54 protein-coding genes (2 of these 54 running past the window's edge) are annotated in these 56,514 nt (G+C 68.5%); 23 read left to right on the top strand and 31 right to left on the bottom strand.

Annotated elements, in window-relative coordinates:
* Positions 1-177, top strand: the end of a protein-coding gene (locus AB0P21_RS12700; protein ID WP_363696113.1) for an SDR family NAD(P)-dependent oxidoreductase. It extends 744 nt beyond the left edge of the window; 177 of the gene's 921 nt are visible here — the last part of the coding sequence; the start codon falls outside the window, past its left edge; the stop codon is at positions 175-177.
* Here the strand turns inward: AB0P21_RS12700 and AB0P21_RS12695 are convergent.
* Positions 167-721 (bottom strand): zinc-binding dehydrogenase, encoded by a 555-nt coding sequence (locus AB0P21_RS12695; RefSeq protein WP_363696111.1) that lies wholly within the window; start codon positions 719-721, stop codon positions 167-169. The two genes, AB0P21_RS12700 and AB0P21_RS12695, sit on opposite strands and share 11 nt — an antisense overlap.
* Positions 722-1,373: 652 nt before the next feature.
* Positions 1,374-3,326 carry a glycosyl hydrolase family 8 gene (locus AB0P21_RS12690; RefSeq protein WP_363696109.1) on the bottom strand — a complete coding sequence of 651 codons (1,953 nt, stop codon included), beginning with the start codon at positions 3,324-3,326 and terminating at the stop codon, positions 1,374-1,376.
* A gap of 336 nt (positions 3,327-3,662) precedes the next feature.
* On the opposite strand from AB0P21_RS12690, the gene AB0P21_RS12685 reads away from it, so the two are divergent.
* The gene (locus AB0P21_RS12685) at positions 3,663-4,667 is read left to right on the top strand and encodes an acyltransferase domain-containing protein (RefSeq protein ID WP_363696107.1); all 1,005 of its coding nucleotides are present in this window, start codon (positions 3,663-3,665) and stop codon (positions 4,665-4,667) included.
* A gap of 207 nt (positions 4,668-4,874) precedes the next feature.
* Here AB0P21_RS12685 and AB0P21_RS12680 read toward each other — a convergent pair whose 3' ends face one another.
* The 3 genes from AB0P21_RS12680 to AB0P21_RS12670 form a co-directional block, all read right to left on the bottom strand.
* A complete protein-coding gene (locus AB0P21_RS12680; RefSeq protein WP_363696105.1) occupies positions 4,875-5,585 on the bottom strand; it encodes a tyrosine-protein phosphatase in 711 nt (236 codons plus the stop codon).
* A gap of 15 nt (positions 5,586-5,600) precedes the next feature.
* Entirely contained in the window at positions 5,601-6,677 is a 1,077-nt protein-coding gene (locus tag AB0P21_RS12675; protein WP_363696103.1) for an iron-containing alcohol dehydrogenase family protein, read from the bottom strand.
* 70 nt (positions 6,678-6,747) lie between these two features.
* The gene (locus tag AB0P21_RS12670; protein WP_363696101.1) at positions 6,748-7,485 is read right to left on the bottom strand and encodes a phosphocholine cytidylyltransferase family protein; all 738 of its coding nucleotides are present in this window, start codon (positions 7,483-7,485) and stop codon (positions 6,748-6,750) included.
* 119 nt (positions 7,486-7,604) lie between these two features.
* On the opposite strand from AB0P21_RS12670, the gene galE reads away from it, so the two are divergent.
* From galE to AB0P21_RS12655, 3 genes are read left to right on the top strand one after another with little or no spacing between them, the layout of a single operon-like run.
* On the top strand, positions 7,605-8,558 hold the full coding sequence (galE, locus tag AB0P21_RS12665; RefSeq protein ID WP_363696100.1) for a UDP-glucose 4-epimerase GalE: 954 nt from the start codon (positions 7,605-7,607) through the stop codon (positions 8,556-8,558).
* The gene (locus AB0P21_RS12660; RefSeq protein ID WP_363696098.1) at positions 8,543-8,854 is read left to right on the top strand and encodes a hypothetical protein; all 312 of its coding nucleotides are present in this window, start codon (positions 8,543-8,545) and stop codon (positions 8,852-8,854) included. Before galE ends, AB0P21_RS12660 begins: the two co-directional genes overlap by 16 nt.
* A 46-nt stretch (positions 8,855-8,900) precedes the next feature.
* Positions 8,901-9,428: an ester cyclase gene (locus tag AB0P21_RS12655; protein ID WP_363696096.1), complete on the top strand. Its 528-nt coding sequence runs from the start codon at positions 8,901-8,903 to the stop codon at positions 9,426-9,428.
* Here the strand turns inward: AB0P21_RS12655 and AB0P21_RS12650 are convergent.
* The 3 genes from AB0P21_RS12650 to AB0P21_RS12640 are packed head-to-tail and all read right to left on the bottom strand — an operon-like array spanning position 9,425 to position 12,754.
* Positions 9,425-10,171: a class I SAM-dependent methyltransferase gene (locus AB0P21_RS12650; protein ID WP_363696094.1), complete on the bottom strand. Its 747-nt coding sequence runs from the start codon at positions 10,169-10,171 to the stop codon at positions 9,425-9,427. The genes AB0P21_RS12655 and AB0P21_RS12650 overlap by 4 nt on opposite strands.
* A gap of 20 nt (positions 10,172-10,191) precedes the next feature.
* Positions 10,192-11,424 (bottom strand): homoserine O-acetyltransferase, encoded by a 1,233-nt coding sequence (locus tag AB0P21_RS12645; RefSeq protein ID WP_363696093.1) that lies wholly within the window; start codon positions 11,422-11,424, stop codon positions 10,192-10,194.
* 7 nt (positions 11,425-11,431) lie between these two features.
* Positions 11,432-12,754, bottom strand: coding sequence for a bifunctional o-acetylhomoserine/o-acetylserine sulfhydrylase (locus AB0P21_RS12640; RefSeq protein ID WP_363696091.1), 1,323 nt, complete (start codon positions 12,752-12,754; stop codon positions 11,432-11,434).
* A 703-nt stretch (positions 12,755-13,457) separates the two neighbouring features.
* On the opposite strand from AB0P21_RS12640, the gene AB0P21_RS12635 reads away from it, so the two are divergent.
* Complete coding sequence (locus AB0P21_RS12635) at positions 13,458-14,759, top strand: SGNH/GDSL hydrolase family protein (protein WP_363696089.1); 1,302 nt, start codon at positions 13,458-13,460, stop codon at positions 14,757-14,759.
* A gap of 848 nt (positions 14,760-15,607) precedes the next feature.
* Here the strand turns inward: AB0P21_RS12635 and AB0P21_RS12630 are convergent.
* The 5 genes from AB0P21_RS12630 to AB0P21_RS12610 form a co-directional block, all read right to left on the bottom strand.
* Positions 15,608-16,441: an alpha/beta fold hydrolase gene (locus AB0P21_RS12630; protein WP_363696088.1), complete on the bottom strand. Its 834-nt coding sequence runs from the start codon at positions 16,439-16,441 to the stop codon at positions 15,608-15,610.
* A 27-nt stretch (positions 16,442-16,468) separates the two neighbouring features.
* Entirely contained in the window at positions 16,469-16,891 is a 423-nt protein-coding gene (locus AB0P21_RS12625; RefSeq protein WP_363696087.1) for a DoxX family protein, read from the bottom strand.
* Between the two features lie 223 nt (positions 16,892-17,114).
* Positions 17,115-17,756, bottom strand: a complete 642-nt coding sequence (locus tag AB0P21_RS12620; protein WP_363696085.1) for a PadR family transcriptional regulator — start codon at positions 17,754-17,756, stop codon at positions 17,115-17,117.
* 175 nt (positions 17,757-17,931) lie between these two features.
* Positions 17,932-18,720: an SDR family oxidoreductase gene (locus AB0P21_RS12615; protein ID WP_363696083.1), complete on the bottom strand. Its 789-nt coding sequence runs from the start codon at positions 18,718-18,720 to the stop codon at positions 17,932-17,934.
* 42 nt (positions 18,721-18,762) lie between these two features.
* A complete protein-coding gene (locus AB0P21_RS12610; protein ID WP_363696082.1) occupies positions 18,763-19,122 on the bottom strand; it encodes a nuclear transport factor 2 family protein in 360 nt (119 codons plus the stop codon).
* A gap of 78 nt (positions 19,123-19,200) precedes the next feature.
* On the opposite strand from AB0P21_RS12610, the gene AB0P21_RS12605 reads away from it, so the two are divergent.
* On the top strand, positions 19,201-19,995 hold the full coding sequence (locus AB0P21_RS12605) for a MerR family transcriptional regulator (RefSeq protein ID WP_363696080.1): 795 nt from the start codon (positions 19,201-19,203) through the stop codon (positions 19,993-19,995).
* A gap of 128 nt (positions 19,996-20,123) precedes the next feature.
* Here AB0P21_RS12605 and AB0P21_RS12600 read toward each other — a convergent pair whose 3' ends face one another.
* The 4 genes from AB0P21_RS12600 to AB0P21_RS12585 all read right to left on the bottom strand — a co-directional run bounded on the left by AB0P21_RS12600 (position 20,124) and on the right by AB0P21_RS12585 (position 23,565).
* Positions 20,124-20,564, bottom strand: coding sequence for a hypothetical protein (locus AB0P21_RS12600; RefSeq protein WP_363696079.1), 441 nt, complete (start codon positions 20,562-20,564; stop codon positions 20,124-20,126).
* A 1,240-nt stretch (positions 20,565-21,804) separates the two neighbouring features.
* On the bottom strand, positions 21,805-21,990 hold the full coding sequence (locus AB0P21_RS12595; protein ID WP_363696078.1) for a hypothetical protein: 186 nt from the start codon (positions 21,988-21,990) through the stop codon (positions 21,805-21,807).
* Between the two features lie 114 nt (positions 21,991-22,104).
* Complete coding sequence (locus AB0P21_RS12590) at positions 22,105-22,887, bottom strand: SDR family NAD(P)-dependent oxidoreductase (RefSeq protein ID WP_363696077.1); 783 nt, start codon at positions 22,885-22,887, stop codon at positions 22,105-22,107.
* Entirely contained in the window at positions 22,888-23,565 is a 678-nt protein-coding gene (locus tag AB0P21_RS12585) for a TIGR03089 family protein (protein ID WP_363696075.1), read from the bottom strand.
* 58 nt (positions 23,566-23,623) lie between these two features.
* Between AB0P21_RS12585 and AB0P21_RS12580 the strand changes: the two genes are divergently transcribed.
* The 4 genes from AB0P21_RS12580 to AB0P21_RS12565 all read left to right on the top strand — a co-directional run bounded on the left by AB0P21_RS12580 (position 23,624) and on the right by AB0P21_RS12565 (position 27,927).
* Positions 23,624-23,809, top strand: coding sequence for a twin-arginine translocase TatA/TatE family subunit (locus AB0P21_RS12580; protein WP_363696074.1), 186 nt, complete (start codon positions 23,624-23,626; stop codon positions 23,807-23,809).
* A 90-nt stretch (positions 23,810-23,899) separates the two neighbouring features.
* Positions 23,900-25,387, top strand: coding sequence for a M1 family metallopeptidase (locus AB0P21_RS12575; protein WP_363696072.1), 1,488 nt, complete (start codon positions 23,900-23,902; stop codon positions 25,385-25,387).
* 78 nt (positions 25,388-25,465) lie between these two features.
* The gene (locus AB0P21_RS12570; RefSeq protein WP_363696070.1) at positions 25,466-26,803 is read left to right on the top strand and encodes a hemolysin family protein; all 1,338 of its coding nucleotides are present in this window, start codon (positions 25,466-25,468) and stop codon (positions 26,801-26,803) included.
* On the top strand, positions 26,800-27,927 hold the full coding sequence (locus AB0P21_RS12565) for a hemolysin family protein (protein ID WP_363696068.1): 1,128 nt from the start codon (positions 26,800-26,802) through the stop codon (positions 27,925-27,927). Before AB0P21_RS12570 ends, AB0P21_RS12565 begins: the two co-directional genes overlap by 4 nt.
* Here AB0P21_RS12565 and AB0P21_RS12560 read toward each other — a convergent pair.
* The 4 genes from AB0P21_RS12560 to AB0P21_RS12545 are packed head-to-tail and all read right to left on the bottom strand — an operon-like array spanning position 27,890 to position 31,585.
* A complete protein-coding gene (locus AB0P21_RS12560) occupies positions 27,890-28,711 on the bottom strand; it encodes a heme ABC transporter ATP-binding protein (protein WP_363696066.1) in 822 nt (273 codons plus the stop codon). The two genes, AB0P21_RS12565 and AB0P21_RS12560, sit on opposite strands and share 38 nt — an antisense overlap.
* A complete protein-coding gene (locus tag AB0P21_RS12555) occupies positions 28,708-29,724 on the bottom strand; it encodes an iron ABC transporter permease (protein WP_363696064.1) in 1,017 nt (338 codons plus the stop codon). The genes AB0P21_RS12560 and AB0P21_RS12555 overlap by 4 nt, the downstream gene beginning before the upstream one ends.
* 50 nt (positions 29,725-29,774) lie before the next feature.
* Positions 29,775-30,902, bottom strand: coding sequence for an ABC transporter substrate-binding protein (locus tag AB0P21_RS12550; protein ID WP_363696062.1), 1,128 nt, complete (start codon positions 30,900-30,902; stop codon positions 29,775-29,777).
* Positions 30,899-31,585, bottom strand: a complete 687-nt coding sequence (locus tag AB0P21_RS12545; protein ID WP_363696061.1) for a biliverdin-producing heme oxygenase — start codon at positions 31,583-31,585, stop codon at positions 30,899-30,901. Before AB0P21_RS12545 ends, AB0P21_RS12550 begins: the two co-directional genes overlap by 4 nt.
* Before the next feature lie 110 nt (positions 31,586-31,695).
* On the opposite strand from AB0P21_RS12545, the gene AB0P21_RS12540 reads away from it, so the two are divergent.
* Genes AB0P21_RS12540 through AB0P21_RS12530 form a run of 3 tightly spaced genes read left to right on the top strand, consistent with a single transcriptional unit; the run spans position 31,696 to position 35,998 of the window.
* Positions 31,696-32,424: a hypothetical protein gene (locus AB0P21_RS12540; RefSeq protein WP_363696059.1), complete on the top strand. Its 729-nt coding sequence runs from the start codon at positions 31,696-31,698 to the stop codon at positions 32,422-32,424.
* Positions 32,421-35,699: an HtaA domain-containing protein gene (locus tag AB0P21_RS12535; protein WP_363696057.1), complete on the top strand. Its 3,279-nt coding sequence runs from the start codon at positions 32,421-32,423 to the stop codon at positions 35,697-35,699. The genes AB0P21_RS12540 and AB0P21_RS12535 overlap by 4 nt, the downstream gene beginning before the upstream one ends.
* On the top strand, positions 35,696-35,998 hold the full coding sequence (locus AB0P21_RS12530) for a DUF2470 domain-containing protein (protein WP_363696056.1): 303 nt from the start codon (positions 35,696-35,698) through the stop codon (positions 35,996-35,998). Before AB0P21_RS12535 ends, AB0P21_RS12530 begins: the two co-directional genes overlap by 4 nt.
* Here AB0P21_RS12530 and AB0P21_RS12525 read toward each other — a convergent pair.
* The 6 genes from AB0P21_RS12525 to AB0P21_RS12500 form a co-directional block, all read right to left on the bottom strand.
* On the bottom strand, positions 35,962-37,788 hold the full coding sequence (locus AB0P21_RS12525; protein ID WP_363696054.1) for an ATP-binding protein: 1,827 nt from the start codon (positions 37,786-37,788) through the stop codon (positions 35,962-35,964). The genes AB0P21_RS12530 and AB0P21_RS12525 overlap by 37 nt on opposite strands.
* Positions 37,789-38,475, bottom strand: coding sequence for a response regulator transcription factor (locus AB0P21_RS12520; protein WP_363696052.1), 687 nt, complete (start codon positions 38,473-38,475; stop codon positions 37,789-37,791).
* A gap of 70 nt (positions 38,476-38,545) precedes the next feature.
* On the bottom strand, positions 38,546-39,760 hold the full coding sequence (locus tag AB0P21_RS12515; RefSeq protein ID WP_363696051.1) for an ABC transporter permease: 1,215 nt from the start codon (positions 39,758-39,760) through the stop codon (positions 38,546-38,548).
* On the bottom strand, positions 39,757-40,422 hold the full coding sequence (locus AB0P21_RS12510) for an ABC transporter ATP-binding protein (RefSeq protein ID WP_363696049.1): 666 nt from the start codon (positions 40,420-40,422) through the stop codon (positions 39,757-39,759). The genes AB0P21_RS12515 and AB0P21_RS12510 overlap by 4 nt, the downstream gene beginning before the upstream one ends.
* A complete protein-coding gene (locus AB0P21_RS12505; protein WP_363696048.1) occupies positions 40,419-41,489 on the bottom strand; it encodes a peptidoglycan-binding protein in 1,071 nt (356 codons plus the stop codon). Before AB0P21_RS12505 ends, AB0P21_RS12510 begins: the two co-directional genes overlap by 4 nt.
* Complete coding sequence (locus AB0P21_RS12500; RefSeq protein WP_363696046.1) at positions 41,486-42,088, bottom strand: hypothetical protein; 603 nt, start codon at positions 42,086-42,088, stop codon at positions 41,486-41,488. Before AB0P21_RS12500 ends, AB0P21_RS12505 begins: the two co-directional genes overlap by 4 nt.
* Before the next feature lie 105 nt (positions 42,089-42,193).
* On the opposite strand from AB0P21_RS12500, the gene AB0P21_RS12495 reads away from it, so the two are divergent.
* Both AB0P21_RS12495 and AB0P21_RS12490 read left to right on the top strand, forming a co-directional pair.
* On the top strand, positions 42,194-43,306 hold the full coding sequence (locus AB0P21_RS12495) for an NAD(+)/NADH kinase (protein WP_363696045.1): 1,113 nt from the start codon (positions 42,194-42,196) through the stop codon (positions 43,304-43,306).
* A gap of 25 nt (positions 43,307-43,331) precedes the next feature.
* The gene (locus tag AB0P21_RS12490) at positions 43,332-44,429 is read left to right on the top strand and encodes a mannose-1-phosphate guanylyltransferase (protein ID WP_363696044.1); all 1,098 of its coding nucleotides are present in this window, start codon (positions 43,332-43,334) and stop codon (positions 44,427-44,429) included.
* A 72-nt stretch (positions 44,430-44,501) separates the two neighbouring features.
* Here AB0P21_RS12490 and AB0P21_RS12485 read toward each other — a convergent pair whose 3' ends face one another.
* The 3 genes from AB0P21_RS12485 to cofD form a co-directional block, all read right to left on the bottom strand.
* Complete coding sequence (locus AB0P21_RS12485) at positions 44,502-45,221, bottom strand: DUF3105 domain-containing protein (protein ID WP_363696043.1); 720 nt, start codon at positions 45,219-45,221, stop codon at positions 44,502-44,504.
* Between the two features lie 87 nt (positions 45,222-45,308).
* Positions 45,309-46,277, bottom strand: a complete 969-nt coding sequence (locus tag AB0P21_RS12480) for a coenzyme F420-0:L-glutamate ligase (RefSeq protein ID WP_363696041.1) — start codon at positions 46,275-46,277, stop codon at positions 45,309-45,311.
* Positions 46,274-47,251, bottom strand: a complete 978-nt coding sequence (cofD, locus tag AB0P21_RS12475; protein WP_363696039.1) for a 2-phospho-L-lactate transferase — start codon at positions 47,249-47,251, stop codon at positions 46,274-46,276. Before cofD ends, AB0P21_RS12480 begins: the two co-directional genes overlap by 4 nt.
* Before the next feature lie 115 nt (positions 47,252-47,366).
* Between cofD and AB0P21_RS12470 the strand changes: the two genes are divergently transcribed.
* From AB0P21_RS12470 to AB0P21_RS12455, 4 genes are all read left to right on the top strand, one after another.
* On the top strand, positions 47,367-48,632 hold the full coding sequence (locus AB0P21_RS12470; protein WP_363696037.1) for a hypothetical protein: 1,266 nt from the start codon (positions 47,367-47,369) through the stop codon (positions 48,630-48,632).
* A 294-nt stretch (positions 48,633-48,926) separates the two neighbouring features.
* A complete protein-coding gene (locus AB0P21_RS12465; protein ID WP_164594311.1) occupies positions 48,927-49,193 on the top strand; it encodes a WhiB family transcriptional regulator in 267 nt (88 codons plus the stop codon).
* A gap of 181 nt (positions 49,194-49,374) precedes the next feature.
* Positions 49,375-52,287, top strand: coding sequence for a glycosyltransferase family 2 protein (locus tag AB0P21_RS12460; RefSeq protein ID WP_363696035.1), 2,913 nt, complete (start codon positions 49,375-49,377; stop codon positions 52,285-52,287).
* Positions 52,284-53,762, top strand: a complete 1,479-nt coding sequence (locus AB0P21_RS12455; RefSeq protein ID WP_363696033.1) for a DUF5719 family protein — start codon at positions 52,284-52,286, stop codon at positions 53,760-53,762. Before AB0P21_RS12460 ends, AB0P21_RS12455 begins: the two co-directional genes overlap by 4 nt.
* On the opposite strand, the gene AB0P21_RS12450 is transcribed toward AB0P21_RS12455, so the two are convergent.
* On the bottom strand, positions 53,763-54,209 hold the full coding sequence (locus tag AB0P21_RS12450) for a metallopeptidase family protein (protein WP_363696031.1): 447 nt from the start codon (positions 54,207-54,209) through the stop codon (positions 53,763-53,765). It abuts the gene before it with no gap.
* A gap of 31 nt (positions 54,210-54,240) precedes the next feature.
* Here AB0P21_RS12450 and AB0P21_RS12445 point away from each other — a divergent pair, with 31 nt between their 5' ends.
* The 3 genes from AB0P21_RS12445 to AB0P21_RS12435 form a co-directional block, all read left to right on the top strand.
* On the top strand, positions 54,241-54,642 hold the full coding sequence (locus AB0P21_RS12445; protein WP_363696030.1) for a DUF3499 domain-containing protein: 402 nt from the start codon (positions 54,241-54,243) through the stop codon (positions 54,640-54,642).
* A gap of 81 nt (positions 54,643-54,723) precedes the next feature.
* Complete coding sequence (locus tag AB0P21_RS12440) at positions 54,724-55,812, top strand: Gfo/Idh/MocA family oxidoreductase (RefSeq protein WP_363696028.1); 1,089 nt, start codon at positions 54,724-54,726, stop codon at positions 55,810-55,812.
* On the top strand, positions 55,805-56,514 hold the 5' portion of the coding sequence (locus AB0P21_RS12435) for a ThuA domain-containing protein (RefSeq protein ID WP_363696027.1). The gene runs 25 nt beyond the window's last position; only the first 710 of its 735 coding nucleotides appear in the window; its start codon is at positions 55,805-55,807; its stop codon lies off the right edge, out of view. Before AB0P21_RS12440 ends, AB0P21_RS12435 begins: the two co-directional genes overlap by 8 nt.

The raw sequence follows: 56,514 nt of genomic DNA, 5'->3' as shown, positions 1-56,514 counted from the left end.
CAAGGAGCTGCCGCGGCACTCCGCCTGGCGCTTGATCCCACACTGGACGGCGTGACCGGCCGGTACTTCGTACGCGAGACCGACACGGCCACTCCGCCCAGCTCCTACGACCCCGCCGCGCAGGAGCTCCTGAGAACGGCCAGCGATCGCTTCCTCCAGCACGTTCCTAGAGGTTGATGACGACCTTGCCCTGGACGTGCCGCTCCGCCTGCAGCTCAACCGCCGCGCGGATCTCCTCGACCGGGAAGTTCGCCGCGATCGGCACCCGGAGCTGACCCGCCGCAACCAGGCCGGCGATCTCCTCGATCGCGCCGAGCGCTGCGTTGGCACCGTTGGCCGGCCTGATCCCGTCGATCTGCGCGGCGATAGTGGTGATGCGCTCATCGGGTACGCCGAGCTTGCGTGCTGCTTGTGCCGTGTCGGTGCCATGCAGGTCCATGGCCGCAGTGACGCCGGCGGGAGCCAACTCGCGGACGCGGTCGACCAGACCATCGCCGTACACGACTGGCTCGGCTCCTAGTGCGCGCAGGGCGTCGGCCGACGTCGCTGACCCGGTACCGATCACTCGTGCGCCTGCGAGACGCGCCAGCTGTACGGCGAACACGCCTACCCCGCCGCCCGCGCCGCCGACGAGGATCGTGTCGCCCGGGCCGGGGTTGATCACGGCGATCGCGGCGCTGATTCCGATCTGGCGGCGGCCTTGGATGGCTCGCCTGAACACGAAGCAATGGGCGGCTCGCCTGCTCGACCTCCTGATGGCCGGCGTCCGGCCCTAGGCGAGTTGAGGACGGGGGCAGGGGAGCCTCTTCGGCGGCTGGCTGCTTCCGCTGATGAGTCCTGCGTGGTGTCTGCTCTTGCGAGAGGCAGTGCGGAATTTGCCGGATCGTCTGTAGCGTGCGCTCGACCGGAGAGCCTGGTGCTTGCGACGAGCAGTGCGGAGGCTCGGTCCGCGAGAAATGTGTCAGTTCCCAGTGGTGCTGCGTGGGGTGGCTGCTGTTGGCGGCAACGCGATCAGGTGCGTGCGGGTGCTTTCGCCTAAGTGGGCGACGAAGGAGGCCGCGCGTCGGGGTGGGTGGAGCGTCGAACGTGGGCGCGACGTAGGAGCGGCCATCGGAGACAGCGCGGGGGTCGTTGCGGGGGATCGCGAGTAGCTGCGGGCAGCGAGCAACGCGATTGATGTTGCAGTCGAGCTGAGCGCGCAACGCGGGTGCTTTCGCTCAAGCGGGCGACGGAGGAGCCCGCGCCCCGGGGTGGGTGGGGCGTCGAACGTGGGCGCGACGCAGGAGCGACCGTCGGAGACAGCGCGGGGGACACACGCGAGCGCCCGCCGAAATGACATCGGCGGGCGCTCGGTTTCACCTACTGGATAAGGGTTACGGCACCCAGTGGTTGTGCGTGGCGGTGATCATCACCTGCAGCTGGATGCTCGCCGCGTAGTACGAATCAGTGGCGATCGGGGTGGCGAGCATCTTGTTCCACAGCGCGTCGAGCCAGGCCTGGCTGCCTGAGTCGGTCATCGCGGCGACGGCGAACGGAGCGAAGTACGACGGGTCGCTGCCCGACGAGATCTGGGTTCCGTTCAACTTGTAGCCGATGGCAACGTTGTTGGCGTTGCCGCCGGTCTTGGTCTTGATCCAGGTGTTGAGTTTGCGGGCCGAGGCGAGTGAGGCGCTGTCGCCGCTGGTGACGGCGTCGGCGCCGATCCGCCACGGGTCGCGGCAGGCGTTCCACCAGAAGGAGCCGTCGTTGGGGTCTTCGAGGACCTGGCCGGTGGCCGGCTTCGGGGTGGTGTTGCCGTTGATGACGAAGTCCGGCAGCAGGCCGGTGCTCGCGGCGTAGTTGTTCTGCAGCGAGGTGGTGACGCTCTGGTGCTTGGCGCGGATGGTGTCCCAGGCCGCGTTGCCGGTGGCGTTCTTGAAGGCGCGGAAGTGGTCGATCATCCAGTCCGACGTACGGGACATGTTGTACGTCGCGTCGCCGGAGGTGCTCCAGTCGCCGAACAGCAGCAGGTTGGTGTTCGGGTTGACCTCGCTCGCCTTGATCGCGTTGATGTGGTTGATCGCGAGCTGCTTGTAGTTGTAGGTGCCGGCGCTGCCCCACTGCTTGTCGGCGAGCAGCAGGCCGTAGGCGACGTCCATGTCACCGTCGGTCGCGCTGTCGGAGCCGTTCACGCTCTGGCAGGACGTGTTCTGCTCGGCGGCCAGCAGGTTGGAGTTGTGGACGGACGGGTGCGCCAGCATGTACTTCGTGAGCCCGTCGAAGATCGTCTTGGCGTTCGGGTCGGCGCCGGCCATGGTCGCGGTGATGACCATGCCGTAGCCCTGCGCCTCGGCGACGTACGGGTGATCGGCGTCCGGCGAGATGATCTGGTACCAGCCGTTGCCGCAGTTCTGCTTGACGAAGGCGGCCTTCCACTGGTTGTAGTAGTCGATCACCTTCTGGTCGAGCGTGGCCTGGCTGCCCGAGGGCTTGAGCATGCCGGCGGCGTACGGGAACTGGTGGCTGCCAAACGGCACGGCAGGTCCGCCGCCGCTGCCGGCCTGGGTGGTCGCGCTGACCGTGTTGCTCGCCCCGGACGTGTTGCCGGCGGCGTCACGCGCCTTGACCGTGTAGGTGTAGGTGGTCGAAGCCGCCCGGCCGGTGTCCGTGTACGTCGTACCGGTGCCGCTGGTGGTCGCGATCTCCGTGCCGTTGCGCGAGATGACGTAGCCGGTCACCCCTACGTTGTCGGTCGACGCGTTCCACCCGAGCGAGACGCTGCTCGACGTGGTACCGGTCGCCGCGAGACCGCTCGGCGTACTCGGCGCCGTGGTGTCGCCCGAGCCGCCGCCGGTGGTGCCGTAGACCTCGAGATCGAACAGCGAGTACCCGTACGCCGTACCGCGGGCGGTGCCGTAGACGCGAACGTACCGGCCGCTGCCGGAGACCGTCACGTCGTCGATCGCGCCGTTGCCGGTGCTGGTCGAGAAGACGTCGGTCCAGCCCGTCGAGCCGTCGGCCGAGGTCTGGATCTTGTAGGTCTTGCCGTAGGCGGCTTCCCAGTTCAGCTTCACCCGCGTGATGCTCGCGCTGGCGCCGAGGTCGACCCGAATCCACTCGGGGTCATGCGCCTCGACGCTGGCCCAGCGGGTGGACGAGTTGCCGTCCACCGCCTTGGCCGCCTCGAAGCCGCTGCCCTCGATGGACGACGCGGTAGCGGGTTTCCCCTGGGAGAGCAGGGTCTCGGCGGCCACGGCGGTCGTCGAGGCGGTGCTCCCCAGGCCGGTTGAAGCGAGCAGGGCGGTGGCGACCGCGGCAGCGGTCAGCCCTCGAAGTAGATACGACATCAGCGGTGTCCTCCGGGCGGTGGCGGGGAAAAGGAGCTGCAGCTGCCTTGACCGATAGGAAACTTTCCTAACGATTAGCTGAAGGTAAGGGCCTGCTGAGTGGAGTGCAAGACCTTGACGCAGATCGCTTCGACGCCGGGATCGCGGGGAGACATGCTGCAACGAGCGCTTGAAACACATGTGCTGTAGGAGCGGGCTTTGTCGGGGTCCTGTCAGTGTGTGGCGTGAAGCGTTTGCCCGGTAGGTGGATGTGACCTGGGTCACGGAAGTCGTGCTTTCTGCTCACGGCCCGTGGTGCGGTCGAGGAGATGACCGACCTCGGTGAAGGGAATGCGGATGCTGGCTACGGGTGAGGCTGCGGAGCGGTTGGGATTCACGGCTGATGCGCAGGTGTGGTTGCGCGGAATGCCTGCCGGCGATGGGATCCAGTTGCCGGAGGATGCTGCGGAGCTGATCGCGCTTTGCGGACTGGAGGACTGCGATCGGCGCGAGATGCTGGCCGCGCGACCGGATCCGGTGCGCGATCCGGAGTGGTGGGCAGTGATGGCCGCGATGGCTTGCGGTCTCGAGCGGGATCTCGAGAAGCCGGTGCCGTCGACTGGATTCAGCGGATGGCCGATGGTGCCAGAGGCATCGTCCGAGGTCGGGTTGTTTGCCTGGGGATGGGCGCTGTTGAGTGCGGTACCTCGACTGCTCGAGGTGCACGCGCGGCGCGGCGTACCGGAGGAGATCACGCTGGCGACCGTCTCCGCGCTCGGCGGGGTGATGGGGACGCATCGCCAGGTCACGGGTCGGGCAGGCGTGGGGCTGTTTCCGTTGTGGGGGCCGCCGTTGAGATTTCGGGGCGCGGATTACCAGATCGGACGGCATTCGTTCACGCGCACGGAATTGGGCCTCGGGGACGGGGTCGCTGGGCATGTGCTGATGGTTCATGTGCCACCGATCGGGCCGCTGGACCCGGTCCGTTCCGAGGAGTCGATCGCTGAGGCGGCGCGGTCGTTCGGGATCTGGTACCCGGAGGAGCCCGTGTCGGCGTTCGTCTGCAGATCGTGGCTGCTCGATCCGCAACTCGCGGAGTACCTGCCTGATGACTCCAACATCTTGCGGTTCCAGCGTCGGTTCACGGTGCTGCCGTTGGTGCCGGAGGACGATCCGAGCGAGGGGGATCGCGAGATGATGCGGCTCGGGTTGTCGCTGGCTGTGCCGGAAGAAGGCCCGTTGCTGGCTGAGGATCTGGCCAGGGTGCCGCAGGAGACCAGGCTGCAGCGAGCTTTCGTCGCGCACCTGCGGGCGGGTGGGCATTGGCAGAAGCGGGTCGGTGTCAGGCGCTGCGGTGGGTGATCTGCTCGATGGGGGTCGCACCGGGTAGCGGGCGTTGGCGCGCGAACCGGCACTCCACCTGGCTGCGGGTCACGCACAGCCAATCGGTGGGCGCGCGACACGGGTGCTTCTGTTCAAGCGCGCGACGAAGGAGCGCGCGCCCAGGGGTGGGTGGGGCTGCAGAACGTGGGCGCGACGGAGGAGCGACCGGCGGAGGCTGTGTGGGTGCTACTCGGTGAGGCGGGCACGGAGGGTGGCGAGAGTGCTGGGGGTCAGGCCGGCTTGGGATAGGTAGGCGAGTGGACCGCCGTACCGCGTGTCCAGGTGGCGGAGGATTGCGACCAGGGACTCGGGGCGGGTGTCGCGGTACTCGATCATCTCCGGGTGTAGGGACTCATCCGGTTCTGCGGCGAGTTGTTCGGCGAGCATGCCGGCCAGGCGGGATTGGGTGAGCGCGTAGTCGGCGACTATCTCGTCTTCGGGGACGCCGGCCACAACCAGAGCAAGCGCGACCAGTACGCCGGTACGGTCTTTGCCGCCGTAGCAGTGGACGACGACAGGACCCTCGGGGGCGTCGGCGATGGCGCGGAGGGCTTCGGCGAAGTGGGTGGCGTGGAGGTCGAGCATTTCGATGCAGGCGCCGACGATGGTGTTGTGGTCCTGCGGGTCCGCTGGGTCCGAGAGGGGGATGTGGAGGGCGATCGGGTCGCCGGTGAAGGGAGTGGGGTAGGCGGTGACCTCTCCGCGGGAGCGCAGGTCGATGACTCGGCTGACGCCGGTACTGCGGACCGCCGCGACGCCTTCTGGGGTAAGGAACTGCAGGCAGTCGGTGCGGATCAGGGCGCCTCGCCGGGTCGTCCCGTCGCCCGAGATGGGGAGGCCGCCGAGGTCGCGGGCGTTGCGGCAGGCCGGCCAGTCGAGATGGCGGTCGACAGTCACTGAGCCTCCAAGCAGTTAAAGGTTCTCCAGCGCCGCCGTGATGCGGTCGTTGAATGTGTTGACCTTCGCGGTGATCCGGGCCGGCGTCAACGCGGATTCTTCGAGCACGGTGAAGCGGCCCGGCCTGGTCTGCGGCGCATAGCCGACGATGCCTTCGAACTCCGCCAGGCTGAAACCGAGGTCGGACGGGCTGACCGGCAGGCCGTGGCGGTGCAGGCAGGCGACGGTCGCGTCGAACATCGCCTGGTCGCCGCGCAGGAACCAGGCGAAGGCGGCGCCGACCCCGACCTGTTCGCCGTGGAAGGCGCGGCGGGTGGGGTGGAGCAGGTCGATCGCGTGGGAGATCTCGTGGCAGGCGCCGGAGGACGGGTGCGAGGTGCCGGCGACGACCATCGAGATGCCGGAGAGGATCAAGCCTTCGGCCAAGACGGACAGAAAGTCGTCGTCGGTGATCGTGCCGGGGTGGTTCATCACGGCTTGGGCGGCGGTGCGGGCCAGCGAGACGGCGAGCCCGTCGACCTCCTCGCCGCGCAGGACGTGTGCGGTCTGCCAGTCGGCGATCGCCGAGAGGTTCGAGACGATCTCGCCGATTCCGGAGCGGACCGAGCGCGGAGGCGCCTGGGCGATCAGGTCCAGGTCGACGAGGACGGCCAGCGGAGCCGGTACGCCGTACGAGCCGCGGCCGGCGTCGTTGTCCAAGGTGCTGATCGGCGAGGCGATCCCGTCGTGGGCGAGATTGGTGGCGACGGCAACCATCGGCAGCCCGAGTCGCGCGGCGGCGAACTTGGTCACGTCGAGAACCGTGCCGCCGCCGATGCCGACGATCGCGTCGTAGCGTTGCCGCCGGATCTGCTCCACGAGCTTGATCGCGGTGTTGATCGTGCCGCCGTCGACGGTGAACCAGTCGGCGCCGGCCAGCCCGTGGCGGAACGTCGCCTGCACGATCGGCCCGTACGTCGAACCGACGGCGATCGCGACCCGTCCTGACGTCGAGATCCGCTGGTCGGCCAGGATCGCGCCGAGGTCGGCGAGCGCTCCCCGGCGTACGTCGACCACCAACGGCGCGGGAATCATCCGGGCTAGCAACGGCACGCGCTACCTCCTGCCGTCGGAAGAAACGGAAGCCCAGTACTACGTCGAGCGCGTGAGGCGACTGGTTCCACTAAGCGAAGCCGAGGATTTTGCGGGCGCGAGCGAGGTCGTCGTGGTTGTCGATCTCTACCCAGTCGACCTTGCCGATCGGGGCGACGTCGATCCGGACGCCCTGGTCGGCCAGCAGTTGGTAGCCGTCTTCGTAGTACAGATTGGGGTCGCGCTCCCAGGTCGCCTTCAGCGCGTCGGCCAGGAGGGCGCCGGCCGACGGCTCGAGCAGAGTGACGCCGATGTACTCACCCGTCGCCGTCGCCGGGTCCATCAACTTGGTGATCCGCTCGACGCCACCAGAAGCGGAGCAGATCACCTTCATCTCCTCGTCGGCCAGCGACTTCTCGGCGTCCAGCGCGAGGATGATCGAGCGGTCCTCGCCCCGGGCGTCGAGCAGGGTCCGCTGGACCGACGCGGGGTGCACGGTGTCGCCGTTGGCCAGCATCGCGCCCTGGCCGAGCAGGTCGCGCGCGCACCACAGCGAGTACGCGTTGTTCCAGGTCTCGGCCTTGTCGTTGTGCACCAGCGCGAGCTGTACGCCGTACCGCTCCTCGAAGCTCTCCACCCGTTCCTCGATCGCGGCGGCGGCGTAGCCGACCACGATCGCGACGTCGGTGATGCCGACCGACGCGTAGTTCGCCAGGGTCAGATCGAGCACCGTCGTCTCCGGGTCGATCGGGACGAGGGCCTTCGGCAACGTGTCGGTGTACGGGCGGAGGCGGCGGCCGGCACCGGCGGCGAGGACTAGTCCGATCATTGGCGCATCCTACGGCCTGCTGAACAAGATTCAGCACGAGTGTTTACGTGCGAAAATGTTGATTTGTGTGGTTAAATGAGGAAGCGAATCAACACGCGCGTCGATGGGAGAATCTGGACATGACATGGCTGGTGACTGGCGGGGCCGGGTACATCGGATCGCACGTGGTGCGCGCCTTCCAGGCGGACGGGATCGACGTCGCGGTGATCGACGACCTGTCCAGCGGCAAGGCTGAGTTCCTGGTCGAGGGGGTGCCGTTCACGCACGCGAACCTGCTCGACGGCGACGCCACCCGCCGCGCGCTCGAAGGCGCGACCGGGGTGGTGCACCTGGGCGGCTTCAAGTACGCCGGCGTCTCGGTCGAGCGCCCGCTGCACACCTACACCCAGAACGTGACCGCCATGGTTTCGTTGCTTGAGGCAATGGCCGAGCAGGGCGTCGGCAACATCGTCTTCTCCTCCAGCGCGGGCGTCTACGGTACGCCGAAGGACGAGGTGGTCACCGAGGACACCGCCCCCGACCCGCAGAGCCCGTACGGCGAATCGAAGCTGATCGGCGAGTGGCTGCTGGCTGATCAGGCCAAAGCCCAAGCCTTGAATCACACCGCGTTGCGGTACTTCAACGTCGTCGGCTCCGGCGACCCCAAGGTGTACGACGCCAGCCCGTACAACCTGTTCCCGATCGTCTGCAACCTGCTGACCCAGGGCAAGGTCCCGCAGATCTACGGCACCGACCACCCGACCCCGGACGGCACCTCCGTCAAGGACTACGTGCACGTCGCCGACCTCGCCCGCGCGCACGTCGCCGCGGCGCGGATCCTCAACCAGGGCAAGACCCTGGAGCCGGTCTACAACCTCGGCAGCGGCACCGGCACCTCGGTCCGCGAGATCATGGACGCCGCCCGCCGCGTCACGGGCATCGACTTCACCCCGACCGAAGGCCCGCGCCGCCCCGGCGATCCGTCCCGCGTCGTCGCCTCCGGCGAGCTCGCCGCCCGCGACCTGGACTGGAAGAACACCTACACCGTCGACCAGATGTTCGCCACGGCCTGGGAAGCATGGCCGAAGTCCTGACCTGCCCCTGCGGCGTCACGGCCGAGCAGCCGTGGCGCCTCCGGGACAAGCTGTGGAGCCCGGCCTCCTTCATCGGAGGCGTGCTGTGGCTGGTACTGGGTGCGGTCTGCGCTCTCGCCGGCTTCAACCCGTTCGGCGTGGTCGTGCTGATCGCCCTTGCCGTCGTCGCGCTCGGATCGCTGGTATTGCAAGCGTTTCGCGGCCATCGCGGCTCCTGCCTGGTACGCCGTGGGTTGTGGTTCGGGGTCGCTGCTCCGGGCCTGCCGGTGCGGATCGTCACCAGTCTCGGCTTCTGACCACCCCGGCGAGAACCGATCCGCGCCGCCCTGCGTAGTGACCGGCATGACGCAACGCATCGAGGAACTGTCGGCCAACAAAGCACTCTGCGAGCGCGCGCTGCACCTGATGGGTGACGGCACGCTCGGTGAGTTCAGAGGCACCATCCACCCGGACGCGACCAATCGCGAGGCCGCCGCCGAGCCGCCCGCCACTCGCGGTCACGGACCCGAGGCGTACTACGCCACCGCCCTGTGGCTGCGGGACGCGTACGCCGACCTGAAGTGGGAGGTCCACGACCTGGTGGCGGAGGGAGACCTCGTCGTCCTGCACACGACGATGTCCGGGCGACAGGTGAAGCCCTTCGTCTCGTACGACGCGGACGGCAAGCCCGCGCAGGCGTTCCCGGCCACCGGGCGCACCTTCGCGGTCACCCAGTCGCACTGGATGCGAGTCCAGGACAGCATGGTGATCGAGCACTGGGCCAACCGCGACGACCTGGGCAACGCGACCCAGCTCGGCTGGATCCCGCCGACGCCGGTCTTCCTGCTCCGGATGTTCCTGGCTACTCGCCGCGCCCGCGCGGCCGGCTAGCCAACCACCGCATCGAAGCAGGCCATCGGGATCGTCAGCGAGATCTCGCCACGCTGGTTGAGCTCGTCCTCGACCGCGGCCAGGGTTTCGGGGGAGGCGATGGATTGCCAGCCTTCGAGGAAGCCCAGCCGGATGAAGTAGTGGTTGAAGAGCGCGCTGCCGTCGGCGAACCGCATCGTGAAGGTGCTCTCGGCAACGGTCGTGTCAAAGCCGGATCCTTCCAGCAGGGCAAGGGTTCCGGGGACGGTCGCGCGGTGGTTGAGGTGCCGGGCGAGCGCCTCGTCAGCGACCTTGCCACGCAGTACGTCGTAGAACTCCGCCATGTGGCCGACGAGATTCGTGCTCAGCAGCAGCCGGCCGCCCGGCCGGAGTACGCGATGGCACTCGGCCAGGACCGTCGAGGCGTTGTCGAAATTGTTGATGCCGAGGTTGGAGACGACGACATCAACCGACCCATCCGGCAGGTCGAGCGTGGCCGCGTCCGCGACGACCAACTCGACGTTGGTGAGACCCAGGAAGGCGATCTTGCGACGCAACACGTCCATCGCTTCGGCCCACGGGTCGACGGCGATCACCCGCGCGGCGGCACTGCGCTGAGCGAGCTCGACCGTCAGAAACCCTGTCCCTGCGCCGATGTCGACAATCGTCTGACCGCGTCGCAGCGGCACCCGGTCGAGGATCAGCTGGCCGAAAGGCGCCGACCACAGCGGGAGTTCGTCGTAGTACTGCGCTGTCTCCGTCACCCCGTCGACGGTACCCGCGGCTAGGTTCGCAGCGTGTCCGCGATCAGCGCCCCGACCTGATCGAGCTCGATCAGGAAACCGTCGTGGCCGTAGGGGGACTTGATCAGGTGCAGAGGGCCGGCGTCCGGGCGGGCGTCGATCAGCTCGCTCGACAGGCGGCTCGGGTAGAGCCGGTCGGAGTCGACGGCGGCGACGATCAGCCGGGATTTCAAGCCCTGCAAGGCGGTTGCGAGGCCGCCGCGGTGGCGGCCGATGTCGTGGGAGTTCATCGCGCGGGTCAAGACGACGTACGAGCCGGGGTCGAACCGCGCGGCCAGCTTGGTGGCGTGATGATCCAGATACGACTCGACGGCGAACCGGCCGTCGCCCTGCGGCTCGCGGCCGAAGCGAGTCGCGAGCTCGTACTCCGAACGGTAGGTCACGTGGGCGATCCGGCGCGCGATCCCGAGACCTGCCAGCGGCGCAGTACCGGTGTCGTAGTAGTCGCCTCCGTGCCAGGCCGGGTCTTCCTCGATCGCCGCGAGCTGCGGCGCGCACCAGGCGATCTGCTCGGCCGACGCGTAACCGGTCGAGGCGAGCACTACCGCAGTACCGACGCGGTCGGGGTAGAGCAGCGGCCACTCGATCGCGCGCATGCCGCCCATCGAACCGCCGATCACCGCGGCCCAGCGGTCGATCCCCAACGCGTCACTGACCGCGGCCTCGGCGGCGACCTGGTCCCTGATGGTGATGGCGGGAAATCTGCTGCCCCACGCCTTGCCGTCCGAGGCCGGCGACGACGGGCCGGTGGTGCCCTGGCAGCCGCCCAGCACGTTCGCGGCGACGACGAACCAGTCGGCGGGATCGACGTACCGGCCGGGGCCGATCAAGCCGTCCCACCAGCCCGGGGTTGGTTGCCCTGGGCCGGTGGGACCGACCACGTGCGCATCCCCGGTCAGGGCATGGCAGATGAGGATGGCGTTGTCCCGGGCGGCGTTCAGCCGTCCCCAGGTCTCGTACGCGACTTGTACTGCGGGCAGCTGGTCGCCGGATTCGAGCGTCAGGTCACCGATCGCGGCGAAGCGCCGATCGGCGACCGGATCACCAGGGCGCCAGCCGCCTGCGAGTTGGTCAGGACCGCCCGCTCCCCACGCACCGGCCACCTGACCTGGTGCGTGAGGAGCTCCCGGCGAGCTGCCGGGACTACCTGCCTCCCTGCCGATGTCCCGCCCCCGGGCATCGACGGCTGAGGCAGGCGGGCGGTCCTGGGTCATTGGGTGATCAGGCCGACTTGGCGGCCGCGAAACCGACCTCGAGGTCCGCCAGGATGTCGTCGATGTGCTCCAGGCCGACGGCGAGCCGGACCAGGCCCGGGGTGACGCCGGACGCGAGCTGGTCCTCGGCGGACAGCTGGCTGTGCGTGGTCGACGCCGGGTGGATCACCAGCGAGCGGACGTCGCCGATGTTGGCGACGTGGCTGTGCAGCTGCAGCGCGTTCACGAACCGCTTACCCGCGTCGACGCCGCCCTTGATCTCGAAGGCGACCACGGCGCCGGCACCGCGCGGCGTGTATTTCTGCGCGAGTTCGTAGTACCGGCTCGACGGCAGGCTCGCGTAGGCGACGCTGTCGACCTCGTCGCGGGCTTCGAGCCACTGCGCGACCTTGAGCGCGTTGTCGAGGTGGCGCTCGATCCGCAGCGACAGGGTTTCCAGGCCCTGGGCGATGAGGAACGCGTTGAACGGGGACACCGCGGTACCGAGGTCACGCAGCCACTGCACCCGCGCCTTCAGGATGTACGCGAGGTTGCCCAGGTCGGAGCCGACGCCGAGCGCGGTCGCGTAGGTGAGACCGTGGTAGCTGTTGTCCGGCTGGTTGAAGCCGGGGAACCGCTCCGGGTTCTGCGCGTAGTCGAACTTGCCGGAGTCCACGATCACCCCGGCGATCGCCGTACCGTGACCGCCCAGGTACTTCGTCGCCGAGTGCACGACGACGTCGGCGCCGTGCTCGAGCGGACGCAGCACGTACGGGGTGGCGACGGTGTTGTCGACCACCAGCGGTACGCCGTACTCGTGGGCGACGCCGGCGATGCCCTCGATGTCGAAGATCTCGCTCTTCGGGTTCGCGATCGTCTCGCCGAAGAACACCTTGGTGTTCGGCTTGATCGCGGCCTTCCAGGACTCCAGGTCGCTCGGGTCCTCAACGAAGCTGACCTCGATGCCGAGCTTGGGGAAGGTGTAGTGGAACAGGTTGTACGTGCCGCCGTACAGGCTCGGGCTGCTGACCACGTGGTCACCGGCCTCGGCGATGTTCAGCAGCGCCAGCGACGTCGCGGCCTGACCGGAGGAGACCAGCAACGCCGCCGTACCGCCTTCGAGGCTGGCGATCCGCTGCTCGACCGCGTCCTGGGTCGGGTTCTGGATCCGGGTGTAGATGTTGCCGAACTCCTGCAGCCCGAACAGGCTGGCCGCGTGATCGGTGCTGTCGAAGGTGTACGAAGTGGTCTGGTAGATCGGCAGCGCCCGCGCGTTGGTCGTCGGGTCGGAGGTCTGCCCGGCGTGGATCTGCCGGGTCTCGAAAGACCAGCTGGGGGTGTTCTCGGTCATGCCACGGTCCTGTTCTCGGGTACGACGGCAGCGCCGATCCGCGCGGTCACGGTCGGGCGAAGCCTGATGATGTAAGGGTTTTCAGCTCACAACAGGTGCTAGCGGCAACAACACTCGGTCATGGCAGCTCCTGAGGTCCCCGGGCTGCCGCTGACGGACCGCCCTCGTACGAAAGACGATAACCGCACTAGACATTCACTTTGCGTGACGTCCACATGCTGAACAGGCGGTCCGGGCTCGTGACGCTGGGCGTCACCTCGCCAGAGCTGGATGCGGAACGGGATCGATCAACCCCATCGGTTCAACCGTCGGCCGCAACCGCAGCGCTTGGGCGGAGAGACTCGTGACGCTTCGCGTCACCTCGTGCGGAAACGGCGAGCAGCCCCTTCCAATACATCTGCCGCGGTTTGCAGTCTCGGACAGAGCTACGAAGACCCGTCGTGCGGCGACCTTGCGAGCAGTTGCTCCATCTGCCCTCCCCGAAGGCAGTCCATTCATCAGCATCACGTGCACAACGACAGGCAGTAGTTGCCTCTGCGGGCCGATGAGCGGTCCGTCTGCGCCTGGTGGTTGCCGGACAGGGCGGCTACTGCCTGTCGTTGTGCACGCAGACCTCCCCGCCAAGAAACCCCCGCCGGTTTCGCAACCTCTGTCGGGGTTGTTGCATCTGGCCATTGGGGAACTTGGTGAGGGAGAAGTCGGAATGCGGGTTGCGCGCAGCTGGTGTGGGTCGATCGTGGCGCTGGGATCGGTGGTGCTGATGGTGGTGGCGCAGTCATCACATGCCTCGGTCCCGATCGAGCAGGAGCCTGCTTGGCGGGCGGCGTGGCTGACCGCGATGCAGCAGCCGAATGCCAACCCGAACTGGTCGCAGCAAGGCTTCGTCGGACAGTCGGTCCGGCAGGTTGTGCGGGTCGCGGCCGGCGGCGCGAAGATCCGGATCCGGCTCAGTAACCAGTACGGCGATCGCACGCTCAAGCTGGCCGGCGCGAGCGTGGCGAAGGCGGCCGTCGGGGCGGCGACGGAGGACGGATCGGCGCGGACGGTGAGGTTCCGGGGAGCTGAGGCTGTCAGTGTGCCGGTCGGCGGCAAGGTCGCGAGTGACGCGGTCGCGCTGACCGGGCTGAGCAGCGGAAGTCGGGTCGCGGTGACGCTGTACTTCGCCGAGGCGACCGGGCCGGCGACCTTCCACGAGTACGGCGCGATCGGGGCGTCGTACCGGGCGGTGGGGGACCAGCGCGCGGAGACCAGCGGTACGCCGTACCGGGAGTCGAGCGGGAGCTGGTATTTCCTGGCGGGCATCGACACGATCGCCGCGGCGCAAGATCGGCCTGGACGCCCGCGGTCGCACGCTAGCCGCGCGCGGCTGGACCAGGGGTTGGTGATCGCGTTCGGCGACTCGGTCACCAACGGCTACCGAACCACGCCGGGGCTGCGGTACCCCGATCTGCTGTCCGCGCGACTCGCTGCGGCCGGTCGCCCGATGCCGGTCCTCAACGCCGGACTCGGCGGCAACAGGCTGCTGGCCGACTCGGCCTGCTCCGGCGAACGGGGTCTGAATCGCTTCCAGCGCGACGTCCTCGACCAGCCGGGCGTCACGACTGCCATTGCGCTGATCGGCATCAACGATCTCGGTTATCCCGAAGTACCGGCGAACTCGTGTACGGTCCCGAATCCGCCGATCACCGCTGAGCAGCTCATCGCCGGCTACCGCACGCTGATCCGCGAGGCTCATGCCCGGGGAGTCCGCCTCGTCGGCGTGACCATGCCGCCGTTCCGCGGGGCGGAGGTCCACACTGCCCGCAGCGAAGGGATCTGGGTGGCTGTCAATGCGTGGATCCGCGACAGCGGTGAGTATGACGGGGTTGTTGATTTTGCTGTGGCGCTTGCTGATCCAGCTGATCCGACTCGGCTGGCGGCGCAGTACGACAGTGGTGATCATCTGCACCCCAATGAGGCGGGCTATCGTGCGATGGCGGATGCGGTGGATCTCGCGATGCTTTGAGGCGACTCGGGGCAGGGCGCTGGACTATGTGGAAGATGAACGGGGCTCTGCCCGTACGCCGCCCGCCCCGGGCTCGTGACGCTTGGCGTCACCTCGCAGTACCGGATGCGGGACGGGAACCACACCCCTATGCGGGCAGCGAGCACTGACCTCTTGCTCGCTTGAGCGCCCGCGCCGGGCTCGTGACGCTTCGCGTCACCTCGCAGGACGGGATGCGGGACGGGAACCGCACCCCTTTGAGGCGGTGGTGCTGGTCTCGGCTGGCCACACCGCCCCGGTGGAGCGGTCGCCGTGCCGGGCTCGTGACGCTTCGCGTCACCTCGCTGAACCAGGTGCGGGACGGGGATCAGACCCCGCTTGCCCGCTTGCCCGCTTGCCCGCTTGCCCGCTTGGGCGCCTGCGCCCGGGCTCGTGACGCTTCGCGTCACCTCGCTGAGCCAGATGCGGGACGGGGATCTCACCCCTCTGCGCGGGCAGTGAGGGTTGACCACTTGCCCGCTTTCGATGCCCACACACAGGCTCGTGACGCTTCGCGTCACCTCGCAGGGCCGGATGCAGGACGGGAACCACACCCCTCTGCGGGCGGTGGTGCTGCGCTCTGCAGCGGAGGCGCCAAGTAGCCCTCGCTGGCCACAGTGGCTGATCGCTGTGCTCTCGAGCCTCATCTCGCTCGCTGTCGCCGCATTCGGCGGTTGGGTGGCGATATCAGGAACTCAACGGGGCGCCGAGGAGCAGCGCGCGAAGGAGAGCAGGGAACAGCGAGCTCATGTCTATGCCGTGTCCCTGGCGCGACGAAGATCTGCTTGCGCGGTGACTAATCGGTCTTCCCGCAACACCTCGCAGGCCTCTCAGTGTTCGCTGCTGAAGAACCGTAGCAACAGCGGGCCGACGGTCCGTGGGTCGACGACGTGATCCAGCCCCTCGAGGGTCTCCCGTTGAGCGTGGGGTAATTGGTCTGCAAGCTCGTCGGCTGCGCGGTCGAAGAAATCCGAGGGCAGGCCTGCCATATAGGGGACCGTGATCGGTCCTCCGGTGGTGACCAGGACCGGTTGGGTGACCGTTGCCAGTCGATCGGCCGGCAATTGGTAGCGGTTGAGGAAGACGCTGTCGTGGACCAGCGTGGGCGCGAGGGCGACCGAATGCGCCCAATGCGCCGTCTGCTTGCCTGCCGCTTTCCTGGCCGCGATGTTGTCGTCGGAGGCGCCGCTCAAGCGCATGAACAGTTCGAGAACCTCCTCGTCCCGCCCGGCGTCGAAAGCGCGTCGGGTGTCGGCGACGTACTTCTCGAATCGCTGGCGGATGTCGTCTCCGACCGCGTAGGGCACCTCCCACACGGCGATCGTGTCGATGGCTGACCCGGCCGCGGCCGCTTCCAGCGCCAGCGCACCACCAGAGGACGCCCCGAACAGGTGTGCTGAGCCGCCCGCCTCCGCGATCAACGCATCCAGGTCCTCGATCTCCCTCTCCACGGCGTACGGCTCGGTGAAGCCGCTCGCGCCGCGTCCCCGACGGGCATAGTTGTAGACCGTGAAGTGCTCGGCGAGAGCCGGCGCCAAGGGAGCGTTCTCCACCCCCTCGTCGAGTGCTCCGCCCACCAGAATGACGGCCGGACCGCTTCCCCTCCGGTCGTAGGCGATGGTGGTGCCATCGTTTGATGTCACGCGAAAGGCCATCTCGTTCATCTCACATCTCCGTTCGAGAGGTTTGTCTCAGCGCCTGAGCAGCGTGCCGACGACGGCCTCGGTGCGCGACCACCGCGTCCTTGCGATCACGGCCGCCACGATGAGTAAGGCGAGCGGCAGCCAAGGGCTCTGCTCGAGCACGAATTGATCGGTGATGACAGCACCGGTCAGCAATGCCGCCAACCCGAGACTGGCCAGGCCCGCCAGAGCCGGGATCAGAAGTCCAACCCCTCCCGCGACCTCCAGCGCTCCGACCAGGTACCGGAGCCACTGGCCAGCCCCGATGTCGGCGAACATGTCCACCATGACCGGGTCGCCGGCGAGCTTCGAGATTCCGCCGCCGGCGATTATCGCCGCCAGCACGACGTGCAGAATCCAGACCCCGATGCTGCTCGCCCGCCCGGGCGTGTGCGCAACGGTTTCCGAGCTGTTCTTGGGGATGGTGCTCATTCGGCTCTCCTTGTCGTGTCCGGGTCTGGTAGCGGTGATGGCTTTGGCCGAGTGGGCCGGGTTGTCGGAGTTGATTTCGACCAAGTGCTCGCGGTAGCGGCCTCTACTTCTTGTTGCGGTAGAGGTTCGATTCCTTCCCTCGGCGTTACGAACGGATTGGTGAGCTAGTCAAATTTGACTACTTGGCCAGAGCAGACGAGGACAAAACGTCTGGTCAAGTTGGTCAGACGCGTATCTCGAGGTGATCGGGGATCGTTCGCCACGAACCCGGATCATCAGCCATGGTGTAGGCGCCCTCGGACAGTCGTGTGCTCAGGCTCTTCGCCCACTCCAGTTCGGTGCGTGCCTGTCCCGCCCACAGTTCGGCCTGATCGCGGACGTGCTCGGGGGCGTCCCTATTGGGGTGCTCCCGCCACTTGGCCTGCACTACGAGCTCCGCTTCCAGGCGCGCGACCCGCTCGTTGACCTGCGCGATGGCATCTGTCCTGGTCAGCATGGGCAACATGGCGATGGACGCGTTGAGCATGTCCGAGTCGTGGGTGCGCCGCAGACCGTCGCGGACCAACTCGACGATCTCCTCGCGGCCCCGAGTTGTCGCGCGGTACAGAACGCGCTCCGGCCCGGAGTTGCCCGGCTCGGCGTGTTCGGTGAGAAGGCCATCAGCCGCCGCCTTCTTCAGCGCGTGATAAATCGAGCCGCGCTTGATCTTGGCCCAACTCTCCGCACCCCAGCTCTCCAGTTCGGACCGCACCTGGTAGCCATGCGCGCCGCCGGAGAGGTGCACGATACCGAGCACCAGAAGCTTCGTCGCCGATATGCGCCCACCTCCGCTCAACCCTCTCGTCTCGATCGCGAGCTTTCCCATGGGTTCGATTCCTTCTCCCCTGTCGCGAACGGATCGATGAAGCGCTAGGCAAGTTTGACTACTTGGCCAGAATGCACGAGGAGGAAACATCTAGTCAAGTTTGTCTAGAAGCGCTTCTTGAGGTGATCCTTCGACCGGGGCGGCCCAATCTCCTCCAGGCCGCCCCGCCATTGATTCAGACGGTCGGAACCGTGCCCCCATCGATGACGTACTCCGCGCCCACGATGGCCGAAGCGCGGTCCGACACCAGGAACCCGACCAGATCGGCGATCTCCTCGGGCTGGGCGAACCGCCCCAGCGGAACCCCGCCGAGGGAGTCGAAGATCGTTTGCTTTGCGGCCTCGCGGGTGAGTCCGTTGCCCTCGGCAATCCGGTCCACGAACCGCTCGTACGCCTCGGTCTCGATGCCGCCGGGGCTGATCGCGTTGACCCGCACGCCGCGCGGTGCGAGTTCGTTGGCGAGGCCTTTGCTGTATGTGCGTAGCGCCGCCTTGGCTGCGGCGTACGCCAGCGACGCGTCGTACTGCGGTAGTTCCCGCTGGATCGAGGTGAAGTGCAGCACCACACCCGACCCGGCCGCGGTCATTGCCGGCAGGAGGGCTCGGTCGAGCCGCACCGCACCCAGGAAGTTCAGGTTCAGTTCGGTCAGCCACTGGTCTTCGGTGATGACCGCGAATCCGCCCGACGGTGTCGAGGCGCCGCCGACGACGTGCACGAGGATGTCGAGGGCGCCGACGGACTCGGTGATGCGGTCCGCCACGAGCTGGGCGCCGTCGACGGTCGACGTGTCCGCCTCGATGAACCGGTCGGGGCGGTCGTACCCGGTGGGCATCGTCCGGGCCGTGGTCCACACGTCGGCGCCCATCTCCCGCAGGCGGGTGACGACGGCTTTGCCCGAACCCTTCGACCCGCCGGTGACGAGCGCGTGACGGCCGTCGAGGCGGTCACGTTCTTTGCTGGACATTTCTCTTCTTTCTTCTGACGGTTCGGTGGTGCGCGGTCGGGCTCAGGCCTCGTGGTTGGCGATGACGAGTTCGGCCACGAGGTTGCCGCGGAGGGTGAAGCGGTAGTCCAGGTCGGCGACGCCGCCCGGGAAGGTGCCCTCGAGGCGCAGGGTCGCCACCCAGTGGTCGTCGTCGACGCGGTGGGCGCCGATCTGCTCGGTGGTGTACTCGAACTCGGCGCCGGCGTCGCGCAGGAACGCGTGCACCTCGTCGCGGCCCCGGAAGGTCTCGTTCTGGTCGACGATCACAACGTCTTCGACGAGGTACGACGAGGCTGTGTCCGCGTCGTGCACGATGCTCGCTGCGAGGAAGTCGCGGACGGTGGTCGGGAGGGTGTCGGAGCGCAAGTTGGTGTTTGTCATGTCGTCACCGTGCGGCCTCGCGGCGCAGGAGGGTCAAGCGTTGGACCCTCTCCCAGGGAGAGAGTCCACACTGGATGTGTGCTGACCATCGGGGAGTTCTCGCGTCTGACCCACCTGAGCGTGCGGACCCTGCGCCGCTACCACGAGGGGGAGTTGCTGGAGCCGGCCGTCGTGGACGAGGTGACCGGCTACCGGTACTACTCCGTCGAGCAGATCCCGACCGCGCAGGTCATCAACCGGCTCCGCGAGCTCGACGTCCCCTTGAGTGACGTACAGCAGATCCTGCGTACGCCGGACCCCGGCGTACGGTCCACCCTGGTCGCGGGTCACCTACTGCGCTTGGAAGCTGAGTTGGATCGCACCCGGGCCGCGGTCACCTCGCTGCGCCGCCTCCTGCAGCCCGGCCCCGCGCCGATTGAGGTCGAGCTGCGCGCCGAACCCGCCCGCGAGGTCGCGGCGGTTGAGGCAGTGATCGGCCACGCCGACGTCGAGGCGTGGTTCGCCGGTGCGATGGCCGAGCTGGAAGCGGCCGTGGGCGCGGGTGTGACCGGTCCGCCCGGGGGTACCTACGACAACTCCCTGTTCGAGGAGGGCCGCGGCCGGGTGCTGCTCTACCTGCCGACCTCCACCCCGCCGCACACCGGACGGGTGCACCCCGTGACCCTGCCAGCCGCGGAACTGGCGGTGACCACCCACATCGGCGAGCACGACGGCGCGGACGTCACCTACGGCCAGCTCGGCGCGTGGGTCGTGGAGAACGCGATGTCGGTTGCTGGGCCCGTGCGGGAGGTCTACCGCGTGGGGCCGCGGGATGTGAGCGATCCGGCCGCCTGGCGCACGGAGATCGGGTGGCCGGTGTTCCGCGTGACCTGAAGGCTTCTGGACAGTGGACCGCCGTCTTGGCTGACGACGGTCGACGTCGAGTTCGATCCGGTCGCATCCGTCGGAGACCCCACCAGACCTCTAACGAGATTTGCGCGCAAGTCGCGAGGTCTCCTGGATCACTCGGAGGCCGACAAGACCTGCCGATACTTCCTCCGCAACCAACGCGGATCGATACCGGAAACCACCAATGCCGTGTGCCGCCGCACACCGGAGTACCGCTCCTCCTCCGCGCTGGACTCGAAGTCACGTCGGCTTCCGAACACGACCACGGTGCGGTAGTCGACCGGATTGATGACGTTCTTGGTCCCCAGGACCGAGAATGCCCGCTCCCCACTGTGGACCCTGAGGGCACACAACTCGGCCAGGAAAACGGCGTCGTCCACGGATGCGATGTAGACGTGAACTCTCCGCCCGCAAATGACGACTGCCATGATCAGATTGGCAAGGTCTTCGTAGGTGACGTCGCCGCTGAGCGCGAACGTCGCCAGATTATGCAGAAACTTTTTGTCCGATCTACGCCTACAGAACATGCCCACCTCCGCATCCCAGGTTCGCACTCGCTTGAAGCGACGGCGGTCCGTTGGCAGCGACCTGCCGTCAGGCTTCGGCGTCGCCGATCGCGCCGGTGGCCGCTCCTGATTCGGGAAGGCCTTGGATGGGTCGTAGAGCTGTCCGGTCTGTGGGCAGTTGCAGAGATCCCGGGTCTATACGGACTCAATCCGGTAGGCGCTGTTCGGCACCCATTAGGTATGGTCCCCGTCCCGCATCCGGTTCTGCGAGGTGACGCGCAGCGTCACGAGCCTGTGGCGGGGCGGCGTACGGGAGGTGCCTGCGTTCACCTGCCGCATGGGGGTGAGTCCACCTTGCATCGAGTGCTGCGAGGTGACGCGAAGCGTCACGAGACCTGGTGAAGGCAATGTGGCCAGCCGAGATCAGCACCACCGCCCGCAAAGGGGGTGTGGTTCCCGTCCCGCATCCGGTCCTGCGAGGTGACGCCCAGCGCCACGAGCCTGCGCCGGGCGCACGAGCAGGTGCCTACCTTGACCTTCTGCATCGGGTGGGTCCGGCTTGTAGCGAGTACGGCGAGGTGATGTGTCGCGGCTTGAGTCAGGCTGGGCATCCGGCACGAGCCGGGCTGGGCGCCCCGGCATGCGGAGGCCCGCGGCTCGTACTCTCCGGTTAGGGGGTGCGTTCCCGTCCCGCATCTGGTTCAGCGAGGTGACGCCAAGCGTCACGAGCCTCTGGCGGAGGCGGTGTGGCCGGGCGAGATCAGCACCATTGCCCGCAGAGGGGGTGTGGTTCCCGTCCCGCGTCCGGTACTGCGAGGTGACGCGAAGCGTCACGAGCCCGGGGCGAGCGGCGAACGGGCAGATGCCCCGTTCGCCTGCCGCATGGCGAAGTACCCGCCTCGTATCGAGTACCGCGAGGTGACGCGTACGGGGGCACGAGCTCGGCGGGGTGAGTCGGTGTACTTGGGTGCGGGGTAGTTGCTGGGTTCGCCGCATCGGGGTGGGATTGCCGTCCCGCATCTGGTTTCAGCGAGGTGACGCGCAGCGTCACGAGCTCTGGCGGGGGCGGCGTGGTCAGGCGAGAGCAGCACCACCATCGGCGAGGGGGGTGTGCGTTCCCGTCCCGCGTCTGGTCCCGCGAGGTGACGCGTAGCGTCACGAGCACGCGGCGACGTGCCATGAGAAGGAGGTCGCACTCAGTCCTCGGATAGGGGTGCGGTTCCCCGCTCCGCATCTGGATCAGCGAGGTGACGCGAAGCGTCACGAGCCCCTGGCGGGGGCGGCGTGGTCAGGCGAGAGCAGCACCACCGCCCGCGAAGGGGGTGTGGGCCCCGTCCCGCATCAGGTCCTGCGAGGTGACGCGAAGCGTCACGAGCCTGTGGCGGGCGGCGTACGGGCAGATGCCGACGCTCATCTTCCGCATGTCGTAGTACCCGCCTTGCATCGAGTACTGCGAGGTGACGCGAAGCGTCACGAGCCCTGGCGCGGCGGGGTGTCTGGTCGGAGGTGTCCGCCGATTCTCCGCAAAGGAGCGCGGTCCCTGCCCCGCATCAGGTCCCGCGAGGTGACGCGAAGCGTCACGAGCCGGCTAGTCGGTCGGGTAGTCCTTCCGAAAAGGCCCCGAGGGCGTGAGATCAAGCAATCCCGGCCCAGTCAGCACACCGCCCTCGACCGGCAACGTATGCCCAGTGATCCACGCAGCATCCGGCGAAGCCAAGAACGCCACCGCAGCCGCGACATCCTCCGACTCGCCAACACGACCCAGCGGATAAAGCGCCTTGAATCGCTCGAGCGTGTCCGGCTGGTTGTCCCAGTTCGGCGTCCGGATGGTCCCCGGCGCGACCACGTTGAAGCGCACCCCAAGTCCGCCGTACCGTGCGGCGAAGTTCTGCGTCATCGCGATCTGACCGGCCTTCGCAGTCGCGTACTCGATGTTCCCGAAGGCGGCGATGCCGTTGACCGAGCTGATCGTGACGACGTTGCCGCGCGACTTCACCAGATGTGGCAGCGACGCCTGGATACAGCGGGCGGCGCCGACCAGGGTGAGGTCGAGTTGGCGGTGCCAGTCCTCGTCGGTGGTGTCTTCGGGGACGGAGTTGACGATGCACCCGCCCGCATTGTTGACCAGGACATCCAGTTGGCCGAAGCGCGAGATCGTGGCCGCGACCGCAGCGTCGACCTGTTCGCGGTCGGTCACGTCGAGCGGTACTGCGAAGCCGTTGAGCTCGGCCGCCAAAGCCTCGATCTTGGACTGCTGCAGATCGGTGATCACCACCGAGCCGCCCTCGGCCGCGATCCGTCGCGCGACCGCTTCGCCGATTCCTTGCGCGCCCGCCGTGACGAGCGCGACCTTGCCCGAAAACCGCTGCATCTAGAGCTCCTCCAACACTCGGTCGACCTTCTCGTCCGCGACGCGCCGGTCGAGCTTCGCGGGGTCCAGGTTGCGGCACAGCACGATCGAGCCGCCGCCGGCGATCACGCCGACCAGCGTGCCGATGCCCTCGGCGCTGACCAGTGAGGTCGTGGTCAGGACACGATCGCTGATCGGCGCGGCGCCGGCGATCAGTTCGGCGTGCGTTCGACCGTCGTACGCCGGACTGCCAGCGGTCGGCGGGTCGAACGGGACGAACAGATCAGGGTGGTTGTAGACCTCGGCGCCGTAATCGTGGACCCCCGCAGGCAACGGCTCGCGGAACCGCCCGCCCAGTGGGAGCAGCGCGGAGGCGATCGTCTCGCGGGTGCCGTGAACGGCGAAGTCGGGGCCGGTGATGGCGAGCGCGCCGTCGCCGGTGGTGACGGCGGCGCCGGCCGACCAGGTCGACAGCGCCCAGACCACGCCGAGCCAGTGCGCCGGCAGCCCGATCGCGACTGTTTCGCCGGACTCCAGGTCGTACTCGTCGACCAGCAGGTTGGCGGTCTTCGCCACCCAGTTCGCGGTGGTGACCGCGCTGAGCTCGATCCGTTCGCCGGTGACGTCGTCGTAGTAGGTGAGGAAGGGATTGGCGCCGTCCCGCCGTACTGCGGCGCCGAACAACTCAGGAAGGGTCACAGCGCAACCCTACGGTGCCGCAGTATCGTGGTTGGGGCATCGGGAAAGAAGGACTGTGATGGCTTCACTGCTGGCGCTGCCGGAGGGCGGCGAGTGGATCGTGCTGCTGGTCGTGGTGGTGTTCCTGTTCGGTGCGAACAAGCTCCCCGACCTGACCCGCAACGCGGCGAAGGCGCTGAACGAGTTCCGCAAGATCAAGGACGAACCAGCCCAGCTCGAGGAGAAGCACAAACCTCCGGTGTAGTCCGCCGCGGTGGCCTGCGACCTGGGGATGAGTCGGGATGGCGACCAGGGGGTGATGCGGTGGTGACAACGCGTCAATAGGTTCGTCGGTATGAAGAAACCCCGTCGCATCGTCGCGACCGCGCTCGCCCTGACCACCCTGGGAGCGGGACTCACCATCCCCTCCGCTCTGGCCGCACAACCTGCCACCGCAGGCGCGCCGGGCATCGGCGACAAGGTGTGGCCGGAGCTCGGCAACGGTGGGTACGACGTACTCGATCAGCAGCTCGCGTTCCGGTTCAACGACAAGCTCACCGACTACACAGCCAGTACTACGCTCGCCGGCCGCGCGACGCAGAGCTTGAGTCAGTTCAATCTCGACCTGCTCGGCCCCGCGGTCACCGAGGTGCGGGTCAACGGGCTCCGGGCGACCTGGAAGTCAACCCCACAAGGGGAACTGGTCATCACGCCGAAGCGGGCCCTGGGCAAGAACACGCGCTTCGTGGTCAAGGTCGATGTCAAGAGCAAGGTCACCGGCGTCACCGATCCGAACGTCGCGTTCCCGCCCGGCCTGCTCCACTACGACGACTGGGTGCAGGCGATCAACCAGCCGTCCGGCGCTCGCCGGATGCTTGCCGTCAGCGACCATCCGGCCCAGAAGGCGCCGGCCACGATCAGCATCACCGCACCGGCCCGGCTGAACTCCATTGCCAACGGCAAGCTCATCCGAACGGTTGCGAGCGGCAAGCAGATCACCCGGGTCTTCCGCGAGGACCGCAAGCTCGCGACCGAGTTGCTGCAGCTCGGCGTCGGACCGTTCACGGTGCTTCACACCAAGGGCCCGCACGGGATCGATATGCGGCATGCCGTGCCGACCAAGCAGCTGGCCGACATCAAGCCGCAGCTCAAGTCGTTCGACGAGTCGGTGCGGTTCATGGAGGCGCGACTCGGCCGGTTCCCAGGCGTCCGGGCCGGCTCGTACGTCGCTCCCGTCGGCGGCGAGCTGGAGACGCAGGGACTCACCCTGATGTCGGCCGACGCGATGACCAAGGAGGGATTCGAGCAGAACGGCACCGACACGGTCGTGCTGCACGAGATCTCGCACGAGTGGTTCGGCAACTCGGTCTCGCCGAAGCAGTGGGCGGACCTGTGGCTGAACGAGGGGCACGCGGTCTTCTACCAAGATCTGTGGTCAGCTGCCAAGGGACGGACGACGCTGGCCGAGTCGATGCGCCGTACCTACGTCGAAGAGGGCAACAAACTGCTGGTCAACGGCCCGATCGCCAAGCCTGACCCGGCCAAGTGGCCTGGTGACAGCGCAGCGCTACGCCCGTACGGCTCCGCGGCGTACGGCGGTGGCGCGTTGGTGCTCTACGCCTTGCAGCAGACCGTCGGCGCCAAGACCTTCAACCAAATCGAGCGCACCTGGGTCCGCGAGCACGCGAACGGGCTCGGCAGCACCGAGGAGTTCATCGCGACCGCCTCAAAGGTGGCGCACCGCGATCTCGGTCCGTTCCTGCGCTCCTGGCTGTACGGCACCAAGCTGCCGGCCATGCCGGGGCACCCGGACTGGAAGGCCGGAACATCCGCAGCTAGTTAGGTTGGCTTGGCTGATCAGATGAGCCAGATCGGGAGACCCGCAATATGTCGGCGGGCGGCGTACTCGTAAGGTCGCTGCATGTTGATCGTGATCGGCCTGGTGCTGATCCTGGCGTTGACCATTGCCACCGGGTACTTCGTGGCCCAGGAGTTCTCCTACGTCGCGGTGGACCGCAACCGGCTGCAGGCGCTCGCCGACGGTGGTGACGCCGCCGCGGCCCGAGCGCTGAAGGTGACGTCCCGGCTGTCCTTCGTGCTGTCCGGGGCGCAGGTCGGGATCACCGTGACCGCGCTGCTCGCCGGGTACGCCGCCCAGCCGTATCTGGGTCAGGGAATCGAGGACCTGCTCGGTACGGCGGGCCTGCCGGAAGGCGTCAGCCTGTCGGTCTCGGTGATCCTCGCGTTGCTGCTGGCAACGATCATCCAGATGGTGTTCGGCGAGCTGGCCCCGAAGAACCTGGCGATCGCCCGGGCCGAGGCGATCGCGCTGAAGCTGTCCCGATCGACACTGATCTACCTGGCCGTCGCCGGGCCGCTGATCCACGTCTTCGACGCCACCTCGAACCGGATCCTGCGCCGGGTCGGGATCGAGCCGGTCGAGGAGCTCCCGCAGGGCGCGACCGCGCAGGACCTGGACCGGATCATCGCCACCTCGTACGAGCAGGGTCTGCTCGACGAGGACACCATGCGGCTGCTGGACCGCGGTCTCGACTTCCGGCACCGCAACGCCGTCGAGGTGATGACGCCGCGGGTGGATGTGCTGACCGTGCACCGGGACGCGCCGCTGACCCGGGTGGTGGAGCTGCTCGACACCGGGCACAGCCGGTTCCCGGTGATCGGGGACACGGTCGACGAGGTGGTCGGCGTGATCGCGATCGGCGACGTGGTCGAGGTCGAGCCGGCTGACCGGTTCCACGTGCTGGCCGGGTCGCTGGCCGCGGAGCCGGTCGTCGTACCGTCCACGTTGCCGCTGCCCGCGGTACTGCAGGCGCTTCGTACCGCGCACCGCCAGCTGGCCATCGTCGTGGACGAGTTTGGCGGCTTCGCCGGCGTGCTGTCGCTGGAGGACATCGCCGAGGAGCTGGTCGGCGAGATCCGCGACGAGGACGACCTGCCCGAGGCCGAGCTGATCGAGAACCCGGACGGATCGTGGACCCTGCCGGCGCGCTGGCGGGTCGACCAGGTGGCCGAGGCGACCGGGATCGAGCTGCCGGAGGACGAGGACTACGACACGGTGTCGGGGTTGATCATGGCCCGGCTCGGGCGGATTCCCGACGTGGCGGACGAGTTGGTGGTGGAGCTGCCGCGGCGCTTCGACCATGACGGCCGGCGGGTGCCGACCGAGCTGGTCAGGCTCCGGGTCCAGACCGTACTGCGGCACGTGCCCGGCATCGTCGTACTGGAGCGGATGGCATGAGTACTACGGTCGCCTTGCTGATCTCGCTGTTGCTGCTGATCCTCAACGGCTTCTTCGTCGCCGCGGAGTTCGCGCTGGTCGCCTCCAAGCGGCACCGGCTCGAGCAGGCCGCCGCCGAGGGAAGCCGGTCCGCGCGGGCCGCGATCGCCGGAGTCAGCGAGCTGTCGCTGATGCTGGCCGGCGCGCAGCTCGGCATCACCCTCTGCACGCTGGGACTCGGCTCGCTGTCGGAGCCCGCGGTCGCGCATCTGCTGCATCCGCTGTTCGAGCTGGTCGGTCTGCCGGAGAACGCCGGGCACGTGATCTCGCTGATCATCGCGGTTGGCGGGATCGGCCTGCTGCACATCCTGCTGGGCGAGATGGCGCCGAAGTCGTGGGCGATCAGCGATCCGGAGCGGTCGGCGTTGCTGCTGGCGTTGCCGTTCCGCGGTTTCACGTACGTCGTACGCCCGTTGCTGGTGGTACTGAACGGGATGGCGAATCTCTGCCTGCGGCTGGTGAAGGTCACGCCGCAGAACGAGTTGGCCAACGCACACGGGCCGGACGAGCTGCGATTGCTGATCGAGTCGTCTCGCGAGCACGGCACGCTGGAGGCGCCCGAACACGACCTGCTGACGGCGATGCTGGCCCTGCAGAACACGACTGTCGCTCAGGTGATGACGCCGACCTCGCAGGTCTCCACCGTGCCCGCTTCTGCGGCTGCGCGCGAGGTCGAGCTCACCAGTCGGCGTGAGGGCCACTCGCGACTCGCGGTGGTGACGACCGGTACTACGGCTGTCTGCGGCATCGTCCACGTAAGTGATGTGGCTCGGGCGACCACGCGTGGTGGGACGACGTTGCGGGCCTCGGATTTGATGACTGAGCCGCTTCGGTTGCAGGCGACCACGCCTGTGGCTGCTGCGATTCGGTTGATGCGGGAGCGGCGGTCGCAGCTGGCCATCGTGCAGGAGGGTGACGAGCCGGTGGGGGTTGTCGCGCTCGAGGACCTGCTGGAGGAGGTGATCGGGGAGTTCGACGACGAGACCGATCCGATCATCTCGGCGGCGGCTCGCCGACCGGCTGGCGGCTCTGGAGGTGCTGCTGGGTCTAGTGGCGCCGGCGGGTCTGGCGGCGCGGCAGGATGACCGGCTCGCCGGTGGCCGGGTGTGGACAGACCTCGACTTCGTGCTGGTAGACCTCGCTCAGCAACTCCGCAGTGAGTACTTCGGCCGGCGGACCGCACGCGGCTAGCTGACCATGAGAGAGCACCGCCACCCGATCCGCGTACCCCGCGGCGAGGTTGAGGTCGTGCAGCACGATGACCACCGCGTCGCCTGCCGCCGCCTGACGGCAGGCGAGCTGGAGCACGTCCTCTTGGTGGTGAAGGTCGAGCGCGGCGGTCGGCTCGTCCAGTAGCAGAAGTTGCGCCTGCTGGGCGAGAGCGCGAGCCAGCGAGACCCGGGCTCGTTCCCCTCCGGACAGTGAGCTGAAGACCCGCTCACCGAACGGCACCACATCAGCCAGCGCCATCGCCGTACCGATTGCTGTCTCGTCGTCTTCGGAGCGATCGGTGCCGGACCACGGTGCGCGGCCCATCTCGACGATCTGCGCAACGCTGAACGGGAACGAGATCGTTGCCTGCTGCAACATCACGGCGCGGCGCATGGCCATCTCGACCGCGGACCAGTGCTGCAGTGGCTCGTTGAAGAGAACTGCCTCGCCACTGTCGATCGGGAGGTCGCCGCACAATGCGCTGAGCAGGGTCGACTTGCCGGCGCCGTTCGGGCCGACGAGAGCGAGCACCTGGCCGGCTGTGACGTCGAGAGTCACGCCATCGAGGATCTTGGTGCCGCCGAGGCTGACGTGCAGGTCGCGAACGGCGGCGATCGTCGTACCGGGGTCGAGGCGGGTTGGTAGCCGGCGTTTCATCCCCACCCTCCCTGGCGGGTTCTGGTGCGGCGTAGCAGCCAGAAGAAGAACGGTGCGCCGACGAGTGAGGTGACCATGCCGATCGGGAGGTCGGCGTTGCGGATCAGGGTGCGGGCGATCAGGTCGGCGCTGATCACCAGGACGGCGCCACCCAGGGCGCTTGCTGGGAGCAACAATCGGTGGCCGGGGCCGGCCACCATCCGGATCAGGTGCGGGACGACGAGACCGACAAAACCGATGATGCCGGCGAAGGCGACGCTGGCGCCTACGAGTAGTGCGACGACGATGATTGCCAGCAGGCGAAGGCGTTCCACATCGACGCCGAGGTGTGCGGCCGATCGGTCGCCGAGGGAGAGCAGGTCGAGTTTGTGGCTCAGTGCAAAGGCGGCGATCAGGCCGACTGCGGTGAAGGGCAGCACGGCGCCGACGGCTTGCCAGGTGGCGCCGTTGAGGCTGCCGAGTTGCCAGAAGACGAGTTGCTCGCGGGCGCTGGTGCTGGCGATGAAGGTGGCGAAGGAGATCAGGGTGAAGGTGAGTGCGTTGACGGCGATGCCGGTCAGTACCAGCGTCACCACCTCGGTCTTGCCGCCGGCTCGGGACAGCACGTGGACCAGCAGGGTGGTGATCAAGCCGGTGACGAAGGCGGCTGCGGCGATCGTCCAGTCGCCGAGGAAGGTGACGCCGGTGACGATCACCAGGCTGGCGCCGACGGCCGCGCCGGAGGAGACGCCGACGATGGACGGCTCGGCCAGGGGGTTGCCGAAGATGCCTTGCATCAAGGCGCCTGCTGTTGCGAGGGAGGCACCGACCAGGACGGCCAGAGCGACTCGCGGGAATCGCACCTTCCAGAGGGCGTTGTCGCCTTGTGGGTGATGCGGCAGCGGGCCGAGGTCGAGGGGGAGGTTGAGGTGCAGGACTTGTTCCAAGGTGTGGTCCAAGCGATGCATCACGGAGCCGAGGATCTCGCCGGCGGGGATCGGTAGCTGGCCGATGCCCGCGGCGACTACAGCCATCACGAGCAGGGTTAGTACAAGCCCAGTGACCAGGCTGATCTTGCGGAGCCTCACGACTGAGTTGGGGTGTAGACCGCCTTGGCGAGAGCTTCCACGGTGCGGCCGGTGCGGGGACCGAAGCCGAGTAGTTCGGTGTCGTTCATATCGACGATCCGGCGGTGTTGCCCGGCCGGGGTCTGTGCGATGCCCGGCAGCTTGACCAGGCCGTCGACACCCTTGATCGACTTCAGACCTTCGGTCATCACGATGATCAAATCTGGTTGCGAGCGGATCAGCGCTTCGCTCGTCAGCGGCACGAACGGCTTGGTCAGACCGATCTCGGTGCCGGTGTCGACGCCGCCGATCGACTTGATCATCGCGTCGGCGCCCGAGCCCGGACCGCTCATCAGATACACGCCGGCCGTGCCCCGGACGTACAGGAACGTCATCCGCAGCGGCTTCGCGCCCTGCGGCGCGAGGGACAGCGCCTTGACGATTTCGCCCTGCGTACGGCGTACGAGTTGCTCGCCACGCTCCGGTACGCCGAGCGCTGCCGCGACCGCGCGGACCTGACTCGGCAGGCCGTCCATCGTGCGAGCGTCGTCGAAGAAGATCACCGCGACACCGGAGGCGCGCAACTGCTCCAGCACCTCGGGCGGACCGATGCTCTTGTCGGTCAGCACGACGGTCGGGTCGAGGGAGAGGATCGCCTCCGCGTTCAGGTCATGCGCGGACGGAGTGACCTTGGGCAGCGTCGCGGCCTCGGGGAAGCCGGTCGAGGTGTCCCGCCCGACGACCTTGTCGCCGAGGCCGAGGCTGAAGACGATCTCGGCGAGGGTGCCGTAGAGGTCGACCGCGATGATCCGGCTGACGTCCTTCACCTGCACCGACTTGCCGTCGCACGACTTCACCTCGACCGGAAGCTTCGGCTCTTGGGTGGACTCGACCGGGTGGATGTTGTGGTCCGCGAGAGTCGCCGTTGAGGGTCCGCTGATGGTGTGCGGGTCCTTCGCCTGCTGTGACGGGGTTTCCGTCGGCTTGGGCAGCGGCTTGCCGTCGGCGTCGGTGGTGACGGCGAAGCCCTTGACTGCCGGGCGGCAGGCGTCGGCTGCCGTAGTACCGGGTGAGGCTGCGTCGGACGGGCCGGCACACGCGGTGACGGCGAGCAGGAGGAGGGCTGCGAGGGCGGGACGGCTCACGAGACGACCTGCGGGTACTGCGGAAGCACCTGCTCGGCCAGCGAGGCCAGTACGTCGACGTTGAACTTGTAGGCCAGCAGGACCTCGTCGAGCACCTCCTCCTGCTCATGCTCGTCCAGCGGCATGGCGTCGAGCAGCAGGCGATAGTTGTCCTTGAACGGCTTCGGCTTGACGTCGTCGAAGACGTAGAACCGCACCCCGTCGCCACCAGGGACCAGCCCGTACGCCGTGGCGATGAGCCGGCCGATCGCCTGGCCGCCCGAGAGGTCGCCGAGATACCGGACGTAGTGGTGCGCGACAAAACCGGCAGGCCAGGTGGCCAGCTCGGTCAGGCGTTCGGCGTACCGGGTGGTGGCCTCGGTCGGGGCGGCGGTGGGGATGCCGCGCGCGGCGAGGAAGGCGAGGTCGGCCTCCAGGTGTGGGCGGCGAGCCAGCTCCGGGAAGGCGAACCGGCCGGCGATCGGATCGTCGGCGAGGTCGGCGGTGAGTCGCTCCAGCGCTTGGTAGATGACCGCGTGCTGGCTGACCAGGGCCGCGTAGGCGGTCAGGTCGAGTTGGCCGGCGGTCAGCGCGGCGAGGTAGGTACTCCCTTCGGCGTCTTGGTGCATCCGCATGCTCCGTTCCCGGAGACGCTGCGAGAACGGCGGCAGGGCGGTGGCCGTCGGGCCCGATTGTGGGGTCACAGAACTTAGGTTAGCCTAACCAACCGTGAGTTAGGTGAGGCTAACCTGCAGCACTCGTGTCGTTTCGTCAGGTGGCGCGGCACGGGTGCTGCGGCTGGGGAGGGAAGATCTTGAGACGGTTGGCTGGTCTGGTCGCAGTACTGCTGCTTGCAGTGGTTCCGGTCGGAGCCGCGCACGCGGCGTCGGGGCCGTCGGGGCAGGAGGTGACGGTCAGCCGCAGCCAGGGGCTGAATCCGGCCGGTACTCCGGTGACTGTGCGGGGGCGTGGATTCGACCTGAACAAGGGGATCTACGTCGTGTTCTGCGTCAACAAGGGCGCCGGCCAGCTGCCGTCCCCATGTCTGGGTGGCGTCGACATGCAAGGCGACTCGGGGTCGTCGGCGTGGATCTCGTCGAACCCGCCGTCGTACGGCGAGGGGATTGCCAAGCCTTTTACCAAGGTTGATGGCAAAGGGTCGTTCGAGGTGCAGTTGACGATCAAGGCGAAGGACCAGTTCACCAACTGCCTGGACCAGAAGGTGGCACCGCTCGGCTGCGTCGTCGGCACCCGAGCCGACCACACCCGTACTGCGGACCGCAGCGCCGATGTGCTGATCCCGGTCACCTTCGCCGGCGCCGGTGCCACCACCGCGCCGCCTACTGCTTCACCTAGTACTACGCAGCCGCCTGCCATTAGCAGCAACAACTCTGGTGTGGAGAAGAAGCCCGCCGGAAAGCTCGCCAGCACGGGCGGTCTCCCGACGGTGTTCCTACTCGCCGCCCTGGCCTTGCTGGTGGTTGGGGTTGTGTTGATCTTCGCCACCCGCCGCCGCAAGACCGCCAAGGAGCCGACCGCATGAGCCGCCGAGTTGCGGGGAGTGGCAGGGCGCTGGGCCGCGGAGTGGCAGGCATGGCCGCGCTGCTGCTGGCCACCGCAGTCCTCGCCCCCAACGCCACCGCCGCGCCCACCGGCGGCGCCACGGCCACCGCCAGCGCCTCACCCACCGCCAGCGCCTCGCCTGTGCCCTCCACCGCACCCACACCTGCTGCGGAGCAGCAGGTGTGGGTGCCCAAGATTGTTGCTTCCAAGACGTCCGGCGTCGCAGAAGGCGAAGAGCTCACCGTGACTGGGTCCGGGTTCGATCCGGCTGCCAACAAGAGCCTGCGCGTGCCGGTCACGCCAGGCGAGCCAGCTGGCGTGTACGTGGTGTTCGGATCGTTCGCGGAGAACTGGAAACCCTCGACGGGCGCCGACTCCAGCACTCGCACCTTGCTGGACACGAAGTGGGCGCTGCCGCAGGCGTCGTTCGACCAGGTGAGCCGGGACTTCGCCAACCAGGTTCCCCGGCTGGTGAAGCTGAACGAGGACGGGACCTTTGAGGTCAAGGTCAAAGCCAAGAAGGCGACCGAGAACCCGCGGAACTACGGGGTCTACACCTATCCGGGGGGAGGCGCGGTCAATGGTGAGCATGAGCTTGCTGTGCCGGTGGCGTTTGCGGGCGACGGTGGCGATCCCGCTCCGGGCGTTCCGCCGGTCGACACGATCGACTGGGGGCTGAAGCTTTCCTTCCGGACTTACATCGAAGGAAACATCGCGCACGGGTCGATCACGATGCAGCCGCCGTCGACGCGGAAGGCCGACGGGACGTTCCGGTTCCCGGTCGGCAGTGGGGGCGTCTACTTCAAGGGGCACGAGACCCAGCCGGGCAATCCGCTGCTCGAGGTCACCGTCTCCGAGGTCCGCGTGCAGCTCAACGGCAGCACCGGATCGCTGATGGCCGACGTGATCAGCAAGAGCTTGGAGAACGGCCAGCTCACCACGTACGACGACCTCGCGCTGGCCGACGTCGACTTCACCGGGCACCCGGTCACCATCAAGGACGGCGTCGCGACCGCCCTCGGCGCGACCACCAAACTCACCGAAGCCGGTGTCCCCGCCTTCGCAAACTTCTACACCGCCGGTACTGCGCTCGACCCGGTCAGCTTCGCGGTCAAGGTCGCCCCGACCCCGGTCTGGGAGCCGAAGCTCGAACTCCTCGGCCCCGACGGCCAGCCACTCCAAACCGTTCCGCAGGCAGGGCAGACCGTCACGGTCCGCGGCTCCGGTTACGACCCGGCCGCCAACCTGTCGACCCGTCCGCCCGTGACGCCTGGCTTGCCCGCCGGCGTGTACGTCGTCTTCGGCAGCTTCGACGCAACCTGGCGTCCGTCCGAGAACGCACCGGCAGACTCCCGTCGAGTACTCGACCAGAAGTGGGCCTTGCCCGATGCCTCTCGCCCAGGTGCCGCCAACCCGGCGTACGTGACGCTCAAGCCTGACGGCACCTTCGAAACCACCCTGACCGTCAAGCCCGCCGACACGGCGAAGGGCACCTACGGCATCGCGACGTACGCAGCCGGCGGCGCAGCACCGAACGCGCCGCAAGAACTCCTCAAGCCGATCACGTTCGCCAACCCCAGCACCCCACCGGTACTGACGGTCGAGCCGAACACCAACCTCACCGACAAGCAGTCGGTCACCGTCAAGGGCACCGGCTTCGCCGCCAACCGCGCCCTGTACGTCGCCCAGACTCCGCAGGGCAAATCAGGCGAGTCGAACCCGTCGCCCTTCTCCGGCGCCCAACGCGTCGTCACCTCGGCCACCGGCACCTTCGAGGCCTCGGTCGAGACGGCCGTCACCTTCCGCAACGAGAACACCGACGTCGACTGCCTCGCGAAACCCTGTTTCATCGCGAGCTTCAACTCACCGCTGGCCTCCGACAACGTCGAGGTCGACCACCGCGGTGATCGCAGCCAGGACGTCTTCCAGGCCATCACCTTCAAGCCCGCCGGACCGCAACCGGTGCTGCCGGCAATCACCACCCAGCCCTTGCCTGCAACAACATTTGCCGGTGGCAGCGTGACGTTCACGGCCGCAGCCACCGGTACTCCGGCGCCGACCGTGCAGTGGGAGCGCAGTGCTGACACAGGTAAGACCTGGGCGCCGATCTCCTCGCCGTCAGCGATCACCAGCACGCTGACCCTGACCGCCGTCACGGCGAACGACAACGACGCGCGCTTCCGGGCCGTGTTCAGCAACGAGGCGGGATCGGCGACGTCGACCGCCGTCACCCTCACGGTCACCGCGCCGACCGTCAAGATTGCCCCGAGCAACGTCAAGCCCGGCGAGGACATCGCCGTCACCGGCGCCGACTTCCCCGGCGGCCAGAAGGTGAAGGCGGTCGTCGATGCCGGCCAGCCCGCGGAGTACACCTTCCGTAACGCGAACGGGCAGAGCGTGGTCATCAGCTCCGGTGACGGCAGGCAGTTGAAGGTTGTCAACGGCAAGCTTCAGGTGGTCAGCGGGGCCAAGGTCAACGTTCGCGCGACCGGGCTGAAGAACAGCAAGGCCAACACCGCCGACGCGCCGAGCGGCTTCTACGTACTGACCGCGGTCGACCAGGGCCCCGGCAAGCAGGCGTCCCCGGCGATCGGCGGCGCCGATCTGACCGGCTCCTCCGGTGAGTCCCAGTGGATCACCAACTTCCCGTACGCCGGTTCGGAACAGCTCGTCGTACCGGTCGGGGCCGATCTCACCGCCAAGGCGGCGGTGAAGGTCTCGTCGGCCGACGAGCACACCGACTGCAGCAAGGCGGTCAGCGGGTGCGTGCTCTACCTGCGGGCGGATCACCGGTCAACGGGCAACCGGGCGTTCGACGTGCGGGTGCCGTTGCAGTTCGTCGCGTCGGCCGAGGCTGATCAGGGCACGGTGCTGGGGGAGCAGACGGCTGATGCCGCCGGCACGATCTCCTTCAGCTGGAAGGTCCCGGCGGAGTTCGGCGCCGGGGAGCACACGGTGACGCTGTCCGCGGGCGACAAGGTGACAGCGACCGCTGGCTTCACTGTCAGCCCCACACCGACCCCGACCCCGACCCCGACGCCGACGGCCACGCCAACGCCGACGGCCACCCCGTCACCAACACCGACGGCCACGGCTACCACCGAGCCGCCCGTGCACAACACCCCGACCTCACCGACCGGCGCACTCGCGAGCACCGGCGGTGCGGCCCTCTGGTTGCCGCTCCTCGGAGCGTTGTTGCTGATCACCGGTGTCGCCCTCACCCTGGCGACCCGCCGACGGAAGGCCCAGGCATGACCGCGACTGACCCGTTCGATCCCGAGATCGTGCTCGCCGTACTGCGGCACATGAACGAGGACCACGCCCACGACTCGCTGCTGATCGTCCGCACCCTCGGCGAGCAGCCGTCGGCGACGGCGGTGGTGCTGACCTCGATCGACCCCGACGGCGCCACCTTCAAGGCGATGCTGCCGACCGGTGACTCGATCGACGTCATCCTCGGCTGGTCGCACCCGATCCACGACCGACCGCAGTTCCGCGGCGAGTTCGCCCGCTGGTATCAGGAAGCGGTGACCCGCGCGTCGTCCGGAGGCTGACGCGGCAGCCGGAGAGTGAAGGTGGAGCCCACGTCGAGCGTGCTGGTCGCGCTCGCCGTGCCGCCGTGGGCCTCGGCCAGGCTGCGCACGATCGGCAGGCCGAGGCCGCTCCCGCCGGTATGACGGTTGCGGGACTGCTCGGCGCGCCAGAACCGGTCGAACACCTTCGGCAGGTCCTCGGTCGCGATCCCCGCGCCGGTGTCGATCACGTCGATGATCACCTCGTCACCGTCGATGCGCCCTGAGATCCGGACACTGCCACCCGCCGGGGTGAACCGGAGCGCGTTGGCGACCAGGTTGCCGACCGCCTGCCGGAGCCGGACCGGGTCGGCCTCCAGTTCGATGTCGCCGACGGTTGCCGAGGACAACGCCACCTCGGCGTGCTCGGCCTGGCTCCGGAAGGTCCCGGCGACCTGGTCGAGCAGGAGGCCGAGATACACCCGCTCCGGGTGGATCCGCAGATTGCCGGCATCAGCGGTGGCCAGGTCGCGCAGATCGTCGAGGATGTGCTGCAGCAGCGCGGCTTCCTCGCTCAGCGACGCGATGAACGTCTGGTCGGGTTGGGCCACGCCGTCCTCGACGGCCTCCAGCCAACCGCGAATGTTGCTCAGTGGCGTCCGCAGCTCATGGGCGATATCGCTGACCATTGCTCTGCGCAATGATTCGGTCCGGGCCCGGCTGTCGGCCAGTTCGTTGAACGCGAGGGACAGCTGCCCGATCTCGTCGGTACCGCGGACCTTCACCCGCACGTCCTCGTCGCCACTGGTCATCTGCCGGGACGCCTTGGTCAGGGCCCGGAGGGGCTGAACCAGGCGGATCCCGCCGACCACTGCGATCAGCACGGTGATGCCGAGGATCGCGGCGGCCACCCCGGCGATCCGCTTCTGGTTGGCAGGGGACAGGTCCAGCTCCGCCGACGCCTCGCTGTGCGTGCTGACGAACAGCAGCGCGGGCGGAGCGACGTACGGGGTGAGCAGGGCGCGGCGGGAAGCGGCCAGGCAGCTTTCGACCGCTTCGGGGTCGGGCAGCGGCGCCTCCGGCGATGGCTTGCGGTCGGAGGGTCTGCTGACCTGGACCGGACCGAGCCCGCGCAGGAGCGTCCAGCTGAGATCGGCCTGCAACCTGATCGGTGCCGCCGGCCCCTTCTTCGCCAGGCAGGTGTTCACCATGGTCTGCAGCCGCTCGTACGCCGGTGCCTGCCGCTTGGTGATCTCGTCCAGCGACGAGGCCTCGCACCGGTCCAGGTAGAAGTCCTCGGCCCCCTCGATCCGGGGTCGGCCGGTCGGTCCGAGGGCGATCTTGCCGCGGCCACCGGCCTGGTCCTGGACGCAACCGAGCACTCGCTTGGCGACCTGGTCCAGGAACTCCTTCTCCGCCGTGGTCAGCTGGAAGGGCCCGAGCACCCGCGGGTCGATCTGATCCGTGCTCGCCCCCAGCAGTCCGGCGCTGAGATCGAGCGGATTGATCCCGGCGGACGCGATCTGGTTCGCCGGCACCGGTTGGCCCGAGATCAGCCGGCGGTCGCGGTAGGTGAGGGTGATCTGGCGGCCGGTATCGGCGCTCAGCTGGGAGATCTCCTTGCCGATCCCGGACCAGGTGCGATGCGTCGCGGCGTACCCGAGCAGGACGTTGTAGATCTTGGCGTCTTCGGCGAGCGCCTGGCCCTGCTGTTCCTGGATGGCGACCGACGTACTGCGGGCCGCCAGCCACGCCGTCGCCGCGATCGAGCAGAGCGCGATCAGCACGGCGCCGGCCAGCAACCGCACGAGCACGCTCCGCCGGGCGGTCATCTACCCGTCGGTCAGCTTGTAGCCGACCCCGTAGACCGTCAGCAACCGGACCGGTTTGCGCGGGTCCGGCTCGATCTTCTTGCGCAGGTTGAGCACGTGGGTGTCGATCGTGCGGGTGGTGATGTACTGATCGATGCCGTGCAGTTGCTCCAGCAGTTGGGCCCGGGTGAAGACCCGGTGCGGCCGCGCGGCCATCGTGGCGATCAGCCGGAACTCACCCGGAGTACAGGTGATCAAGGTGCCGTCGGCAAACAGTTCGTGCCGGTCGGTGTCGACCGAGACACCGCCGACCCGCAGCATGGTGTCGGGCTCGACGGCTCTGGCACTGGTCCGGCGGAGCAAGGTGCGAACCCGGGCCGCGAGTTCCCGCGGGCTGAACGGCTTGGTCATGTAGTCGTCCGCGCCCAGGTCGAGGCCGAGCAACATGTCGTCCTCCTCGGTCCGGGCGGTCAGCATCAGCACCGGGATGTCGGACTCCTGCCGCAGGATCCGGCAGACGTCCAGGCCGTCGACGCCGGGCAGCATCACGTCCAGCACCAGCAACTCGGGCTGTTGACGGCGGACCTCCTCGAGCGCGGACCGCCCGTCGTGGACGACGGTGACCGAATGGTTCTCGCGTTCGAGGTAGCGCCGGACCAGCTCGGCCTGCTTCTCATCGTCCTCGGCAAGCACGACCTGAGCACACATGGCTTCGACTATAGGACGCATTTCGGCCGGTCCGGCGCCAGTCGGCGAACCGGGACGACTTCCTGACATTTCAGTCCGCGGCCAGCGCTTCCGTTGGGGTGAGCAACGAAGCCCTCACTGCCGGATAGACCCCGGCCAGCACGCCGACCGAGATCGACGCCCCCAGCCCGGCCAGTACCGCGGCCGGCGGGATCACGATCGGCCAGCCCTGCGCCTCGGCGTACCCGATCACGCCGAGGACGCCGAGCACTGCGCCCAGCACGCCGCCGATCGTGCACAGCACCACGGACTCGGTCAGGAACTGCCCCCGGATCTGCCGGCGGTTGGCGCCGAGCGCGCGGCGCAGGCCGATCTCGCGGCGGCGTTCGAGCACCGAGATCGCCATCGTGTTGGCGACCCCGATCCCACCGACCAGCAGCGCGACGCCGGCCAGGCCGAGGAACAAGGTGGAGAACGCGTTCTCGGTGATCCGCTTCGCCGCCAGGGCCTCCGACGGGCGGCTGACCTGGACCATGCCCGGCTGTTCGGGGCTGAGCGTGCGACCGAGCACTGCCCGGACGTCTTCGATCGCGGTGTCGGCGGATCGTACGTACACGACGGATGGCCGACCGTCGAAGCTCAAGGTGGACTTGGCCGCGTCCCAGCCGATCAGCACCGACTGCTCGACGTCCGGCGCGAGCGGTGACGTCGCCAGGATGCCGATGACGGTGAACCAGGTGTCGTTCAGCAGGATCCGCGGCGGTGGCTGTCCGGCCGGCAGCTCGGTGATTCCCAACCAGGTGGCGGCTTTCGCGCCGAGCACGACGGTCGGGAACTTGTCGGTGGCCGGGGAGAGGAACTTGCCGGAGTGCACCTTGGTGTCGAGCAGGTCGAGCAGGTTCGGCGTACCGGCCAGGACGGTGATGCCGCTGCTGTTGGTGGTGCCGTCGATCTTGTCGGTACGCCGGACGCTCGCGTGCACGTTGGCGACGCCGCTCACCTCCTGCACCGGGCCGATCCGCGCGGCCATGCCGATCGATGCCGCCGGCAACCCGGCGGGGGTTCCGGGGGCGTTGCCGTCCGGTACTGCGGCTGCTCGCAGCAGGTCAGGGCCCAGCGTCGAGAGCTCGTCCAGCACCGCTTGCTGGCTGGAGGCGGGGATGCCGGTCACGACGATCATCGTGGCGATGCCGATGGAGATGCCGAGCGCGGAGAGGGCGGCGCGCAGCGGCTTGGTGCGCACCCGGGTGAGTCCGAGCAGCAGCAGATCCGAGAGTGGTAGCCGCACTGGCTGAGTCAGCTTCATGCGTTCACCAGGCGACCGTCGCGCATTTCTATCCGGCGGGGGAGTTGGGCGGCGATCTCGCGGTCGTGGGTGATGATCGCGATCGTCGTACCGGAGGCGTGCAGCTGGTTGAGGAGGTCCAGGACTGCCAAGCCGTTGGCGGTGTCGAGGGCACCGGTGGGTTCGTCGGCCAGTACTACGGCCGGGGAGTTGACGAGGGCCCGGGCGATGGCGACGCGTTGCCGTTCACCGCCGGAGAGTTCGTGCGGGCGGTGGTCGGCGCGATGGGACAGGCCGACCTTCGCGAGTGCCGCCAGGGCGAGTGGTTTGCGCTCGCGGCGCGGCGTACCGGCGTACAGGAGGCCGGTGGCGACGTTCTCGGTGGCGGTGTGGCCGTCGGAGAGATGGAACTGCTGGAAGACGAACCCGATCGAGCGGCCGCGTAACGCGGACAGTTCGCGGTCGGACAGCCGCGCGACGTCGTGCCCGCTGATCGCGACCGTGCCCGCGCTCGGGCGGTCGAGGGTGCCCATCAGGTTGAGCAACGTCGACTTGCCCGAGCCCGACGGACCGACGATCGCGAGCAACTCGCCGCGGTCGATCCGCAGCGACACGTCGTCCAGCGCCCGGACGCCACCGGGATACTCCTTCACCGCATGGCTGAGCTCGACCACCGCGGTCATGACGTGGTCACCACCTTCTGGCCGGCCTGCAGTCCGGCGCCGGTGATCTCGACGTTGCCATCAGCAAACATCCCGGTCTTCACGGCAACCAATGCAGTGCCATTGCCACCAGCAACCTGTACCGCGTAACCGCCCTCCCGCAACGCGAGCAACGCGGCCACCGGTACGACCAGCACTCCCTTGCGAGCCGGCCCTGGCACGGTCACAGTCACCGGGCCCGAGTCGACGCCCGCGCTGGCAGCCTGCTGGTCAAGCGTGATCAGCGCGTTCACCTGTGGCTTCTTGTCACCATCCGCCGGATTGCCGTCACTCGGCGGTGGCGCCGCATCCGTACCGACACTGCGTATCGTGCCGCCGGTCACCTTGCCGTTGGGCAGCGTGAGTTTCACCTTCCCGCCCGCGGCAATACCCTCGACCGAGTCGGCATCGACCGGTAGCGTGACGACCTTGTCGGTGGAGGTCACGCCGAGCACGTCCGCCGCGGCCGGGTCGCCCGACGCCGCCTTCAGTGCGTCGATCCGGACAGGCCCGGGCAGGACGACGACGCTGGCCGGGTCGAGCACTCCGGTCGGGTCCAGCTCGAGCGACTTCTGCCACTCCTTGACCGCCCACGTGGTTGCCGGGGTCAACTTGTCGGTCGTTGTCTCCGGCAAGAACCCGAGCGCGGTCAGGTTCTGCTTCAGCACCCGCACGTCCGGCCCGTCGATCGGCTTGTCCAGCTTGCGAAACAACGGCGTAGACCCGTAGAACAAGACGATTGGCTTGTTGTCGACACGGAACAGCACCTCGCCACGATCCAGCGCCGCACCGACCTTCGGCAACCAGGTGAGAGTGCCGGTGGCATGACTCTTGATGGTCTGCCCAGCGCCGTACCCGAGCTGGCCGGTCAGGTCCTTGGCCTGCGACAGATCTGTCCGAACGATTTCGACGGTCTGCGCGGGCGACGGCCCATCGGCCGCGGCCGCCTTCTCCGGCTTGTCGAGGATCCGGAACCCGGCCACTCCGGCGCCGGCCAGGACGACCGCTCCGGTGACCAGGGCAACCATCCGAAGAGAACGCCTGCTCACTTGCCGGCCACCTCGCGCTGGCACTCGGGCATCAGGTTCATGCCCTTGGTGATCGAGGCCATGTCGTTCTGCTTGCCGCCGAGCGCGGGACCGACGATGCCCGACGAGGTGTCGGTGGACAGCTCGACGTACTTGACGCCCTTGTCCTTGAGGCACTGGACGACCTTGCGGCCGAAGTCCAGCGCGTCCGGGTTGTTCGCGTCGATCTCCCAGGCCGGCAGCGGCAGCTTCGGCTCGCAGACCTTGCCGGCGTTCTTCGCCTTGGCCGTGTTCGTGGTCGGCCCGGAGCCCAACATACTGGCCTCCTTGCGCTGCGCCAGGACGTCGATGCCGTTCTCCTTCAGGCAGGCCATGTACGGCGCGTACTGCCGCTTGCGGTCGGCCTCGGTCATGTCGATCCGCTCGCGCGGCCGGCCGGCGTCCGGATCCTTCGGCTTGGTGGTCACCTTGCCCGGCAGCGTCGGCGGAGTGGTGAGGGTGGCGATCTCTGGCACCTTGCCCGAATCGTTGCCCCGGGCCTGTTCGTCCGCCTTGGCCGCCGAGCACCCGGTCGCCACGACGGCGAGCAGCAGCAGCGGAACCCATTTGATGGTCGTCATACCCTCCAAGGTGCCGCCCGAATGTCAGGGAAATGTCGGCGAGCGGTGGCGATCCCGTCCTGACCACATACGGTGGTCGCCAACGCCGTACCGGAGGAGTTCACCGTGCCTGTCAGCCGTCTCGGCCTCGTTGTCCACCAAGCCCGTCCGCTCGCCGTGCACGCGGCCGGGGTGGTCCGTGAGTGGTGCCGCAAGAACGACATCGGCTGTACCGACATCGACGTCTGGGCGAACCACGAGCACCGGCGGGGCGGGACCGCGGAGATGCAGCATGCGGGGAACCCTGACCTGGTCGTCACCCTGGGCGGCGACGGTACCTTCCTGCGCGGCGCCCGGATCGCGGCCAAGAACGGCGCCGCCGTACTCGGTGTGGACCTGGGCAAGGTCGGCTTCCTGACCGAGGTGGCCTGCAGCGACGTCGAGGAGGCCCTCGAGGCGGTGCACCGGGACGAGGCGACGATCGAGGAGCGGATGACGCTCACGATGCGCGCCTCCCGGCCGCTGGAGATCCCGACCGGTATCGAGGCGCTGCTGCGCTACGGCCACGGCCCGTCGCTCCCGCCCCCTGCGGTCCGGCAGGAGAGCCCGGAGGCCGACGGCTGGGGTGTCGCGCTCGATGTGACCGCGCTGAACGACGTGGTGGTCGAGAAGCTCGCCCGCGACCACCACGTGAGTGTCGGGGTCTACCTGTCCGGGCGCCTGCTCGCGTCGTACTCGGCTGACGCTCTGATCGTCGCCACCCCGACCGGCAGTACGGCGTACAGCTTCGCCGCCGGGGGACCGATCCTGTCGCCGAACATGGAGGCAGTGGTCTTCACACCCGTCGCCCCGCACATGACCTTCAACCGGACGGTCGTGGCCGCTCCGGACGAACCAGTAGGGCTCCGGGTCCTCCCGCACTCGGGCCAGGCGGCAGTGAGCATCGACGGCCAGCTCCGCGGCGTACTGGACCCAGGCGACTGGATCGGCGTCTACGGCTCCGTACGCCGCCTCCGGCTCGTCCGGCTGCGGCCTACCGACTTCTACGGGCGTCTCCGCGACCGGTTCCGCCTCACCGACGCCCCGGCCACCGGTATCGACGGCGACCCGGATCCCTTCTTCCGTCCGATCAGCCCGGTCCCGCCCGACCTGGCTCACCTGCGGCTGCCCCCGCCGCCGGACACCCGCCCCCAGAACCCGGCGTGCGAAGTAGAGGCCGCAGCCGACCCAGCGGAGTAGCCCTCGCCCGGTAGGCTCCCTCCTCATGCGAAATGTGGTGATCTTGGCCGGCGGCTCGGGGACTCGGTTGTGGCCGTTGTCCAGGGCCGACAAACCCAAGCAGGTGCTGCCGTTGGCGGCGGGCAACTCTCTGCTGCGAGTGGCCTACAACCGGGTGAAGGGGCTGGTCGATCCGGCCAACATCTACGTCTGCACGGTGGCCGCGCACACCGACCTGGTGCGCGAGGAGCTGCCGGAGCTCGGCGAGCACAACATCATCGGCGAGCCGGTCGGCCGGGACACCGCCAACGCGGTCGGCCTGGCCTCGGCCGTGGTGGCCCGCAACGACCCGGAGGCCGTGGTGGCGATCCTCGGCTCGGACCACCTGATCACGCCCGAGGACGAGTTCCGGGCGGCGCTCGAGGCCGGCTTCGAGCTGGTCGAGCAGCGGCCCCGCTCGCTGGTCACGTTCGGGATCGAGCCGACCCATCCGCACACCGGCCTCGGGTACGTCGAGCGCGGTGACGCGATCGAGGGCACCGGCGCGTTCGTGGTGGACCGGTTCCGGGAGAAGCCGGACCGCGCGACCGCCGAGGAGTACCTGGCCACCGGCCGGTTCTGGTGGAACTCGGGCATGTTCGTCTGGCGGGCCGAGACCGTGCTGAGCGTGCTGGACGCGCTGCTGCCCGAGTCGGCCGCGAACCTGCGCCAGGTCGCCGCGGTCTGGGACAGCCCGGAGCGGGAGGCGACGCTGGCCGAGATCTACCCGGCGTTGCGCAAGATCAGCGTCGACTACGCCGTGATGGAGCCGGCCTCGCAGGGCAAGGTCGACGCGGACGTGGTGGTCGTGCCGATGCCGGTGCACTGGCTCGACGTCGGCTCCTGGGCCGCGCTGGCCGGCACCTACGAGGTAGATGCCGAGGGCAACCGTCACGACGGCTCGGCGCTCAGCTGCCTGCTCGACTCGCACGACAACGTGATCGTCACCGACGACCCCGAGCACCTGATCGCGGCGGTCGGGCTGCGCGGGCACATCATCGTGCACACCAAGGACGTCACGCTGGTCTGCCCGCTGGCCGACGGCGAGCGGATCAAGGACCTGGTCGCGGTGGTCCAGTCCGACCACGCCGACCGCTACGTCTGACCCGGTCGCTCGACAGCAAGAAGCCCGGGACCTCGACGAGGTCCCGGGCTTCTTCGCGTCAGCGGAGGCGGATCAGCCGCCGTTCGGCTCCTGGGCATCCAGGGCCGGGTACTTGTCCATGAAGTTCTTCAGCGCCTCACCGGAGACCGAGCCGCAGAACTGGCGGTGGCCGAACGCGGTGGTCTGGCCCTGGGCGTTGCCGCTCCAGTGCGAGAAGGCGATGTTCTTGTCCTTCGGCCAGGCGCCGCCGTCGGAGGCCTTGAACGGGGCCGCGATGAACTTGGTGTTGGCGCTGTCCGGCAGCTTCGCCTTGGAGATCTTCTCGACCAGGGCGACCTGGTCCTTGTCGTTCATGGTCTTCTCGTTGTACCAGAGGATCGTGTAGCCGTGCTCCAGGTTGTGCACCAGGTTCGGCACCGGCGGCCGGTCGCTGTCGGCGTAGAACTTCTTCGACAGCGGGGCCCAGGTGGCGTAGTGCGGGCCCGACGACGGCGGTGACACCGGGTACGGGATCATCGTGCCGTCCGGCTGGTGGTCCTGGGTGCCGGAGGCCTTGTCGTCGATCACGGCGTCGCAGGAGGCTTCCGAGGCCTTCACACCGAGGTCGGTGATCGACTGGTTCCTGGTCTGCGAGTCCTGGATGAGTTTGATCGCCGGGTAGGCGATGATCGCGAGACCGACGACCATGCACGCGGCAATGATCATTCGGGTGCGGACTTTGTCGCCGCGGGCCTGATCGCGCTGCATCTTTTCGACGAGCTCGCGGCGTGACTGCTTCTGAGACTTACCCACAGTGATGGTCTTCCCGGATCAGGGGCGGTCTCGGAGCCGCCGTGCGGATGCAGTGTACGCAAGCTGTCTGAGAAGTTGCCTAGAAAGCTAGCGAGACCGTGAGCCGAACGTGACCGTCGCCTCACTCCCTGGACCGGTCTCGACGCTCACCCCGTAGCCCTCCGCATGCAACAGCACGGCCAGCTTCTCAGCGGTGATCCCCACCGCCACGGCGTCTTCTCCAGAGACCCGCAGAGCACCATCCAGCAGCTCCACCTGTACGCCGTCCAGCGGCAACCCAGCCCACAGCTCGGCAGAAGCCTCCCGCGGCCCCTCAGGAGCCTTCCGACCCAGTACTGCGGTCCGCGCCGCCTCCCGAGTCCCCAGGCTGAACAGATCCATCTCCGCGTCCCGCACCAGCGCCCGGGCGCCAGGCCCGTGCTCCCCGGCCGGGAAGACCACATCAGCCAGCCCACGTAGTACGGCGACCGGTACTCCGTCGGCCTTGCCCTTCACCAGCTCGCTGGCAGCAGCGATCTCGTCGGCGAGGGCAGGCTCGGTCACGGCCAGCACGTTGCCGTGGCTGTCGGTGCTGCCACGCAGGTCCTCGATCACCCGGACCCCGGCGGCCCCGATGGCCAGGTCGATCTGCCCGTTGCGCCAGGGGCGGCCCAGCGTGTCCGTGACGACTACGCCCACGTTCACGTCGTACCGGTCCTTCAGGGCCTCTCGCAGCTGCCGGGCGGACAGGTCCGGATCGACCGGGAGCAGCAGGACGGTGCCGGGACGGGTGTTGGAGGTGTCGGTGCCCGCAGCAGCCATCACCAGGCCGTGCCGGGTCTGCACGATCCTGGTGTCACCGCGCTGAGCCACGACGCGAACCAGTTCGGCGTCGATCGCCTCGTCCCGGGTGCCCGTGGTCAGGCGGCCCTCGGCCTTGCTGACGATCTTCGAGGTCACCGAGACCACGTCGCCGTCGCGCAGCTCGACCGCCTCGCCGATCAGCGCGGTCAGGTCGTCGCCTGCGGAGACCTCGGGCAGACCGGTGACCGGGAAGACCTCGAGGTGCTTCCTCACCGGCGAACCGCCTCGGCCAGCGTCAGGGCGGCGTTCGCCATCGCCGCGGTGGTGTCCTCGTCGGTCATCCACAGCGGCACGGCCTGGGCGTGGATACCGGCGGTCGCGATCGACTCGAGCTGAGCCGCGTCGGAGGTGTCGATCAGCCAGCCGTCCAGTACGCCGTCGGCCGCGCGCGACCCGTAGTACCGGGCGACCGCGCCGGCGCTCGACTCGACGCCGACCGCCGCCAGCACCTTGTCGGCCATCCCGCGGACCGGGCCGGTGCCGATGATGGGGGAGATCCCGATCACCGGGGCAGCGGTCTCGCGGACCGCCTCGCGGATCCCTGGGACGCCCAGGATGGTGCCGATCGAGACCACCGGGTTGGACGGCGGCAGCAGCAACGCGTCGCACTCGGCGATCGCGTCCAGCACGCCCGGCGCCGGCTTGGCCTTCTCCGAGCCGATCGCGACGATCTGGTGCGCGGTCACCTCGGCGTGCAGCCGGACCCAGTACTCCTGGAAGTGGATCGCCTTCTTGGTGCCCGGGTTGTCCGGGTCGTCGACCACCACGTGCGTCTCGACCCGGTCGTCGCTCATCGGCAGCAACCGGACCGGCAGCTTCCACCGGTTCGAGAGCGCCTCGGTGACGGCGGTCAGGCCGTAGCCGGCGTCCAGCATCTGCGTCCGGACCAGGTGGGTGGCCACGTCCCGGTCGCCGAGCCCGAACCAGGTCGGCTCCACGCCGTACGCCGCGAGCTCCTCCTTGATCACCCAGGTCTCGTCCTCCCGGCCCCAGCCACGTTCCTTGGAGATGCCGTCGCCGAGCGTGTACATCACCGTGTCGAGGTCCGGGCAGACCCGCAACCCGAACAGGGTGATGTCGTCCGCGGTGTTCCCCACCACGGTGATCTCGGCGTCCGGTCGGGCCCTCAGCAGGCCGCGCAGGAAGGTGGAACCGCCGATGCCACCAGCAAGCACTGTCAATCGCATGGGAACAGTTTCCACGAGTCGTCAAAGCAGTCGACCACCGCACGACTATGCTGCCGAGGGTCCGATGCGTGTCAACTGTCAGTTGAACGGCCCCCAACATTCTCGAGGAGCCCTCGTGGTCACCGACGCAACCAAGAAGCTCAGAGAGCCGGTCGCGTACATATTGCTCGCGTTCACCGGTCTGGTAGCGCTGGCGTTCCTGTTCCGGCTGTTCGTCGGCAGCGCCGGATTCACCAACGCCGCCGGCCTGGTCCAGGCCAGAATCACCCCGCCGGAGATCCAGGCGGTGGTGCTGCTGGTCGCACTGGTGGCTGCGGTCTGGCTGGTCAACGACGCCGGTGAGCGGACGCCGAACGCGCGACTCGTCACGCTGGGCGCGCTGTCGATCACCGGTCTGCTGGTGCTGCTCGGACTGATCGGCGCGTTCGCCGGCTTCAACGAGACCGCCACGGCCGGCGTCAAGATCGTCGCCTTCATCTTCGCGCTCGGCGGCCTGGCGCTGTACGGCGCTGCCGGTCTCTACATCCTGAAGACCTTCCAGGGCCTGCCTGCTCCGGTCCGTGCGCCGAAGGCCGGCCCGCAGGGCCAGTTCGCCGGTCAGCAGGGTCAGTACGGCGGCCCGCAGGGTCAGTACCCGCAGCAGGGCGGCCAGGGCGGTCAGTACGGCCAGCAGGGTGCTCAGCAGGGCCAGTACGGTCAGTACGGCGCCCAGCAGGGTCAGTACGGCCAGACCGAGCAGGGCGGCCAGTACGGCGCGTACGGCGCAGGTGCGGCCGGCGGCGTCGCTGCTGGTGCAGCCGGTGGCTATGTCGCAGCACAAGCACAGGGCGGCGAGCAGCAGTGGCCGCAGGAGCAGAGCTGGAACCAGGGTTCCGGCGAGCAGCAGGCCGCCTGGACCGCCAGCGACGCTGAGGGTCAGCCGCAGGCCGAGGCGCCCGCAGGCCAGTCCGCAGCGCAGCCGGCCGAGCAGGCCTGGTCCGCTGATGGCCAGGGAGCCGAGCCGACGCAGCAGTGGAGCCCTGAAGGTCAGCAGTGGCCGGCTCAGGAGCAGGGCCAGCAGTGGCCGCAGGAGCAGCAGCAGTGGGGCGGTGCCGACTCCGGTCAGCAGTGGGGCGCCGGCCAGGAGCAGTACGGCCAGCCCGCTCAGCAGGAATGGCCCGGACAGGAAGCCGCTCAGCCCGAGCAGCAGGCCTGGCAGCCGGAAGCCCAAGCCTGGCAGGGCGACGCGGCCCCGGCCGCCGAGCAGCCGGCCGAGGCAGCGCCGGAGGCAGTGGACGAAACTCGCGTGGAACCGCCGGTTTCTGAGGCTGCCAAGGACGAAGAAGGACAACAGCAGCAGGGCCAGGGTGGACAGCAGGGCTGGTGGTCTCAGCCTTCCTGACCCGGAAGCAAGAAACTTCGTCAGAGCGTTTGAAACAGCCTGACGGAGTGGGGTAACACCACGAGAGGCCTGTCCACACAGGCCTCTCGTTCTTTTGCAGCCGTGTTGCGGATGATGCCAATAGCAGACCACGGCTTGACTTTCGTGGATTGCAGGAATGTAATTTCAACCGTGTCGTTCGTTGGACACTCGGTATCGGGGACCGCTTTCAGCACAGTGAGCGGTCGAGGTCAGGCATGTGGGACCGCAAGCCCACATGTACAGGGGAACGAACAGGGTCGAGGAGGTCGTACCGTGACAGAAACGCTGCTGGCGATTGTCGACGGTGAGGCGATCGAAGAGGAGCCGAACTGGCAGGAACGGGCGTTGTGCGCCCAGACCGATCCAGAGGCTTTCTTTCCGGAGAAGGGCGGTTCCACCCGGGAGGCCAAGAAGGTCTGCCTCGGGTGTGACGTACGAGGCGAGTGCCTCGAGTACGCGCTGCACAATGACGAACGCTTCGGTATCTGGGGCGGGCTGTCGGAGCGTGAGCGCCGCAAGCTCAAGAAGAAGGCTGTCTGACAGGCAGACTTTCCTGAGCGACTGAAGAGTTCTGACAAGTTCAGACGAACATCGGCGTGAGGCCCCGGGCGGACTTTGTCCACCGGGGCCCGCTGCTGTGTTTGGGGGACCTTCGGGTTCGCGTAAGGTGATGGCTCGCCGTACCAGGTCGTCACTTTCCCCTGAGGTGTCACTGCTCCGCATGGAACCAGAAGCTCCGGCCGGCTGGGAGTTCTTCGACTCAGTCGACTTCCCCACCGACCTCACCAACGACCCGATGGGTCGCGCGCCGATCCGGCACGTCGTCACCGCGGTCGTGGTCGGGCACGAGGGCGCCGCCTGGCTGCCGCGGCTGACCGAGGCGCTGTGGGCGCTGGGCCGCCGTCCCGAGCGGTTGATCGCCGTCGACACCGGCTCCACCGACGACACCGCCGAACTGCTCGCCACGATGCCCGCGGTCGAGCCCGTGGTCAGCCTGTCGGCCCGCACCGGCTTCGGCACCGCCGTCGCCCGCGGCCTGGAGTCGGTCGGCTTCGCGCCGGTGCCGTCCGCGGTCGGCCCGTACGGCGACGACCAGCACATTCCGGTGGTCGAGTGGCTCTGGCTGCTGCACGACGACTGCGCACCCGCCCCGAAGGCGCTGGAGCAGTTGTTGCTGCAGGCGACGATGTCGCCGGACACCGCGGTCTGGGGACCCAAGCTCAGGATGTGGCCGCGGGATCGCGAGCTGCTCGAGGTCGGCGTCACCACCTCTCTCGGCGGCCGCCGCGACACCGGGATCGAGACCGGCGAGCTCGACCAGGGCCAGCACGACCAGCCGCGCAACGTGCTCGCGGTCAGCTCGGCCGGCATGCTCGTCCGTCGGGACGCCTGGGAATCGCTGCGCGGCTTCGACCCGCGGCTGCCGATGTTCCGCGACGACATCGACTTCGGCTGGCGGGCCAGCCGGGCCGGCTTCAAGGTCGGCGTCGCGCCGGACGCGGTCATCTACCACGCCGAGGCCGCCGCGACCGGCGAGCGGGCGCTGGCCGGCACCCGCCGGCACGCGTACCAACTCGACCGGGCGCACGCCTACTACACCGTCCTGGCGAACGCGCCGGGCAAGCTGCTGCCGCTGCTGATCCTCAGGTTCCTGCTCGGCACCTTCGTCCGCTCGGTCTGGTTCATCATCGGCAAGACGCCGTCCGGCGCGGTCGACGAGTGGACCGCGCTGCTCGGCACCCTGCTGGCCGGTGGCTGGACCCAGGCCCGCAAGGACCGGCGCCGGCTCGACCAGGTCCCGTACGACGAGATCAAGCCGCTCTTCTCCCGGTCGGTGCACGCGCTGCGCCACAACCTGGAAGAGACCGGCAGCACGATCACCGAGCGCCTCCGCGAGGCCTGGGCGGACGAGCCCGAGGAGCAGGTCGTCACGACCGCTCGCCGGGCCAAGTCCACCGCCCGGGTCGCGGTCGACCAACCGCGCTGGCGTCGGCAGCTGATCCGCCGGCCGTTCCTGGTGACCTGGGTCTTCCTGGCGCTCGGCATGTTCGTGGCCGCGCGCAGCCTGATCGGCAGCGGCGTACTGCGCTCCGACCTGTTGCTGCCGCCGCACCAGAGCCTCGGTTCGCTGTGGCATGCGGCTGCGGCCGCGCCGTCCGGAGTGACGCCGCCGGCTTGGCTCGCACAGTTCTGGGCGCTCTCGACGGTGACCTTCGGTCCGTCGGGCGCGACCAACGTGATCCTGCTCGGCGCGATTCCCCTTGCTGCATTGGCCGCTTGGGCCCTGCTGCGTGCCTTCGTCGTCGACCGGGTCGCCCGGGCCTGGGGCGCAGCGGCGTACGGGTTGGCGGTTTTCACCAACGGCGCGGTCACGCAGGGACGGATCGGGACGGTGGTGGCGGCGATCGCCCTGCCTCTGCTCGGCGCTGCCGTGCACACGGTCGCCCGACGGCGGCGAGTGATCATCCAGGGCAGTTGGCGAGCGGCCTGGTTCGCCGGGATCTGTCTCGCGGTGCTGATCGCGTTCACCCCGGCCCTCGGCCTACTGGTCGGCATTACCTTGGTCGTGGCCGCGCCACTGGGTCTCGGCTGGCGTCGGCAGGGCCGGCAACTGGTCTTCTCGGTAGTCCTCGGCTTCGTGCTGGTGCTGCCGTGGACGATCGAGTTGGTGTTGCACCCGTCCAAGTTCGGGCAGGAAGCCGGCGGCCCACCGACCGCGGCCATCGGTCCGGGCGACAGCCTTCCGCACCTGCTGACCGGTACGCCGATCGGCGGGCCGGTCCCATGGTGGTTCGCAGTACCGCTGATTCTGGTGGCGCTGCTCAGCCTGCTGCGCGAGACGCGGCAGCGGTACGAGTTGATCGGGTGGTTCGCCGCGCTGGCCGGGTTGGCGGGCACCTTGATCGCCAGCCGCCTCGGTGGTGGCAGCGGTCCGCTGATGTTCCTGATGACAGCCGGCTGGATTGTCGCGATCACCGTCGCGTGGGACTCGGTCGGCAAGTCGCGTGACGTGATCGTGCAGGCCGTGCTCGGTCTGGTGCTGGTATCGACCTTCATCACGGCCGGCTTCTGGCTGGTGCGGGGTGACGACGGACCGTTGCGCCGTGGACCTGAGCAGGACCTCCCGGCGTACCTGATGTCATCGCAGGGGCCGCCGCAGAACGCGTCGATCCTGGTGGTGCGCAAGGACGCGACGACCGCGATGCGGTTCGCGCTGGTGCACGACGGCGGCCCGCGGATGGGGTCGCTGGAAGCGGCGCCGAAGGCGGCGCAGACCAAGCCGATCACCGACATCCTGTCCGCCATCGGCGGCGGGGGCACCGGTGAAGAGGGCCGTGAACTGGCGTCGCTCGCGATCGACTACGTCTACCTGCCGGCCCCGGTCGACCCGACCCTGACGGCCACGCTCGACTCGCTGCCCGGCCTGACCAGGGCCAGCGCGGCCGACCAGGACGCCTCCTGGCTGGTCGACCGGACGAAGATCGAGGGCAAGGCGCCGTTGCAGGACGACGTGCGCAGTATCTGGCGGGTGCTCGGCATCATCGCCTGGATCATCGCGCTGATCTCCTGCCTGCCGACCGCCCGCCGCACGGTCGCAGTACCGCGTGGCACCCATGCAAGGAGAGCCTCGTGAGCGGGCTGTTGTCGGACGCGCGGATCAGACTCGCGGCCTGTGTGCTCGCCCTGGCGATCGCCGGCGGGCTGGGTGTCGTGACGCAGGCCAAGAAGCCCGTCACCCGGCCCGAGGGTGGCGGCGCCCAGACCCGTACGGTCGTGAACCGTACTGCGCTGGGCTGCCCGGTGACCGGTCCCGGAGGCAAGGTGCAGAGCGTGGTCGACGCAGTCTCGCCGGCACTGCCCGCGGACACCCCGGTCGCCACCGGTGACGGGACGCCGCTGGCGATCGCGCCGCTGCCGGCCACCTCCGACCCGGTCGGTTCGGTGCTGGTCCGTGGCCGGATCGCTTCGACGGCGAAGAACAGCAAGCCGGAGCCGCTCTCGATCCAGGGCGTCGGACCGCTCGCGGCCGGGACGGTCGGGACCAGTACGACGACCTCGGCCGAAGGCGTGAACGCCGGGATGGCGAGCGTGCCGTGCCAGCTGCCCGGGTCGGACTTCTGGTTCGTCGGCGCGAGTGGCGCGACCGGTCGGCGGGACGTCCTGGTGCTGACCAACCTCGACTCGATCAACGCCGAGGTGAACGTCTCGGTCTACTCGGCCAACGGCGCCCTAGATCTGCCCAGCGCGCGCGGCATCGTCGTACCGGCGCGGGGGACGTCCGAGGTCTACCTCAACGTCATCGCCCCGCGGACCCGCGATATCGCGCTGCACGTCGAGTCGACCGGTGGACGGGTCTCGCCCTCGCTGCGCGACAACGTGGTGAACGGCAGTACGCCCGGCGGCGTCGACTGGATCAACCCGTCCGCCCCGCCGGCCAACTCGCTGGTCGTGCCTGGCGTCGCACCGGGCAAGGGCACCCGGATTCTCACGCTGGCCAATCCCAGTGACCTGCAGGCGACGGCGACGCTGACGGTCAACGGGCCGAACGGTCCGTTCAAGCCGGCCAACTTGTCGACCCTGCAGATCCCGGCGGGCACAGTGAAGTCGATCCGGCTCGACACCGTGCTGCTGGGCGACGCGGCCGCGGTGACCATCAGCTCGGACCAGCCGCTGACCGCCTCGACGCGGAACATCGACGCGAGCGGCAAGGACTTCGCGGTGATCGGATCGGCCGAGGCGCTGACCGGTCCGGCGTACCTGGTGCTGCCGGCTCACACCCAGCCGGCGCAGCTGCAGTTCACGGCGCCGAGCAAGACGGCGAGCGTGAAGTTCGAGTTGCTGGATGTGAACGGCAAGAGCATCAGCGCCCGGGCGCTCGACGTGGTCAACGGCGCGACCACGACGGTGAGCTTCAAGGCGCAGCCGCGGGCGACCTACCTGATGGTCGAGCAGGTCAAGGGCTCGGTGGTCGCGGCGGTGACATTGATGCCGCCCGCCAAGCTCGGTGAGGACGAGGTGCCGATGGTGGCCGCCTGGCCGCTGACCACGTCGCTGGTGTTCCGGGCTCAGCTCGGCGCGCAACCCGACGTACGGGCCGCGTTGAAGTAGTCAGTCGTCGTCGGTGTCGAAGTCGGGGTCGATCTGCTCCGGGGACAGCGCCAGCACGTCGGCCAGTTCGAGCACCAGGGCGGACCGGACCAGCCAGGCCAGGCTGGTGCCGGAGCGTTCGGCCCGCAGCTCGATCGGGCGGCGGAAGACGACGATCCGGTAGGGCTCGTGCGAGGTGCCGCCGGTGGAGTGGGTGAGCGGGATCTCGCCGGCGTGCACGTCCAGGTTCGGCACGTCCTCGATCGCGAACTCGACCCGGGCGACGACCTGCGGCAACCGCTTCTCCAGCCGGGTCACCTCGATCGCGACCACCTCGTCGAACTGGGCCGCGGCGGCCCGTTGCAGGGGCAGTCCGCGCGGGGCGAAGCTGCTCGGCCGACTGATCGGTCCGAGCATGCCGCGCCCATGGCGGTCGATGTGCCGTCGATGACGGCGAGCCTCGGTCACACGATCAGCCTAGTGGGGGTAGCGTCTGGACGTGAGCATCGCCAGGATCTGTTCGCGCGCCGCCTGCCATCGGCCGGCCGTGTCGACGCTCACCTACGTCTACGCGGACTCGACCTGTGTGCTGGGCCCGCTCGCGACGTACGCCGAGCCGCACTGTTACGACCTCTGCGCCGACCACGCCGACCGGCTGACCGCGCCGAACGGCTGGGAAGTGATCCGGCTCGCTCCGGACCCCGCTGCCTCCGGCCCCTCGGACGACGACCTCGAAGCGCTGGCGAACGCAGTACGCGATGCTGCCCGGCCGTTGCCACCGCAGACCCGTGAGCAGACACCGGCGCCAGGCGCACCGGTCGAGGTGATCCGCCGCGGCCACCTGCGCATGCTCCAGGACCCGGGATCAACCGCCGCGGACGGCACCACCGACCAACCCTGATCCTGTTTCTGCGTGTTCGAATGTGTTTCGTCACGTGGGATGAGGTTGACCGGTCAGTCAGGTACTGACAAGACTCGTCGTGTGAACGATCAAAAACTACGGGTCGGAGTGGTTGGTCTCGGCTTCGCCGGGCGAACCGCGCTGGAAGCGTTCTCTGAGTTGCCCGACGTCGAGGTAGTGGCGCTCGCGGGGCTCGAGACGGACATCCTGAAGAGTCTCGGCGCCACCCATCAGGTGCCCAATCTCTTCGAGAAATGGGAGGACCTGCTCACCCTCGACGGCCTGGACGCCGTCAGCATCGGTACGCCGACGCAGCTGCACGCGCCGATCGCGCTGGCGGCGCTGGAGCGCGGTCTGCACGTGCTCTGCGAGAAGCCGCTGGCCCGGACGGTGGCCGAGGGCGCCGCGATGGTCGAGGCCTCGAAGAAGGCCGGCCGGGTGCTCAAGGTGGTCTTCAACCACCGCGAGCGCGGCGACGTCGCCACCCTGAAGCACCAGATCGACGAGGGGCTGCTCGGCCGGATCTACTACGCCAAGGCGCACTGGATGCGCCGCAACGGGATCCCCGGGATGGGCGGCTGGTTCACCAACAGCGAGCTGTCCGGCGGCGGCCCGCTGATCGACCTCGGCGTGCACATCCTCGACATGGCGCTCTACCTGCTGAACGAGCCGACGGTGACCACGGTCAGCGCGAACACCTTCGCCGAGCTCGGCCCGCGCGGCCGGGGCAGTGTCAGCAGCGTGATCCGGCCGACCGTCGACACCCTCGGCGCGAAGTTCGAGGTGGAGGACCTGGCGACGGCGTACCTGCGGCTGGAGGGCGGCGGCGCGCTGCAGCTGGAGACCAGCTGGGCGACGTACCGGGCGCCAGGCGACAACTTCGGGATCGAGCTGTTCGGGACCGAGGGCGGCGCCAAGATCGACGTCCAGGACTACACCAACACCGACACGCTGAAGATCTTCACCGACGTCGGCGGCATCCCCGCCGAGGTCCGGCCGGCTACTGGCCCGGGGCTCGGTCACCGTGCGGTGGTCAGCGAGTTCGTCGCGATCGTGCTCAGCGGCGACTGGGCCGCTCACAACGGCTCGGAGGCGCTGGCGCGCACCCAGGTCATCGATGCCGCCTACGCCTCGGCGAAGGCCGGACGAGAGGTAGTGCTGAATGGTTAACGTCACCGTCTGGGGCGAGAACGTCCACGAGCAGGACGACGCCGCGGTCCAGAAGATCTACCCCGACACGATGCACGAGACGATCGCCGCCGGCCTGCGCTCCTCGCTGGGCGAGGACGTCAAGGTCCGTACTGCGTGGCTGCAGCAGCCCGAGCACGGGCTGACCGACGAGGTGCTGGCCGACACCGACGTGCTCACCTGGTGGGGGCACCGCGCGCACGGCGACGTGGACGACGCCGTGGTCGACCGGGTGCAGGAAGCCGTGCTGTCCGGGATGGGCCTGATCGCGCTGCACTCGGCGCATTTCTCGAAGATCTTCAAGCGGCTGATGGGCACCACCTGCTCCCTCGACTGGCGCTCGGAGAACGACCGCGAGCTGCTCTGGACGGTCGCGGCCGGGCACCCGATCGCGGCCGGCGTGCCGCATCCGCTGGTGATCCCGCAGGAGGAGATGTACGGCGAGCTGTTCGACGTACCGCAGCCGGACGAGCTGGTCTTCGTCAGCTCGTTCTCCGGCGGTGAGGTGTTCCGGTCGGGCTGCTGCTACCGCCGTGGCCAGGGCCGGGTCTTCTACTTCCGGCCGGGCGACCAGGAGTACCCGACGTACCACCAGCCCGAGATCCAGCACATCCTCGCCAACGCGGTCCGCTGGGCGGCCCCGGTGGTCGAGCGCAAGCTGCCCGACGTGCACCACCGGGCAAC

It is taken from the genome of Kribbella sp. NPDC056861, assembly GCF_040687575.1.
Taxonomy (GTDB): Bacteria; Actinomycetota; Actinomycetes; order Propionibacteriales; family Kribbellaceae; genus Kribbella.
This window is presented reverse-complemented; position numbering and strand designations above follow the sequence as displayed.

Excerpts from the sequence above, each read along its gene's own strand:
- AB0P21_RS12690 (WP_363696109.1), bottom strand. The coding sequence starts at position 3,326 with ATGTCGTATCTACTTCGAGGGCTGACCGCTGCCGCGGTCGCCACCGCC.
- AB0P21_RS12685 (WP_363696107.1), top strand. The coding sequence starts at position 3,663 with ATGCTGGCTACGGGTGAGGCTGCGGAGCGGTTGGGATTCACGGCTGAT.
- AB0P21_RS12670 (WP_363696101.1), bottom strand. The coding sequence starts at position 7,485 with ATGATCGGACTAGTCCTCGCCGCCGGTGCCGGCCGCCGCCTCCGCCCG.
- galE (WP_363696100.1), top strand. The coding sequence starts at position 7,605 with ATGACATGGCTGGTGACTGGCGGGGCCGGGTACATCGGATCGCACGTG.
- AB0P21_RS12660 (WP_363696098.1), top strand. The coding sequence starts at position 8,543 with ATGGCCGAAGTCCTGACCTGCCCCTGCGGCGTCACGGCCGAGCAGCCG.
- AB0P21_RS12655 (WP_363696096.1), top strand. The coding sequence starts at position 8,901 with ATGACGCAACGCATCGAGGAACTGTCGGCCAACAAAGCACTCTGCGAG.
- AB0P21_RS12645 (WP_363696093.1), bottom strand. The coding sequence starts at position 11,424 with ATGACCCAGGACCGCCCGCCTGCCTCAGCCGTCGATGCCCGGGGGCGG.
- AB0P21_RS12640 (WP_363696091.1), bottom strand. The coding sequence starts at position 12,754 with ATGACCGAGAACACCCCCAGCTGGTCTTTCGAGACCCGGCAGATCCAC.
- AB0P21_RS12635 (WP_363696089.1), top strand. The coding sequence starts at position 13,458 with ATGCGGGTTGCGCGCAGCTGGTGTGGGTCGATCGTGGCGCTGGGATCG.
- AB0P21_RS12630 (WP_363696088.1), bottom strand. The coding sequence starts at position 16,441 with ATGAACGAGATGGCCTTTCGCGTGACATCAAACGATGGCACCACCATC.
- AB0P21_RS12625 (WP_363696087.1), bottom strand. The coding sequence starts at position 16,891 with ATGAGCACCATCCCCAAGAACAGCTCGGAAACCGTTGCGCACACGCCC.
- AB0P21_RS12620 (WP_363696085.1), bottom strand. The coding sequence starts at position 17,756 with ATGGGAAAGCTCGCGATCGAGACGAGAGGGTTGAGCGGAGGTGGGCGC.
- AB0P21_RS12615 (WP_363696083.1), bottom strand. The coding sequence starts at position 18,720 with ATGTCCAGCAAAGAACGTGACCGCCTCGACGGCCGTCACGCGCTCGTC.
- AB0P21_RS12610 (WP_363696082.1), bottom strand. The coding sequence starts at position 19,122 with ATGACAAACACCAACTTGCGCTCCGACACCCTCCCGACCACCGTCCGC.
- AB0P21_RS12590 (WP_363696077.1), bottom strand. The coding sequence starts at position 22,887 with ATGCAGCGGTTTTCGGGCAAGGTCGCGCTCGTCACGGCGGGCGCGCAA.
- AB0P21_RS12580 (WP_363696074.1), top strand. The coding sequence starts at position 23,624 with ATGGCTTCACTGCTGGCGCTGCCGGAGGGCGGCGAGTGGATCGTGCTG.
- AB0P21_RS12575 (WP_363696072.1), top strand. The coding sequence starts at position 23,900 with ATGAAGAAACCCCGTCGCATCGTCGCGACCGCGCTCGCCCTGACCACC.
- AB0P21_RS12570 (WP_363696070.1), top strand. The coding sequence starts at position 25,466 with ATGTTGATCGTGATCGGCCTGGTGCTGATCCTGGCGTTGACCATTGCC.
- AB0P21_RS12565 (WP_363696068.1), top strand. The coding sequence starts at position 26,800 with ATGAGTACTACGGTCGCCTTGCTGATCTCGCTGTTGCTGCTGATCCTC.
- AB0P21_RS12560 (WP_363696066.1), bottom strand. The coding sequence starts at position 28,711 with ATGAAACGCCGGCTACCAACCCGCCTCGACCCCGGTACGACGATCGCC.
- AB0P21_RS12555 (WP_363696064.1), bottom strand. The coding sequence starts at position 29,724 with ATGGCTGTAGTCGCCGCGGGCATCGGCCAGCTACCGATCCCCGCCGGC.
- AB0P21_RS12535 (WP_363696057.1), top strand. The coding sequence starts at position 32,421 with ATGAGCCGCCGAGTTGCGGGGAGTGGCAGGGCGCTGGGCCGCGGAGTG.
- AB0P21_RS12530 (WP_363696056.1), top strand. The coding sequence starts at position 35,696 with ATGACCGCGACTGACCCGTTCGATCCCGAGATCGTGCTCGCCGTACTG.
- AB0P21_RS12525 (WP_363696054.1), bottom strand. The coding sequence starts at position 37,788 with ATGACCGCCCGGCGGAGCGTGCTCGTGCGGTTGCTGGCCGGCGCCGTG.
- AB0P21_RS12520 (WP_363696052.1), bottom strand. The coding sequence starts at position 38,475 with ATGTGTGCTCAGGTCGTGCTTGCCGAGGACGATGAGAAGCAGGCCGAG.
- AB0P21_RS12515 (WP_363696051.1), bottom strand. The coding sequence starts at position 39,760 with ATGAAGCTGACTCAGCCAGTGCGGCTACCACTCTCGGATCTGCTGCTG.
- AB0P21_RS12510 (WP_363696049.1), bottom strand. The coding sequence starts at position 40,422 with ATGACCGCGGTGGTCGAGCTCAGCCATGCGGTGAAGGAGTATCCCGGT.
- AB0P21_RS12500 (WP_363696046.1), bottom strand. The coding sequence starts at position 42,088 with ATGACGACCATCAAATGGGTTCCGCTGCTGCTGCTCGCCGTCGTGGCG.
- AB0P21_RS12490 (WP_363696044.1), top strand. The coding sequence starts at position 43,332 with ATGCGAAATGTGGTGATCTTGGCCGGCGGCTCGGGGACTCGGTTGTGG.
- cofD (WP_363696039.1), bottom strand. The coding sequence starts at position 47,251 with ATGCGATTGACAGTGCTTGCTGGTGGCATCGGCGGTTCCACCTTCCTG.
- AB0P21_RS12460 (WP_363696035.1), top strand. The coding sequence starts at position 49,375 with ATGGAACCAGAAGCTCCGGCCGGCTGGGAGTTCTTCGACTCAGTCGAC.